Annotated in this window: 54 protein-coding genes, 1 pseudogene and 1 riboswitch (2 of these 56 only partly in view); of the genes and pseudogenes, 33 read left to right on the top strand and 22 right to left on the bottom strand. The window is 72.4% G+C overall.

Annotated elements, in window-relative coordinates; all coding sequences use genetic code 11:
• Positions 1–42 carry the start of a TetR/AcrR family transcriptional regulator gene (locus tag HNR57_RS32765; RefSeq protein ID WP_184565866.1) on the bottom strand. 567 nt of this gene lie to the left of the window's left edge, so 42 of the gene's 609 nt are visible here — the first part of the coding sequence; the start codon lies at positions 40–42; the stop codon falls past the left edge of the window.
• A 109-nt stretch (positions 43–151) separates the two neighbouring features.
• On the opposite strand from HNR57_RS32765, the gene HNR57_RS32770 reads away from it, so the two are divergent.
• Entirely contained in the window at positions 152–1,648 is a 1,497-nt protein-coding gene (locus HNR57_RS32770) for a cytochrome P450 (protein ID WP_184565868.1), read from the top strand.
• Here the strand turns inward: HNR57_RS32770 and HNR57_RS40415 are convergent.
• The 11 genes from HNR57_RS40415 to HNR57_RS32825 all read right to left on the bottom strand — a co-directional run bounded on the left by HNR57_RS40415 (position 1,610) and on the right by HNR57_RS32825 (position 13,190).
• Positions 1,610–2,452, bottom strand: a complete 843-nt coding sequence (locus HNR57_RS40415) for a pentapeptide repeat-containing protein (protein WP_184566009.1) — start codon at positions 2,450–2,452, stop codon at positions 1,610–1,612. The two genes, HNR57_RS32770 and HNR57_RS40415, sit on opposite strands and share 39 nt — an antisense overlap.
• 30 nt (positions 2,453–2,482) lie before the next feature.
• Positions 2,483–3,379, bottom strand: coding sequence for an RNA polymerase sigma factor SigJ (gene sigJ, locus HNR57_RS32780; RefSeq protein WP_184565870.1), 897 nt, complete (start codon positions 3,377–3,379; stop codon positions 2,483–2,485).
• A 22-nt stretch (positions 3,380–3,401) separates the two neighbouring features.
• Positions 3,402–4,136, bottom strand: a complete 735-nt coding sequence (locus tag HNR57_RS32785) for a PIG-L deacetylase family protein (RefSeq protein ID WP_184565872.1) — start codon at positions 4,134–4,136, stop codon at positions 3,402–3,404.
• Between the two features lie 28 nt (positions 4,137–4,164).
• Positions 4,165–5,466 carry an alpha/beta fold hydrolase gene (locus HNR57_RS32790; protein ID WP_184565874.1) on the bottom strand — a complete coding sequence of 434 codons (1,302 nt, stop codon included), beginning with the start codon at positions 5,464–5,466 and terminating at the stop codon, positions 4,165–4,167.
• Positions 5,467–5,586: 120 nt separating this feature from the next.
• The gene (locus HNR57_RS32795; protein WP_184565876.1) at positions 5,587–6,612 is read right to left on the bottom strand and encodes a LacI family DNA-binding transcriptional regulator; all 1,026 of its coding nucleotides are present in this window, start codon (positions 6,610–6,612) and stop codon (positions 5,587–5,589) included.
• Positions 6,613–6,700: 88 nt separating this feature from the next.
• Positions 6,701–8,125: a BNR repeat-containing protein gene (locus HNR57_RS32800; protein ID WP_184565877.1), complete on the bottom strand. Its 1,425-nt coding sequence runs from the start codon at positions 8,123–8,125 to the stop codon at positions 6,701–6,703.
• A 16-nt stretch (positions 8,126–8,141) separates the two neighbouring features.
• Positions 8,142–8,462, bottom strand: coding sequence for an L-rhamnose mutarotase (locus tag HNR57_RS32805; protein WP_184565879.1), 321 nt, complete (start codon positions 8,460–8,462; stop codon positions 8,142–8,144).
• 17 nt (positions 8,463–8,479) lie between these two features.
• Positions 8,480–9,562, bottom strand: a complete 1,083-nt coding sequence (gene rhaS / locus HNR57_RS32810) for a rhamnose ABC transporter substrate-binding protein (protein ID WP_184565880.1) — start codon at positions 9,560–9,562, stop codon at positions 8,480–8,482.
• Positions 9,563–9,647: 85 nt separating this feature from the next.
• Positions 9,648–10,643, bottom strand: a complete 996-nt coding sequence (locus tag HNR57_RS32815; protein WP_184565882.1) for an ABC transporter permease — start codon at positions 10,641–10,643, stop codon at positions 9,648–9,650.
• On the bottom strand, positions 10,636–11,676 hold the full coding sequence (locus HNR57_RS32820; RefSeq protein ID WP_184565884.1) for an ABC transporter permease: 1,041 nt from the start codon (positions 11,674–11,676) through the stop codon (positions 10,636–10,638). Before HNR57_RS32820 ends, HNR57_RS32815 begins: the two co-directional genes overlap by 8 nt.
• Complete coding sequence (locus HNR57_RS32825) at positions 11,673–13,190, bottom strand: sugar ABC transporter ATP-binding protein (RefSeq protein ID WP_184565886.1); 1,518 nt, start codon at positions 13,188–13,190, stop codon at positions 11,673–11,675. Before HNR57_RS32825 ends, HNR57_RS32820 begins: the two co-directional genes overlap by 4 nt.
• Before the next feature lie 261 nt (positions 13,191–13,451).
• Here HNR57_RS32825 and rhaI point away from each other — a divergent pair, with 261 nt between their 5' ends.
• The 6 genes from rhaI to HNR57_RS32855 all read left to right on the top strand — a co-directional run bounded on the left by rhaI (position 13,452) and on the right by HNR57_RS32855 (position 21,182).
• On the top strand, positions 13,452–14,612 hold the full coding sequence (gene rhaI / locus HNR57_RS32830; protein WP_184565888.1) for an L-rhamnose isomerase: 1,161 nt from the start codon (positions 13,452–13,454) through the stop codon (positions 14,610–14,612).
• A gap of 139 nt (positions 14,613–14,751) precedes the next feature.
• The gene (locus HNR57_RS32835) at positions 14,752–16,791 is read left to right on the top strand and encodes a bifunctional aldolase/short-chain dehydrogenase (protein WP_184565890.1); all 2,040 of its coding nucleotides are present in this window, start codon (positions 14,752–14,754) and stop codon (positions 16,789–16,791) included.
• Positions 16,788–18,236 (top strand): rhamnulokinase, encoded by a 1,449-nt coding sequence (locus HNR57_RS32840; protein WP_184565892.1) that lies wholly within the window; start codon positions 16,788–16,790, stop codon positions 18,234–18,236. The genes HNR57_RS32835 and HNR57_RS32840 overlap by 4 nt, the downstream gene beginning before the upstream one ends.
• Before the next feature lie 68 nt (positions 18,237–18,304).
• The gene (locus HNR57_RS32845; protein WP_184565894.1) at positions 18,305–19,060 is read left to right on the top strand and encodes a (Fe-S)-binding protein; all 756 of its coding nucleotides are present in this window, start codon (positions 18,305–18,307) and stop codon (positions 19,058–19,060) included.
• The gene (locus HNR57_RS32850) at positions 19,057–20,535 is read left to right on the top strand and encodes a LutB/LldF family L-lactate oxidation iron-sulfur protein (RefSeq protein ID WP_184565896.1); all 1,479 of its coding nucleotides are present in this window, start codon (positions 19,057–19,059) and stop codon (positions 20,533–20,535) included. The genes HNR57_RS32845 and HNR57_RS32850 overlap by 4 nt, the downstream gene beginning before the upstream one ends.
• Complete coding sequence (locus HNR57_RS32855; protein ID WP_184565898.1) at positions 20,532–21,182, top strand: LutC/YkgG family protein; 651 nt, start codon at positions 20,532–20,534, stop codon at positions 21,180–21,182. Before HNR57_RS32850 ends, HNR57_RS32855 begins: the two co-directional genes overlap by 4 nt.
• On the opposite strand, the gene HNR57_RS32860 is transcribed toward HNR57_RS32855, so the two are convergent.
• Complete coding sequence (locus HNR57_RS32860; protein ID WP_184565900.1) at positions 21,158–21,952, bottom strand: SDR family NAD(P)-dependent oxidoreductase; 795 nt, start codon at positions 21,950–21,952, stop codon at positions 21,158–21,160. The genes HNR57_RS32855 and HNR57_RS32860 overlap by 25 nt on opposite strands.
• 160 nt (positions 21,953–22,112) lie before the next feature.
• Here HNR57_RS32860 and HNR57_RS32865 point away from each other — a divergent pair.
• From HNR57_RS32865 to HNR57_RS32880, 4 genes and pseudogenes are all read left to right on the top strand, one after another.
• A pseudogene (locus HNR57_RS32865) lies at positions 22,113–22,899 on the top strand (ABC transporter ATP-binding protein).
• A gap of 3 nt (positions 22,900–22,902) precedes the next feature.
• Positions 22,903–24,213 carry an FtsX-like permease family protein gene (locus HNR57_RS32870; RefSeq protein ID WP_184565902.1) on the top strand — a complete coding sequence of 437 codons (1,311 nt, stop codon included), beginning with the start codon at positions 22,903–22,905 and terminating at the stop codon, positions 24,211–24,213.
• Positions 24,214–24,548: 335 nt separating this feature from the next.
• Positions 24,549–25,406, top strand: a complete 858-nt coding sequence (locus tag HNR57_RS32875) for an AAA family ATPase (protein ID WP_184565904.1) — start codon at positions 24,549–24,551, stop codon at positions 25,404–25,406.
• Positions 25,403–26,761 carry a vWA domain-containing protein gene (locus HNR57_RS32880; protein ID WP_184565906.1) on the top strand — a complete coding sequence of 453 codons (1,359 nt, stop codon included), beginning with the start codon at positions 25,403–25,405 and terminating at the stop codon, positions 26,759–26,761. Before HNR57_RS32875 ends, HNR57_RS32880 begins: the two co-directional genes overlap by 4 nt.
• Here HNR57_RS32880 and HNR57_RS32885 read toward each other — a convergent pair whose 3' ends face one another.
• The 4 genes from HNR57_RS32885 to HNR57_RS32900 form a co-directional block, all read right to left on the bottom strand.
• Positions 26,762–27,466 (bottom strand): SDR family oxidoreductase, encoded by a 705-nt coding sequence (locus tag HNR57_RS32885; protein ID WP_184565909.1) that lies wholly within the window; start codon positions 27,464–27,466, stop codon positions 26,762–26,764.
• A gap of 106 nt (positions 27,467–27,572) precedes the next feature.
• Positions 27,573–27,932, bottom strand: coding sequence for a cupin domain-containing protein (locus tag HNR57_RS32890; RefSeq protein WP_184565911.1), 360 nt, complete (start codon positions 27,930–27,932; stop codon positions 27,573–27,575).
• Between the two features lie 60 nt (positions 27,933–27,992).
• Entirely contained in the window at positions 27,993–28,973 is a 981-nt protein-coding gene (locus tag HNR57_RS32895; RefSeq protein WP_184565913.1) for a pyridoxal-phosphate dependent enzyme, read from the bottom strand.
• On the bottom strand, positions 28,970–29,650 hold the full coding sequence (locus HNR57_RS32900) for a helix-turn-helix transcriptional regulator (protein ID WP_184565915.1): 681 nt from the start codon (positions 29,648–29,650) through the stop codon (positions 28,970–28,972). Before HNR57_RS32900 ends, HNR57_RS32895 begins: the two co-directional genes overlap by 4 nt.
• A gap of 182 nt (positions 29,651–29,832) precedes the next feature.
• Between HNR57_RS32900 and HNR57_RS32905 the strand changes: the two genes are divergently transcribed.
• From HNR57_RS32905 to HNR57_RS32915, 3 genes are read left to right on the top strand one after another with little or no spacing between them, the layout of a single operon-like run.
• Positions 29,833–30,753, top strand: a complete 921-nt coding sequence (locus HNR57_RS32905; protein ID WP_184565917.1) for a metal ABC transporter solute-binding protein, Zn/Mn family — start codon at positions 29,833–29,835, stop codon at positions 30,751–30,753.
• Positions 30,750–31,598 (top strand): metal ABC transporter ATP-binding protein, encoded by an 849-nt coding sequence (locus HNR57_RS32910; protein WP_184565919.1) that lies wholly within the window; start codon positions 30,750–30,752, stop codon positions 31,596–31,598. The genes HNR57_RS32905 and HNR57_RS32910 overlap by 4 nt, the downstream gene beginning before the upstream one ends.
• Entirely contained in the window at positions 31,595–32,476 is an 882-nt protein-coding gene (locus tag HNR57_RS32915; protein ID WP_184565921.1) for a metal ABC transporter permease, read from the top strand. Before HNR57_RS32910 ends, HNR57_RS32915 begins: the two co-directional genes overlap by 4 nt.
• Positions 32,477–32,624: 148 nt before the next feature.
• Here HNR57_RS32915 and HNR57_RS32920 read toward each other — a convergent pair whose 3' ends face one another.
• The gene (locus tag HNR57_RS32920; protein ID WP_246555166.1) at positions 32,625–33,290 is read right to left on the bottom strand and encodes a hypothetical protein; all 666 of its coding nucleotides are present in this window, start codon (positions 33,288–33,290) and stop codon (positions 32,625–32,627) included.
• Positions 33,291–33,355: 65 nt separating this feature from the next.
• On the opposite strand from HNR57_RS32920, the gene HNR57_RS32925 reads away from it, so the two are divergent.
• Together HNR57_RS32925 and HNR57_RS32930 are read left to right on the top strand one after the other, a co-directional pair.
• Positions 33,356–34,738, top strand: a complete 1,383-nt coding sequence (locus tag HNR57_RS32925) for an FAD-binding oxidoreductase (protein WP_184565923.1) — start codon at positions 33,356–33,358, stop codon at positions 34,736–34,738.
• Positions 34,739–34,743: 5 nt separating this feature from the next.
• The gene (locus HNR57_RS32930) at positions 34,744–35,577 is read left to right on the top strand and encodes an alpha/beta fold hydrolase (RefSeq protein WP_184565925.1); all 834 of its coding nucleotides are present in this window, start codon (positions 34,744–34,746) and stop codon (positions 35,575–35,577) included.
• Between the two features lie 84 nt (positions 35,578–35,661).
• Here HNR57_RS32930 and HNR57_RS32935 read toward each other — a convergent pair whose 3' ends face one another.
• A complete protein-coding gene (locus HNR57_RS32935; RefSeq protein ID WP_184565927.1) occupies positions 35,662–36,273 on the bottom strand; it encodes a sigma-70 family RNA polymerase sigma factor in 612 nt (203 codons plus the stop codon).
• Positions 36,274–36,489: 216 nt separating this feature from the next.
• Positions 36,490–37,143, bottom strand: coding sequence for a hypothetical protein (locus tag HNR57_RS32940; protein WP_184565929.1), 654 nt, complete (start codon positions 37,141–37,143; stop codon positions 36,490–36,492).
• Positions 37,144–37,286: 143 nt separating this feature from the next.
• Here HNR57_RS32940 and HNR57_RS32945 point away from each other — a divergent pair, with 143 nt between their 5' ends.
• Positions 37,287–38,426 carry a winged helix DNA-binding domain-containing protein gene (locus HNR57_RS32945; RefSeq protein ID WP_184565931.1) on the top strand — a complete coding sequence of 380 codons (1,140 nt, stop codon included), beginning with the start codon at positions 37,287–37,289 and terminating at the stop codon, positions 38,424–38,426.
• Between the two features lie 23 nt (positions 38,427–38,449).
• Here HNR57_RS32945 and HNR57_RS32950 read toward each other — a convergent pair whose 3' ends face one another.
• Entirely contained in the window at positions 38,450–38,926 is a 477-nt protein-coding gene (locus tag HNR57_RS32950; RefSeq protein ID WP_184565933.1) for a DUF4396 domain-containing protein, read from the bottom strand.
• Positions 38,927–38,979: 53 nt separating this feature from the next.
• Between HNR57_RS32950 and HNR57_RS32955 the strand changes: the two genes are divergently transcribed.
• From HNR57_RS32955 to HNR57_RS33005, 11 genes are all read left to right on the top strand, one after another.
• Entirely contained in the window at positions 38,980–39,804 is an 825-nt protein-coding gene (locus tag HNR57_RS32955; RefSeq protein WP_184565935.1) for an SDR family NAD(P)-dependent oxidoreductase, read from the top strand.
• Positions 39,805–39,915: 111 nt separating this feature from the next.
• Positions 39,916–40,713 carry a VOC family protein gene (locus HNR57_RS32960; RefSeq protein WP_184565937.1) on the top strand — a complete coding sequence of 266 codons (798 nt, stop codon included), beginning with the start codon at positions 39,916–39,918 and terminating at the stop codon, positions 40,711–40,713.
• A gap of 45 nt (positions 40,714–40,758) precedes the next feature.
• Positions 40,759–41,151 (top strand): nuclear transport factor 2 family protein, encoded by a 393-nt coding sequence (locus HNR57_RS32965; RefSeq protein ID WP_184565939.1) that lies wholly within the window; start codon positions 40,759–40,761, stop codon positions 41,149–41,151.
• Positions 41,152–41,182: 31 nt separating this feature from the next.
• Positions 41,183–41,719 (top strand): GNAT family N-acetyltransferase, encoded by a 537-nt coding sequence (locus HNR57_RS32970; RefSeq protein ID WP_184565941.1) that lies wholly within the window; start codon positions 41,183–41,185, stop codon positions 41,717–41,719.
• The gene (locus tag HNR57_RS32975) at positions 41,719–43,707 is read left to right on the top strand and encodes an ABC transporter permease subunit (protein ID WP_246555169.1); all 1,989 of its coding nucleotides are present in this window, start codon (positions 41,719–41,721) and stop codon (positions 43,705–43,707) included. Before HNR57_RS32970 ends, HNR57_RS32975 begins: the two co-directional genes overlap by 1 nt.
• The gene (locus tag HNR57_RS32980; protein WP_184565943.1) at positions 43,704–45,005 is read left to right on the top strand and encodes an MDR family MFS transporter; all 1,302 of its coding nucleotides are present in this window, start codon (positions 43,704–43,706) and stop codon (positions 45,003–45,005) included. The genes HNR57_RS32975 and HNR57_RS32980 overlap by 4 nt, the downstream gene beginning before the upstream one ends.
• A gap of 231 nt (positions 45,006–45,236) precedes the next feature.
• Positions 45,237–46,679, top strand: coding sequence for a serine/threonine-protein kinase (locus tag HNR57_RS32985; RefSeq protein ID WP_184566014.1), 1,443 nt, complete (start codon positions 45,237–45,239; stop codon positions 46,677–46,679).
• A 131-nt stretch (positions 46,680–46,810) separates the two neighbouring features.
• Positions 46,811–46,997: riboswitch (cobalamin riboswitch) on the top strand.
• Positions 46,998–47,027: 30 nt separating this feature from the next.
• Positions 47,028–47,729, top strand: coding sequence for an energy-coupling factor ABC transporter permease (locus HNR57_RS32990; RefSeq protein WP_184565945.1), 702 nt, complete (start codon positions 47,028–47,030; stop codon positions 47,727–47,729).
• Positions 47,726–48,094 (top strand): energy-coupling factor ABC transporter substrate-binding protein, encoded by a 369-nt coding sequence (locus HNR57_RS32995; RefSeq protein ID WP_184565947.1) that lies wholly within the window; start codon positions 47,726–47,728, stop codon positions 48,092–48,094. Before HNR57_RS32990 ends, HNR57_RS32995 begins: the two co-directional genes overlap by 4 nt.
• Positions 48,095–48,100: 6 nt before the next feature.
• The gene (cbiQ, locus tag HNR57_RS33000) at positions 48,101–48,850 is read left to right on the top strand and encodes a cobalt ECF transporter T component CbiQ (protein WP_184565949.1); all 750 of its coding nucleotides are present in this window, start codon (positions 48,101–48,103) and stop codon (positions 48,848–48,850) included.
• The gene (locus HNR57_RS33005) at positions 48,847–49,722 is read left to right on the top strand and encodes an energy-coupling factor ABC transporter ATP-binding protein (protein ID WP_184565951.1); all 876 of its coding nucleotides are present in this window, start codon (positions 48,847–48,849) and stop codon (positions 49,720–49,722) included. Before cbiQ ends, HNR57_RS33005 begins: the two co-directional genes overlap by 4 nt.
• Here the strand turns inward: HNR57_RS33005 and HNR57_RS33010 are convergent.
• Entirely contained in the window at positions 49,710–50,843 is a 1,134-nt protein-coding gene (locus HNR57_RS33010) for an amidinotransferase (RefSeq protein WP_184565953.1), read from the bottom strand. The genes HNR57_RS33005 and HNR57_RS33010 overlap by 13 nt on opposite strands.
• Positions 50,844–50,960: 117 nt before the next feature.
• On the opposite strand from HNR57_RS33010, the gene HNR57_RS33015 reads away from it, so the two are divergent.
• From HNR57_RS33015 to HNR57_RS33035, 5 genes are all read left to right on the top strand, one after another.
• Positions 50,961–51,617: a maleylpyruvate isomerase N-terminal domain-containing protein gene (locus tag HNR57_RS33015; protein ID WP_184565955.1), complete on the top strand. Its 657-nt coding sequence runs from the start codon at positions 50,961–50,963 to the stop codon at positions 51,615–51,617.
• Positions 51,618–51,690: 73 nt separating this feature from the next.
• The gene (locus HNR57_RS33020) at positions 51,691–52,494 is read left to right on the top strand and encodes an alpha/beta fold hydrolase (RefSeq protein WP_184566016.1); all 804 of its coding nucleotides are present in this window, start codon (positions 51,691–51,693) and stop codon (positions 52,492–52,494) included.
• Positions 52,494–53,816, top strand: coding sequence for a PP2C family protein-serine/threonine phosphatase (locus HNR57_RS33025; protein WP_184565957.1), 1,323 nt, complete (start codon positions 52,494–52,496; stop codon positions 53,814–53,816). Before HNR57_RS33020 ends, HNR57_RS33025 begins: the two co-directional genes overlap by 1 nt.
• Positions 53,813–54,145: an STAS domain-containing protein gene (locus HNR57_RS33030; RefSeq protein ID WP_184565959.1), complete on the top strand. Its 333-nt coding sequence runs from the start codon at positions 53,813–53,815 to the stop codon at positions 54,143–54,145. Before HNR57_RS33025 ends, HNR57_RS33030 begins: the two co-directional genes overlap by 4 nt.
• Positions 54,146–54,413: 268 nt before the next feature.
• Positions 54,414–54,792, top strand: the beginning of a protein-coding gene (locus tag HNR57_RS33035) for an ABC transporter ATP-binding protein (RefSeq protein WP_376772314.1). Its footprint extends 1,391 nt past the window's final position; 379 of the gene's 1,770 nt are visible here — the first part of the coding sequence; it begins with the start codon at positions 54,414–54,416; its stop codon lies off the right edge, out of view.

The raw sequence follows: 54,792 nt of genomic DNA on the forward strand, positions 1-54,792 counted from the left end.
ACTGAGCCGGCGGCGCGTGCGCCCGCCCTGGTTCACAGCCATGCCCGCACCTTACTTGACGCCGGTTCAACAACGGGACCAGACTGAAGCCCGCTATTGAACCCATGTACAACATGTGCGAACCCGCCGCCGGATCAAGGGAGATCGCGTCATGACCCAGGCGCCGATACGGACCGGGGAGCCCAAGGGGTTCCGCGGCGCCGAGCTGGGCTGGCCGGAGCTGGACCGCATTCCGCACCCGCCGCGCAGGATCCCGCTGCTCGGCGACGTGGTGGGCGTCAACCGGAGCACCCCCGTGCAGGAGTCGATGCGCTACGCCCGCCGGCTGGGGCCGGTCTTCCGGCGGCAGGCGTTCGGCAAGGAGTTCGTGTTCGTGTGGGGTGCCCGGTACGCGGCCGACCTCGCCGACGAGTCGCGGTTCGCCAAACACGTGGGTCTCGGCGTGGCCAACCTGCGGCCGGTCGCGGGGGACGGCCTGTTCACGGCGTACAACCACGAGCCCAACTGGCAGCTGGCCCACGACGTGCTCGCACCGGGGTTCAGCCGCGACGCCATGGCCGGCTACCACCCGATGATGCTGTCGGTCGCGCAGCGGCTGACGGAGCACTGGGACCGGGCGGCGGCCACGGGCCGGGCGGTGGACGTGCCCGGCGACATGACCAAGCTGACGCTGGAGACGATCGCGCGCACCGGCTTCGGGCACGACTTCGGCTCCTTCGAGCGCTCCCGGCCGCATCCCTTCGTGACGGCGATGGTGGGCACGCTGACCTACGCGCAGCGGCTCAACACCGTGCCCTTCCCGCTGGCCCCGCTGCTGCTGCGGAGCGCGAGCCGCCGCAACGAGGCCGACATCGCCCACCTGAACCACACGGTCGACGAACTGGTCCGGGCCCGGCGCGCCACCGGCGGCGGTGACGGCGATCTGCTCGACCGCATGCTGGAGACCGCCCATCCCGACACCGGGGAGCGGCTGGCGCCGCAGAACGTCCGCCGCCAGGTCATCACGTTCCTCGTCGCCGGCCACGAGACGACCTCGGGCGCGCTCTCCTTCGCCCTGCACTACCTCGCCCGCCACCCCGGGATCGCGGCCCGGGCCCGCGCCGAGGTGGACCAGGTGTGGGGTGACGTGGCGGAACCCGCCTACGAGCAGGTGGCCCGGCTGCGCTACGTCCGCCGGGTGCTGGACGAGTCGCTGCGGCTGTGGCCCACCGCGCCCGCGTTCTCCCGGCAGGCCCGCGAGGACACGGTGCTGGCCGGGGAGCATCCCATGCGGCGTGGGGCGTGGGCGCTGGTGCTGACGCCGATGCTGCACCGGGACCCCGAGGTGTGGGGCGCGGACGCCGAGCGCTTCGACCCCGACCGCTTCGACGCGCAGGCCGTACGGTCCCGGCCGGCGCACACCTTCAAGCCGTTCGGGACGGGCGCCCGGGCGTGCATCGGGCGCCAGTTCGCGCTGCACGAGGCCACGCTGGTGCTCGGGCTGCTGCTGCGGCGCTACGAGCTGCGGCCCGACCCGGCCTATCGGCTGCGCGTGACGGAACGGCTGACGCTGATGCCGGAGGGCCTGCGGCTGCACCCGGAGCGCCGCACGCCGGTGCGGGAGCCGGGTTCAGACCTGCGCCGTCCAGTGCCCGGGGCGGGCGACTGACCCGGGCAGCCGGGTCCCGGCGCTCCCCCGAGCCGCGTTCAGCTGCGGCTGGGTGAGGAAGAACGCGCCGGTCAGATCGGCGCCCGTGAGGTCCGCGTCGCGCAGGTCGGCGCCGATCAGGTCGGCTCCCCGCAGATCCGCGCCGGTGAGGTCGGCGGCGATCAGGTAGGCGCCGCGGAGGCTGGCACCACGCAGGTCGGCGCCCCTGAGCCGGGCGCCCATGAGATCCGCGCCCCGGCGGTCCTTCTTGCGGCCCTTGGTGCCGGCCCTGGCCAGCTCGCTCGTCCTGAGCAGCAGGACGTTGACCTCCTGGCGGTGCGCCGCCACGTCCAGCCCGGCGAGGTCCTCGGGTGTCCCGGCGGCGAGCGCCCGGGTCTTCTGGAGGGCCTCGTCCAGCTCGGCGCGGACGGGACGGGCCGCCGGCAGGGCGAGCGCCTCGGTCAGGTACCACAGCAGCTCGTGCAGCTGCCTGACCACCGGGAACACCTCGAACATGCGGCGGGCGTCCGCCTTCGGCCCGGTGCGCCAGTCCCGCCCGCCGAAGGTGACCTGCGAGACCTGCTGCCCGGCGCCGAAGCAGTCGTAGACCGTGCAGCCGGTGAATCCGCTCTGCCGGAGCCTGGCGTGGATGCCGCAGCGGTGGTCCTCCCGGAGGTTGCGGCAGGGCGTGCCGGCGGCCTTGTCGACCGCGAAGTCGGCCGAGGCGGCGAAGGGCAGGGCGACGCAGCACAGCCCGAAGCACCGCTCGCAGTCGCCGCGCAGTTCCGCCTGCTCAGCCTGGTGATCTCGCATGCCGTTCAGCATACGAAACGACATCTGACGGCTGGATTCCGGTCACATCGCCGGGCCGGGTGCCTCCAGGCGTTCCAGCCGTTCGGGGTCGGCCAGGATGTACATGCCGGTGATGCGGCCGTCGGCGATCGTGACGGCCATGACCGACTGCACGCGGCCCTCGGGCGCGTTGACGACCCCGACCGAGCCGTTGACCAGCACCAGTTGAGCGGCCTGCGCGTAGCGGGCGAACATGAGCGCCTGCTCCGCCACCGTCTTCGCGCCCTGAACGACCTTGGAGGCGGCCGCGCCCCGCATGAGCGCCCCCGAGTCGGCCCGCAGCACCACGTCCGGGTGCAGCAGTTCGAGCAGTGCCTCGAAATCACCGCCGCGCGAGGCGGCCAGGAAGGCGTCGAGCACCCGCTTCTGCCGGCCGAGGTCGGGATCGGCCGCCGGGGTGGCGCCGCGCACCCGGCGCCGCGCACGGCTCGCCAGCTGCCGGGTCGCGGCCGGGCTGCGCTCCACGATCGACGCGATGTCGTCGAACGGCACGGCGAACATGTCGTGCAGCACGAACGCGAGCCGCTCGTCGGGCGCCAGGTTCTCCAGCACGACGAGCAGGGCCAGACCCACGGAGTCGGCCTGGAGCACCTCCTCAGCCGGGTCCACGACCTGTGCCAGGGGTCTGAGCACCGGGTCCGGGACGAAGGCGTCGCCCATCGGTTCCTCGCGGCGTGCGGCGCGCGAGCGCAGCAGGTCCAGGCAGATGCGGCCGGTCACGGTGGTCAGCCAGCCGCCCAGGTTCCCGATGTCGTCCGCGTCGGAGCGGCTCAGCCGCAGCCAAGCCTCCTGGACGGCGTCCTCCGCCTCGGCCAGTGACCCCAGCATGCGGTACGCGACCGCCCTCAGATGGCCGCGGTGCTCCTCGAACCGCCCGGCCAGTTCCTCGCTGCCTGTCATGGTCTCCCCCGTCGTGCTCCGGTCATCTGCTGAACAGTTCGAACGTCACCGCCGGCCTGCCCCCGAACCGCTCCCCCATGGCCTCGGCGTGCCCGGTCAGGAAGCGGCGGACATAGGTCTCCGGGTCCTCGTCGGTCAGCACCTCGATGTAGCTGCGGTGTTCCAGCAGCGAGGCCACCGCGCGCTCCATGCCGGCCGTCGCGTCGACGGCGTGCGTGGGGGCGCTGGAGCCCGCGACCGCGACCCAGCGCACGCCGTCCCAGGGGTCGAGGCCCTGTTCGACGAGCTCGGGGAAGATCCACCGGTTTCCGGCGTCGCCGGCCGCGTCGAGCGTGGCCCGGCCGACGGCCACGTGGTCCGGGGTGTTCCAGGCGACGCCGCCCCAGGTGTCGCGGTGGTTGAGCGTGATGATCAGCTCGGGCCTGTGCCGGCGGATGGCGGCGGCGATGTCGCGGCGCAGGGCGGTGCCGTACTCGATGACCCCGTCCCGGTGGTCGAGGAACTCGACCTCCGACACGCCGACCACCGCCGCGCTCGCCCGCTGCTCCCGCTCGCGCAGCGGCCCGCACCGCGCGGGCTCGATGGTGTCGATGCCCGCCTCGCCCCGGGTCGCGAGGACATAGGCGACCTCGCGGCCCCCGTCGGTCCAGGCCGCGATCGCCGCCGAGCAGCCGTACTCCAGGTCGTCCGGGTGTGCCACGACGGCGAGGGCACGCCGCCAGTCGCCGGGCATGGGCTGCAGTTGAGTGGTCGTCATGTCCGCAGACTAGTCCGCGCCGCCGGCATCACGCCTCGTCCCGCACGAGGGCCAGCAGCCGGTCTAGGACGCGGGGGCCGCCGGTGCGGATGCCGTCGTGCTCGAACTCGTCCGTGATCCAGGTGCGCAGCCCGCGGATCGTGCGGGCGGTGCGCAGGGAGTGGGCCGTGTCGACGTACATGTCGTCGTGGTAGACGGCCGCCACGACCGGTACCTCGTTGGCGGCGAGGCGGGCCGGGTCGTACAGCGGCGTCCAGTCGGTGCGGGCGGCGAGCAGGTCCGCGGTCTCGCGCAGCGGGCGCAGGGCCGGGTCGCACTCGAACATCCAGGGGTGAATCGATTCTCCCGTGAACAGGAGGGGCTCGTCTCCCGCGAGCGCCTTGGCGGCGTCGAACTGCGGGAACTCGGCGCGGACCCGCTCGGCCGACCAGTCGGTGGGCCGGGCGTCCTGGCCGTAGATCGACTCGTGGATCAGGGCGTACAGCGGGTGGCGGGCGTAGGAGAGCATGGCCTGCACCTGCTCCAGGAACGCGTCGGAGAGCGTGAAGCCCTGCGGGGTGCGGACGAAGGCGTTCTCCAGGAGGTAGTGGAGGCGGTGGGTGCCGTCGCCGGTGCCGAGGACGATGCCGAGGGACTGGAAGGCCTCGACGGTGAGCCGGTAGCCGTTGGGCAGGACCACGTCGTGGTGAAGCAGGTGGTCGGCGATGCGGCGGGCGCGTTCGGCGTCCTGGGGGTAGCGGGCGTAGTGGGCGCCGACCTTGCGTTCGATACGCGGGAAGGCGGCCCGGTAGACGTCGTCGGCGTGGGCGTCGAGGGACGGCAGCCCGCCCGTGATGACGGCGGTGGCCAGGCCCTCGGGGGCGAGGGAGAGGTAGCCGGTCACGCAGAAGCCGCCGAAGCTCTGGCCGAGGACGGTCCAGGGGGCGCCGCCGGTGACCTCGGCGCGGATGGCCTCGCAGTCGCGGACGATCGCGTCGGCGCGGAAGTGCGTGAGGTAGCCGGCCTGCTCGGCCGGGCCGCCGCGCAGCGGGAGCGTCTGGCGGGTGGCGGGCGTGCTGTGGCCGGTGCCGCGCTGGTCGAGGAGGAGGACGCGGTACTCCTTCAGGGCCCTGCCGAGCCAGCCCGGCCGGCCGACGGAGCGGTCCGCGCCGAAGCCGGGGCCGCCCTGGAGGTAGAGCAGCCACGGGAGGTCCTGGTGCGTCTTGTCGCTCGCGACGACCTCGCGGGCGTACAGCTCGATCGTCTCGCCGCCGGGGCGGTCGTGGTCCAGGGGGACGGTGAAGCGGCGGTCGGTGAGGACGACTCCGGGCTGGCGGTAGCTGTGGGTCAACAGGGCTCCCGGGACGGACGGATTTTCGGGCCGCGTCCCAGTTCATCACAGCGAACGTCCGCTCGTGAGCCCTTCGATCATGAAACCTTGCTGAACGGTGGTTCAGACTCGCCGGGCGGCTCAGCGGGCGGACAGGCTGGAGCGGCGGACCACCAGCTCGGGCTGGAGGACGACCCTGCGGTGCTCGTGTGCCCGCCCCGCGCCCTCCTCCTCCGTCTCCTCCAGGAGCAGATCGGCGGCCATGGCGCCCATGGTGACGGCGGGCTGCCGCACCGAGGTGAGCGGGACGGCGGCGGCGGCGGCGAACTCGATGTCGTCGTAGCCGACGATGGCGAGGTCGTCGGGGACGCCGACCCCGGCCGCGTACATGGCCTGCAGGACGCCGAGGGCGAGCAGGTCGTTGGCGCAGAACACGGCGGTGGGCCGGTCGGCGAGGCCGAGGAGGCGGGCCCCGGCGTCGCGGCCGGCGGCGACGTCCAGCCGTTCGGTGGGCAGTTCCCGCAGCGCGTCGGGCCCGAGCCCGGCCTCGGCGAGCGCTTCTAGGGCGCCGGTGCGCCGGTCTCGGACCTGGTTCAGGCCGGGCGGGCCGCTGACGTAGGCGAGGGAGCGGTGCCCGGCGTCGACGAGGTGGCGTACGGCCAGGGCGCCGCCCGCCACGTCGTCGACGGAGACGGAGCACTCGGTGGTGCCCTCGGCGACCCGGTCGACCAGGACGAAGGGGATGTTGTGCCGACGGAACGCCTCGATGTTGCGGCCGGTCGCGTCGGCGGGCGTGAGCAGCACGCCGCGCACCCTCTGCTCGGCGAAGAGCGACAGGTACTCGGCCTCCTCGCCCGGGTCCTGGGCGCTGTTGCAGACCATCACGCCGAGTCCGGCCCCGCGGGCGGCGCGCTCGGCGCCGCGCGCCACGTCGACGAAGAAGGGGTTGCCCATGTCCAGGACGAGCAGCCCCATGATGCGGCTGCGGCCGGCGCGCAGCTGGCGCGCCGACTCGCTGCGGACGTAGCCGAGCCGGTCTATCGCGGACAGCACGCGGGCCCGGGTCTCGGTCGCGACCGTGTCCGGGCGGTTGATCACGTTCGAGACCGTGCCGACGGAGACTCCGGCGACGCGGGCGACGTCCTTGATACCCACCGACTGGGCCATCGGGCAGGGACCTCCAGAGGGAGACGAGGGGGGCGGCGGCCGGGGCGGCTTCACATTACCGGCACGCCGCCCCGGGAACCGGATGCGGTCAGGCGGGAAGGCGGAAGTCGATCACGTGCAGCGCCGAGGGCGTCGTGCCGCTGGACTTCTCCTGGTACATGAAGGACAGCACCCCGTCCTGCGCGACCCGCGTCTCGTCGATGACGACCTCGCCGAAGGCGTTGAGGCCGCTGCCGTCGAAGAGGATCCTCCAGTCGGTGTACCCGGAGGCGGCCGAGGCGCCGGCGATCCGCCCGAAGGGGAAGATCGCGTACGCGTTGTCGTACTTGTCCAGGATCAGCTTGGTGCGCTGGCTGGAGTTCAGCGGGACCGGAATCTCGGTCTTCTGCCAGGTGCCGGCGGCGTTCCTGCGGACGTGGAAGGCACGGCCGTTCGCGGTCCGGTTCGCGACGTAGTTCGTGGTGCACTGGCCGAAGCGGCCGGGGACGTAGGAGATGATCGCGTGCGGCCGGCCGGCGGAGTCGGTGAACTGGCTCTCCTGGTTCATCAGGGAGTGGTCCGGGTTGAGCGGGTCGACGACCAGGCCGGCGTCGGTCACGGACACCTTGTCGGAGCCGCCGGTGACGCCGACGACGGTGCCGGCGTTGTTGCGCCAGGTGCGGCCCCGGTCGTCGGAGTAGACGTAGCCGGTGTCGTGGTTGGTGATGCCGCCGCTGTTGCACATCACGGCGCCGTTCTGCTCGCGCCAGGTGAAGAAGGAGTGCAGGCGGCCGTTCCGGTCGTAGTCGATGCCGTGCAGGTACATATTGCGGGCCGTCGAGGAGCCGTGTTCGCTGGTGTACGTGCCGGTCGAGCCCGACCACTCGCCGAGATTGGTCCACTTCGTGCCGTCGTACTCGGCGAGGGCGTTGCGCCCGTTGCCGGAGACGGCGACCCGGTAGCTCAGCTGGAGCTTGCCGTCCGGCGTGGAGACGAACTGGGGGTAGGTGAACTGCGAGGTCGGCGCCAGGCCGTCGAGCGTCGGCTGGGGCGCGCCGAAGCGGCTCGCGGTCCAGCTCAGGCCGCCGGGGTTGTCCATGAGCCCGGCGACCGACTTGACGTAGGTGAAGCCGTCGCTGTGGGAGTCCATGTTGAGGTGCAGCCGGCCGTCGACCTTGGAGACACCCATGGAGATGACGTTGTGGGAGTCGTTGTAGCGCAGGGTGTGCCCGACCTTCACGGTCGACCAGGTGCCCGCGCCGAGGGCGCGGCGGCCGACGACGGCGTTGCGGTCGGCGGTGTACCAGACGGCGTACTGGTAGCCCTTGTAGGTCAGCAGGCCGTTCTTCTGGAAGGCGTTGTTGTTGACCAGCCCGTCGTAGGACACGAAGAAGAGGGCCTGGCCGTCGAGGGTGGTGGTGCCGGTGCGGGTGACCGAGGGGCCGGGGTCGGCGGCCCGTGCCGTGCCGGAGGCGAAGGCGGGGGTCACCACTGCTCCCGCGAGGGCGGCGGCCAGCAGGGTACGTCTGTGCATCTCGTGGACTCCATCGTCATGCGAGGTGGAAGACTTCGGTGAGCGGTTTCATGGCCTCGTCGGGCCGGGCGCCGTCCAGCGACTCGAAGAACGGCGCCATCTCCGCCTGCCAGCGGGCGTTGACGTCGGTGGCCTCCATGGCGGCCCGGGTGGCCGCGAAGTCCTCGGTCTCCAGGTAGCCGACGAGCAGTCCGTCCTCGCGCAGGAAGAGCGAGTAGTTGTGCCAGCCGGTCTCCGAGAGCGCCCGGAGCATCTCGGGCCATACCGCGGCGTGCCGCTCGCGGTACTCGTCGAGGCGCTCCGCCCGGACCTTCAGCAGGAAGCACACGCGCTGCATCAACGACCTCCCAGGGTCTAGAAGTTGAACCGGTCGATGTTCTTGGCGTCGAACACGGTCGGCTTGCCGAGGCTGATCACGCCGTCCTTGCCGATGGTGTACTCGCCCATGGGGCCGGCCTTGAAGGTCTCGCCCTCCTTGCCGGTGATCTGCCCGGAGGACAGGGCGACGGCGGTCCGGGCGGCCAGTTCGCCGAGCTTGGCCGGGTCCCACAGCTCGAACGCCTCGACGGTGCCGTTCTTGACGTACTTGCGCATGTCGTTGGGGGTGCCGAGGCCGGTCAGCTTGACCTTGCCCTTGTACTTGGAGCCCGACAGGTACTGGGCGGCGGCCTTGATGCCGACGGTGGTCGGGGAGATGATCCCCTTCAGGTTCGGGTACTCCTGGAGCAGGCCCTGGGTCTGCTGGAAGGACTGCTGGGCGTCGTCGTTGCCGTACGCGGTCTTCACCAGCTTCATGTTCTTGTACTCGGGCTTCTTCAGCTCGTCCTTCATGAAGTCGATCCAGGTGTTCTGGTTCGTCGCGGTCTGCGCGGCGGACAGGATCGCGATCTCGCCCTTGTAGCCGATCTGCTTGGCGAGCAGCTGCACCTCGGTGCGGCCCAGGTCCTCGGCGGAGGCCTGCGAGACGAAGGCGTTGCGGCAGCCGGGCGTGGTGTCGGAGTCGTAGGTGACGACCTTGATGTCGTTCTTCATGGCCTGCTTGAGCGCGGTGCACAGGGCGCCCGGGTCCTGCGCGGACACGGCCATCGCGTCGACCTGCTGCTGCGTGAGCGTGTTGACGTAGGAGACCTGCCCGGCGGTGTCGGTCGCGCTGGACGGGCCGACCTCCTTGTAGCTGGAGCCCAGCTCCTTGAGCGCCTTCTCGCCGCCCTTGTCGGCGCTGGTGAAGTAGGGGTTGTTGACCTGCTTGGGCAGGAACCCGACGGTGAGCCCCTTCTTCAGCTCGGCGTTGGGGTCGGCCTTGCCGGCGGTGGCGGCGGAGGCGCCCTCGTTCGCGACGTCCTTCTTGGTGGTGCCGCCGCAGGCGGTGAGCGCGAGTGCGAGAGAGGTGGCGGTGGCGAGGGCCGCGCAGCTGCGGCGGAGGGTTGTCTTACGCATGACGGTTTCCTTTGACGAAGGTGAGTGAGACGCGCCCTTGTCTTTCAGGGGCGCGGGGAACTGCGCGAACAGCCACAGCGGACGGTCAGCCGGACGACGACTGAGCACGCACGACGGCGATCTGCCGCGCGACCCGCGGTCCGAGTACGGAAAGCACGAGCAACACACCGGTGACGACGATCTGCGACTGCGCGGAAACGTCCTGGAGGCTCATCACGTTCTGCAACGCCCCCAGCAGAAACACCCCGGCGATGGCACCGCCGAGCGTGCCCTTGCCGCCGTCGAAGTCGATACCGCCGAGCAACACGGCGGCCACGACGGACAGTTCGAGGCCGGTGGCGTTGTCGTAGCGGGCGCTGGCGTAGTGCAGCGCCCAGAAGATGCCGGTCAGGGAGGCCATCAGGCCGGTCAGGGTGAACAGGATCAGCTTCTGGCGCTTGACGCGGATGCCGGCGAAGCGGGCCGCCTCCTCGCTCGCCCCGATCGCGAACAGCGACCGGCCGAACGGCGTGGCGTGCAGCGCGACCACGGCGATCGCGAGCAGGACGAGGAACGGCAGGAAGGCGTACGGGATGAAGGTGTCACCGATGCGCCCGGCCGCGAAGTCCAGGTACTGCGTCGGGAAGTCGGTCACCGCGTCGGACCCGAGCACGATCTGTGCGATGCCCCGGTAGGCGGCCAGCGTGCCGATGGTGACGGCGAGGGACGGCAGCCCCAGCCGGGTCACCAGCAGCCCGTTGACCAGCCCGCACCCGACGCCGAGCAGCAGGCAGATCGGGATGATCGTCTCGATGGTCATGCCCTGGTTCCACAGGGCGCCCATCACGGCACCGGAGAGACCGGCCGTGGAGGCGACCGACAGGTCGATCTCACCGGAGACGACCAGCAGGGTCATCGGCAGTGCGATCAGCGCGATCGGCAGCGTGTTGCCGATCAGGAACGACAGGTTGAGCGCGTTGCCGAACCCGTCGACGAAGCCGAAGGAGAACAGCAGGACCACGACGAGCAGGGCGCCGACGGCGGAATCCCACCTCTTCAGGCCGGACCAGCCGGCCGCTCGGCTCGGGGAGATGTCAGCCATGGCGGGCGTTCCTCTTCTTCAGGGCGGAGGCCACGCGCAGCGCGACGATCCGGTCGACCGCGATCGCGAGGATGAGCAGGATGCCGTTGATGGCGAGCACCCAGACGGAGCTGACGCCGAGGGCGGGCAGCACGCTGTTGATGGAGGTCAGCAGCAGCGCGCCGAGGGCCGCGCCGTAGACGCTGCCGGAGCCGCCGGTGAAGACGACGCCGCCGACCACGACCGCGCTGACGACGGTCAGTTCGTAGCCGTTGCCGGTGCCGGAGTCGACGTTGCCGAACCGGGCGAGGTACATCGCGCCGGCGAGTCCGGCGAGGGCACCGCAGAAGGTGTACGCGGCGAGGATCCGCTTGCGGACGGGGATGCCGGCGAGGCGGGCGGCCTCGGGGTTGGAGCCGAGCGCGTACAGCTCGCGGCCGCTGGCGAAGTGCTTGAGGTAGTAGGCGGTGGCGACGAGCACCGCCAGCGCGATCAGCGCCAGGTACGGCACCGCCGAGATGCCGCCGGAGCCGAAGTCGACGAACCCGCCGGGCAGGTCGGCCGCGGTGATCTGCCGGGAGCCGACCCAGATGGAGTCGATGCCGCGGATGATGTAGAGCGTGCCGAGGGTGACGACGAGCGCGGGCACCTGGCCGAGGCTGACGAGCAGTCCGTTGAGCAGGCCGAAGCCGATGCCGAGCAACACGGCCAGCGCGATCGCCACGACCGGGTTGCCGCCGCCCTGGAGGTGGACGCCGGCGGCGAAGGCGCTGATGCCGAGCGTGGATCCGACGGACAGGTCGACGTTGCGGGTGATGACGACGAGGGACTGGCCGGTGGCGACCAGGACGAGGATCGTCGCGTTCAGCAGCAGGTCCTTGATGCCCTGCTCGGACAGGAACTCGCTGTTGCCGGCCTGGGTGATGGCGATCATCACCAGGAAGACGACCAGGATGGCGAGTTCGCGCATCTTGAAGACGCGGTCGACCAGCCGGGTGCCGCTCGACCTGGGGACGTCGGCCACGGGGGCTTCTTGCGGGGTGACGACCGTCATGCGGCGGCCCTCCCGGTGGCTGCGGCCATCACGGTTTCCTCGGTGGCGTCGGTGCGGGGGATCTCGGCGGTGAGGCGGCCCTCGTGCATCACCAGCACGCGGTCGGCCATGCCGAGGATCTCGGGCAGGTCGGAGGAGATCATCAGGACGGCCACGCCGTCGGCGGCCAGCTGGGACAGCAGCCGGTGCACCTCGGCCTTGGTGCCGACGTCGATGCCGCGGGTGGGCTCGTCGACGATCAGTACCTTCGGGCCGGTGGCCAGCCACTTGGCGAGCACGACCTTCTGCTGGTTGCCGCCGGAGAGCGTGTTGACGGTGTCGGCGATCCGGGCGTACTTCACCTGGAGCTTGACGGCCCAGTCGAGGGAGCGGCTGCGCTCGGCGCCGCGGTCCATGAGCCCGGCCTTCACGGTCGTGCGCAGCCCGGTCAGCCCGATGTTGCGCTCGATGGACATGTCCATCACCAGGCCCTGGGCGCGCCGGTCCTCGGGGACCAGGGCGAGTCCGGCGGCCATGGCGGTAGAGGGCGCTCCGTTGACCAGGGCCTTGCCGCGGACGGTGACGTCGCCGGCGTCCCAGCGGTCGATGCCGAAGACGGCCCGGGCGACCTCCGTGCGCCCGGCGCCGACGAGTCCGGCCAGGCCGACGATCTCGCCGTGCCGGACATCGAAGGAGACGTCGGTGAACACGCCCTCGCGGGTCAGCCGGCGCACGCTCAGGGCGACCTCGCCCGGCTCGACCTCCTGCTTGGGGTACAGCTCGTCGAGGTCACGCCCGACCATGCGGCGCACGAGGTCGTCCTCGGTCATGCCCTCCAGGGGCTCGCTGGCGATCCAGGCGCCGTCGCGCAGGGTGGTGACCCGCCGGCAGATCTCGAAGATCTCCTCCAGCCGGTGGGAGATGAACAGCACGGCGGCGCCCTGGTCGCGCAGGGTGCGCACGACACCGAAGAGGCGGGCGACCTCGCTGCCGGTGAGGGCGGCCGTCGGCTCGTCCATGATCAGGACGCGGGCGTCGAAGGAGAGCGCCTTGGCGATCTCGACGATCTGCTGGTCGGCGATGGACAGACCGCGGGCGGGCCGGTCGGGGTCGAGTTCGACGCCGAGGCGCTCCATCAGGGCGGCCGTCGCGTTGTGGGTGGCCTTGTGGTCGATCCGGCCGAGGGCGCGGCGCGGCTGGCGGCCCATGTAGATGTTCTCGGCGATCGACAGGTCGGGGAAGAGCGTGGGCTCCTGGTAGATCACGGCGATGCCGGCGTCTCGGGCGTCGCCGGGGCCGTGGAAGGCGACGGGCGCACCGTCGAGCAGCACCTGGCCGGCGTCCGGGCGGTGCACCCCGGCGAGAGTCTTGATGAGGGTGGACTTGCCGGCACCGTTCTCACCGGCGAGTGCGTGCACCTCCCCGGGGAACAGCTCCAGGGAGACGTCCCGCAGTGCGCGGACCGCGCCGAAGGACTTGGAGACGTCCTTCAGTGCGAGAACCGGGGCCGGACCCGTGGTGGACGGGTTGGTCATGAGGGCTCCTCGACGACGCCGGCGGGTCGGCCCTCTCGGCGTCGTGAAAGGTTTCAACTGGGTTGCCGGGACGTTAGGCGGGCCGCGCATGTCACGTCAATGGGTTCCGGTCGAAAAAGTTTCGAGGACCGAAGGGCACGCATGGATCACGGGAAACCGCCTTGGCCCGAGGGGTTGACACCCCTTCGGGGGACCCATAGCTTCGCGTCCTGAATCGTTTCATTCAGTGGTCGTCACGACCCGATGTCACAGGAGCCTGACGTGACCGAGCTCGCCGCGGCGAAGGCCGCTCTCAAGACACAGGCCGTCGAGACGCCGTCGTGGGCGTACGGCAACTCGGGCACGCGGTTCAAGGTGTTCGCGCAGCAGGGTGTACCGCGCACTCCTTTCGAGAAATTGGACGACGCGGCGAAGGTGCACGAGTTCACCGGCGTCGCCCCGACGGTGGCCCTGCACATCCCGTGGGACGAGGTCGACGACTACGCGGCGCTGGCCAAGCATGCCGAGCAGCGCGGGGTGAAGCTCGGGGCGATCAACTCCAACACGTTCCAGGACGACGACTACAAGCTCGGGAGCATCTGCCATCCGGAGGCCTCGGTGCGCCGGAAGGCCGTGGATCATCTGCTGGAGTGCGTCGACATCATGGATGCGACGGGTTCGGCGGATCTGAAGCTGTGGTTCGCCGACGGGACGAACTATCCCGGCCAGGACGACATCCGGGGGCGCCAGGACCGTCTGGCCGAGGGGCTGGCCGAGGTCTACGAGCGGCTCGGGGACGGGCAGCGGATGCTGCTGGAGTACAAGTTCTTCGAGCCGGCGTTCTACACGACGGACGTGCCCGACTGGGGCACCGCCTACGCCCACTGTCTGAAGCTCGGGCCGAAGGCGCAGGTCGTCGTCGACACGGGGCATCACGCGCCGGGGACCAACATCGAGTTCATCGTGGCGACCCTGCTGCGTGAGGGGAAGCTCGGGGGGTTCGACTTCAACTCCCGGTTCTACGCGGACGACGACCTCATGGTCGGGGCCGCGGATCCGTTCCAGCTGTTCCGGATCATGTACGAGGTCGTGCGGGGCGGTGGGTTCTCACCCGAGGTCGCGTTCATGCTCGACCAGTGCCACAACATCGAGGCGAAGATCCCGGCGATCATCCGGTCGGTGATGAACGTGCAGGAGGCCACGGCGAAGGCGCTGCTGGTCGACGGGGACGCCCTGGGGGCGGCGCAGCGCGGTGGTGACGTGCTGGAGGCGAATGCCGTGGTGATGGACGCGTACAACACGGATGTGCGGCCGTTGCTGCGGGAGGTGCGGGAGGAGATGGGGCTGGACCCCGAGCCTCTTGCCGCGTATCGGCGGTCCGGGTGGGGTGAGCGGATCGTGGCCGAGCGGGTTGGTGGGCAGCAGGCGGGGTGGGGGGCGTAAGCGTCTGCCGAGATCTGTTGATCGCGGAGCGCGGGTTGTCTGTCGTTGATCGCGCCCCGCGGCGGAGCCGCAGATCAAACGCAGCCCCGCGCCCCTGGAAGCAAGAACCCCACCGCCTCTCTCTTGAAAAGGAACTGGCATGGCTGTTCATCCCGAAGCCGACGCTCTGCTCGCCCGGTCGCACCGGCTGGGGGCCGATCCCCGGAACACGAACTACGCCGGGGGCAACGCCTCCGCCAAGGGCACCGAGACCGACCCCGTCACCGGTGGGGACGTCGAGTTGATGTGGGTCAAGGGGTCCGGGGGCGACCTCGGGACGCTGACCGAGGCCGGGCTCGCCGTACTGCGGCTCGACCGGATGCGGGCGCTCGTCGATGTCTATCCGGGCGTGGAGCACGAGGACGAGATGGTCGCCGCGTTCGACTACTGCCTGCACGGGAAGGGCGGGGCCGCTCCGTCCATCGACACCGCGATGCACGGGCTGGTCGAGGCCGCGCACGTCGATCATCTGCACCCCGACTCGGGGATCGCGCTCGCCTGTGCCGCCGACGGGGAGAAGCTGACCGCCGAGTGCTTCGGGGACAGTGTGGTCTGGGTGCCGTGGCGGCGGCCGGGATTCCAGCTCGGGCTGGACATCGCCGCGGTGAAGAAGGCCAATCCGCAGGCCATCGGGTGCGTTCTCGGCGGCCACGGGATCACCGCCTGGGGTGACACCTCCGAGGAGTGCGAGCGGAACTCGCTGCACCTCATCCGGACCGCCGAGACGTTCCTCGCCGAGCGGGGCAGGCCCGAGCCCTTCGGTCCGGTGATCGAGGGGTACGCGGCGCTGGGTGCCGACGAGCGGCGGGAGCGGGCCGCCGCCCTCGCGCCGTACGTGCGCGCCCTCGCCTCACAGGACCGGCCCCAGGTCGGGCACTTCACCGACTCCGAGGTCGTCCTCGACTTCCTCGCGAGCGCCGAGCACCCGCGGCTGGCCGCGCTGGGGACGTCCTGCCCGGACCACTTCCTGCGCACCAAGGTGCGGCCGCTGGTGCTGGACCTGCCGCCGGGCGCGCCGCTCGACGAGGCGATCGCCCGGCTGAAGGAGCTGCACACCGAGTACCGCGAGGAGTACGCCGCCTACTACGAGCGGCACGCCGAGCCCGGCTCCCCCGCCATGCGCGGCGCCGACCCGGCGATCGTGCTGGTGCCGGGCGTGGGCATGTTCTCCTTCGGCAAGGACAAGCAGACCGCCCGGGTCGCGGGCGAGTTCTACGTCAACGCCATCAACGTGATGCGCGGATCCGAGGCCGTCTCCACCTATGCGCCGATCGAGGAGTCCGAGAAGTTCCGCATCGAGTACTGGGCGCTGGAGGAGGCCAAGCTCCAGCGGATGCCGAAGCCCAAGGCGCTGGCGACCCGGGTGGCGCTGGTGACGGGTGCCGGGAGCGGGATCGGGAAGGCCATCGCGCACCGGCTCGTGGCCGAGGGCGCGTGTGTGGTCGTCGCCGATCTCAACACGGAGAACGCCGAGGCCGTCGCCGAGGAGCTGGGCGGACCCGACAAGGCCGTCGCGGTGACGGTGGACGTCACGTCCGAGGAGCAGATCGCCGAGGCGTTCCGCGCGGCCGTGCTGGCCTTCGGCGGGGTGGACCTCGTCGTCAACAACGCGGGCATCTCGATCTCCAAGCCGCTGCTGGAGACCTCCGCCAAGGACTGGGACCTCCAGCACGACATCATGGCGCGCGGGTCCTTCCTCGTGTCGCGGGAGGCCGCCCGGGTGATGATCGCCCAGGAGCTGGGCGGTGACATCGTCTACATCGCGTCCAAGAACGCCGTGTTCGCCGGTCCCAACAACATCGCCTACTCCGCCACCAAGGCCGACCAGGCCCACCAGGTGCGGCTGCTCGCCGCCGAGCTGGGCGAGCACGGCATCCGCGTGAACGGGGTCAACCCGGACGGTGTCGTGCGCGGGTCGGGGATCTTCGCCGGCGGGTGGGGAGCCAAGCGGGCCGCCGTGTACGGGGTGGAGGAGGAGAAGCTGGGCGAGTTCTACGCCCAGCGCACCATCCTCAAGCGCGAGGTGCTCCCCGAGCACGTGGCCAACGCCGTGTTCGCGCTGACCGGCGGGGACCTCACGCACACCACCGGCCTGCACGTCCCCGTCGACGCCGGCGTAGCGGCCGCCTTCCTGCGATGAGCGCCGCCGTGAAGTCGTACGCCGCGGTCGACCTCGGCGCGTCCAGCGGGCGCGTCATGGTCGGCCGCGTCGGCACGGACAGCCTGGAGCTCGCCGAGGCGCACCGCTTCCCCAACCGGCCCGTCCGGGTGCCCGAGGGGCTGCGCTGGGACGTGCTGGGGCTGTACGCCGGAGTGCTGGACGGGCTGCGGGCCGCGGGGCAGGTCGACTCCGTCGGCATCGACAGCTGGGCCGTGGACTACGGGCTGCTGGACGCGGACGGGGCGCTGCTCGGCAATCCCGTGCACTACCGGGACCCCCGGACCGAGGGTGTCGCGGAGAAGGTGTGGGCGACCGTCCCCGCCGAGGAGCTGTACGCCGCGACCGGGTTGCAGTACGCGCCCTTCAACACCCTGTACCAGCTCACCGCCGCCCGCTCCACGGCTCAGTTTGCGCAGGCCCGGCGGCTGTTGCTGATGCCGGACCTGCTGACGTACTGGCTGACCGGCGAGCAGGGCACGGAGCTGACCAACGCGTCCACGACCCAGCTGATCGACCCCGGGACGCGCGGCTGGGCGTACGACGTCGCCTCCCGGCTCGGCATCGACCTGGGGCTGTTCGCGCCCTTGCGGCACCCCGGCGATCCGGCGGGGCTGCTGCGCGACGCGGTGCTGGAGGAGACCGGGCTGAGCGGTCCCGTGCCGGTGACGGCCGTCGGGTCGCACGACACCGCCTCGGCGGTCGCCGCCGTACCCGCCTCGGGTGAGCGGTTCGCCTACATCTGCACAGGCACCTGGTCGCTGGCGGGTCTGGAGCTGGACGCGCCGGTGCTGACCGAGGAGAGCCGGGCGGCCAACTTCACCAACGAGCTGGGGCTGGACGGCACGGTCCGCTATCTGCGCAACATCATGGGGCTCTGGCTGCTCCAGGAGTGCGTACGGGCCTGGGGCGACCCGGATCTGGGCGCGCTGCTGCTGGAGGCGTCCAAGGCTCCGGCGCTGCGTTCGGTCGTGGACGCGGGGGACGCCGCGTTCCTCGCACCCGGGCGGATGCCGGAGCGGATCGCCGAGGCGTGCCGCGTCTCGGGACAGCCCGTGCCCGGGTCGCCGGCCGAGGTGACGCGCTGCATCCTCGACTCCCTCGCGCTCGCCCACCGCAAGGCCGTCCAGGACGCCCAGCGGCTCGCCGGACACGCGGTCGACGTCGTGCACGTGGTCGGAGGCGGCACGCGCAACGCCCTGCTGTGCCAGCTGACCGCCGACGCGTGCGGGCTGCCGGTGGTGGCCGGGCCGACCGAGGCCGCCGCGCTCGGGAACGTCCTCGTGCAGGCGCGGGCGCACGGGCTGGTCGGTGACCTGCCCGGGATGCGGCGGCTGCTCGTGAACACCCAGCCGCTCACCCGGTACGAGCCGCGGGGCGGGACCGAGCGGTGGCAGGCCGCGCAGGCCCGGCTCGCCGGGGCCTGACGGGGTCTCCCCCACGACGTGTCCCCGGACTACGCTGCACATCCGATGATCAACCCCTAGGAGCCGCGATGCGTGTCGCCCTGTTCCTGACCTGTGTCAACGACACGCTCTATCCGGACACCGGGCGCGCCGTGGTGAAACTGCTGACCAGGCTGGGTGTCGACGTCGACTTCCCGATGGCGCAGACCTGCTGCGGACAGGCGCACTACAACACCGGGTACCGTCACGAGGCCGAGCCGCTCGCCCGGCATTTCTCCGATGTCTTCGGCGAGTACGAGGCGATCGTGACACCGTCCGGGTCGTGCGGGGCGATGGTGCGCGAGCTGTATCCGCGGATGGGCGAGCGGGCCCGGGCCGAAGGGCGTGGCGATGCCCTCGCGGCCACGCTGGCGCCGGTGGTGCCCAAGACGTACGAGCTCACGGAGTTCCTGGTCGACGTGCTGGGCGTGACGGACGTCGGGGCGTACTACCCGCACACGGTGACCTACCACCCGACCTGCCACGGGCTGCGCGGACTCGGGCTCGGGGACCGGCCGCGGCGGCTGCTCCGGGCGGTGAAGGGCCTGGAACTCGTCGAGCTGCCGGGGGCCGACGAGTGCTGCGGGTTCGGCGGCACCTTCGCGCTGAAGAATCCCGACGTCTCGGCGGCGATGGGCGCCGACAAGGTGCGCAACGCCGAGTCGACGGGCGCCGAGGTGCTGTGCGCGGCCGACAACTCCTGCCTGATGCACATCGGCGGGACGATGGCCCGGCTGCGGACCGGCATGCGGCCGGTGCACATCGCGGAGATCCTGGCGAGCACGGAGGAGGAACCGGCCGTATGAGCGGGACGTATCTCGGCATGCCGGCGTTTCCGGTCGCCGCGCGGGAGGCCGTGGGCAACACGACCCTGCGCGGCAATCTGCGGCACGCCACGCACACCATCCGCGCCAAGCGGGCGAAGGCCGTCACGGAGGTGTCCGACTGGGCCGAGCTGCGGGAGGCGGGCAAGCAGATCAAGGACCACACGCTGCGCCATCTCGACCACTACCTGGAGCAGTTGGAGGAGTCGGTCACGGCGGCGGGCGGCATCGTCCACTGGGCCGCCGACGCGGCCGAGGCCAACGAGATCGTCACCCAGCTCGTGAAGATGACCGGCGAGAGGGAGGTCGTCAAGGTCAAGTCGATGGCCACGCAGGAGATCGGGCTCAACGAGGCGCTGGAGGCCGAGGGCATCCACGCCTACGAGACCGATCTCGCCGAGCTGATCGTGCAGCTGGGCAAGGACCGGCCCTCGCACATCCTCGTCCCGGCCATCCACCGCAACCGGGGCGAGATCCGGGACATCTTCGCCCGTGAGATGAGCGAGTGGGGCCGCCCCGCTCCCGAGGGTCTTACCGACACACCGGCGGAACTCGCCGAGGCGGCCCGGCTGCACCTGCGGGAGAAGTTCCTGCGCGCCAAGGTCGGCATCTCCGGCGCCAACTTCATGGTCGCCGAGACGGGCACCCTGGTGGTCGTGGAGTCCGAGGGCAACGGCCGGATGTGCCTGACCCTGCCCGAGACGCTGATCTCGGTCGTCGGCATCGAGAAGATCGTGCCGACGTGGCAGGACCTGGAGGTCTTCCTGCAGACGCTCCCCCGCTCCTCCACCGCCGAGCGCATGAACCCGTACACGTCCACCTGGACGGGCACGACCGATCAGGACGGCCCGGGCACCTTCCATCTGGTGCTGCTGGACAACGGCCGCACCGACACCCTCGCCGACGAGGTCGGCCGGCAGGCGCTGCGCTGCATCCGCTGCTCGGCGTGCCTGAACGTGTGCCCGGTGTACGAGCGGGCCGGCGGCCATGCCTACGGCTCGGTGTACCCGGGGCCGATCGGCGCGATCCTCAGTCCCCAACTGCGGGGCACCGGCAGCGAGATCGACGCCTCGCTGCCGTACGCGTCCTCGCTGTGCGGGGCGTGCTACGAGGTGTGCCCGGTCGCCATCGACATCCCGGAGGTGCTGGTGCATCTGCGGGAGCGGGTCGTGCAGGGCGGGGAGGTCACCCGCGAGGGCAACAAGGTGGTGCTGCGGCCGGCGAAGGGGCATGCCGCCGAGCGGGCGGCGATGCGTGCGGCCCGCTGGGCCTTCACCCACCCGGGCGCGCTGCGCACGGGCCAGCGCGCCGCCTCCCGGTCCCGCCGCTTCCATCCCCGGACACTGCCGGGCCCGGGCAGGGCCTGGAGCGCGACCCGGGAGCTGCCGCCGGTGCCGGCCGAGCCGTTCCGGGACTGGTGGCAGCGGACTCACGGTGGGAAGGACGGGGACAGGTGAACAGCAGGGAACGGATCCTCGGCCGGGTGCGGCGCGCGCTGGCGGACGCGCCGGCCGACGAGGCGCCGATCGCGCGGGACTATCTGCGCGAGCACGGGCGGCGGACCGTCGCGGAGACGGTGGAGCTGCTCGCCGAGAACCTGGCGGACTACCGGGCGGTCGTGCACCGCACGGACATCGAGGGGCTGCCCGGGGTGATCGCGGGGCTCCTGGAGAAGCGCGGGGCGTCGTCGGTCCTGGTGCCGCCCGGGCTGGACGAGGAATGGCTGGCGGCCACCGGTGTGCCGCGGGTGGCGGACCGGGCCGATAGCACTCCGGGTGAACTGGACCGCGTGGACAGCGTGGTGACGGCCTGTGCGGTCGCCATCGCCGAGACCGGCACCATCGTGCTGGACGGCTCGCCCGACCAGGGCCGCCGCCGGATCACCCTCGTCCCGGACCATCACATCTGCGTCGTGCGGGTGCCTGGGCAGGTCGTGTCGTCGGTGCCGCAGGGCCTCGAACGCCTCGACCCGGCCCGCCCGTTGACCTGGATCTCCGGACCGTCGGCGACCAGCGACATCGAGCTGGACCGGGTCGAGGGGGTGCACGGGCCGCGCACTCTGGAGGTGGTGCTGGTCGGTCAGGGCAGGATCGAGTCGACGTAGCCGCCGTCGACCCGCAGGGCACCGCCCGTGGTCGCCGATGCGTGGTCGGAGGCGAGGTAGACGACCATGTTGGCGATCTCCTCCGGCTCGATCAGCCGCTGGAGCAGCGACTGCGGCCGGTGCTGCCGCATGAACGCGCGCTGGGCCTCGTCCCAGGGCAGGTCGCGGTCGACGAGCTGGTAGACGAAGTCCTCGACACCGCCGGTGTGGGTCGGGCCCGCGATGACCGAGTTCACCGTGACGCCGGTGCCGGCCGCCTGCTTGGCGAACCCCCGGCCCACCGCGAGCAGGGCGGTCTTGGACATGCCGTAGTGGATCATCTCGGCGGGGATGACGACCGCCGAGTCGCTGGCGATGTACTGGACACGTCCCCAGCCGCGCTCGGTCATGCCGGGCAGGACGAGCCGGGTGAGGCGCACGGCCGACAGGACGTTCACGTCGAAGTAGCGGCGCCACTCCTCGTCGCCGATCTCCAGGGGGTCGGCGGACTCGAAGACGCCGAGGTTGTTGACGAGGACGTCGACCTGCCCGAGCTCGTCCACCGCCTGCCGGGCGCCCTCGTCGGTGGTGACGTCGGCGGCCACGGGCACCAGGTCGGCGCCGGGCACCTCGTCCCGCATCCGGTCGACCGCCTCCCGCACCCGGGCGGGCGTGCGGCCGTTGACACCCACCCGGGCGCCCGACCGGGCGAGCCCCGCGGCGATGGCGGCGCCGATGCCCTGGGTGGAGCCGGTGACCAGAGCGGTGCGGCCCTTCAGATCGATCTGCATGCCGTGTCAGCCCTTTCCGTACGGGAGCGGCCGAGTACCCGCGGGGTGTCGCTGGGTACACCCCCCGATACGGGTTCTGCGGCCAGTGTGGTCAGGTCCCCCGCTCCGTAGCGTCGAGGGCGAGACACAGGGCGTGTCGGACGAAGGGGGGACGACGACGATGGTGCGCACCGGACCACGACAGGACCAGGACACGGGACCGGCGGCCGAGGCGCTGCGGCTGGTCAAGGTGATCAAGACCTACGGGAGCGCCGGCAGCGCCGTTGACCGCCCTGGACGGGGTGACGCTCGGCCTGGAGCGGGGCACCTTCACCGCGGTGATGGGGCCGTCCGGCTCCGGGAAGTCGACCCTGCTGCAGTGCGCGGCGGGTCTCGACCGGCCCGACAGCGGCATCGTGCGGGTCGACGGCACCGAGCTGACGGGCGGGGGCGAGGCCGAGCTGACGAGGTTCCGGCGCGGGCGGATCGGGTTCGTTTTCCAGCAGTACAACCTGCTGGACACCCTGACCGTCGCGCAGAACACGGTGCTGCCGCTGAAGCTGGCCGGGCGGCGTGTGGACCGGCGGCGGGTCCGGGACGTGCTGACCGCCGTGGGGCTCGGCGACCGGCTCGGGCACCGGCCCGATCAGCTCTCCGGTGGTCAGCGCCAGCGGGTGGCGATCGCCCGGGCGCTGGTCACCGAACCGCGGGTGATCTTCGCGGACGAGCCGACGGGCGCGCTGGACACGCGCAGCGCGCGCGGAGTGCTGCGGCTGCTCCAGGACGCGGTGCGGGTGCACGGCCGGACGGTGGTGATGGTGACGCACGATCCGGTCGCCGCCTCCTACGCCGACTCCGTGCTGTTCCTCGCCGACGGACGGCTGGCGGGCCGGATGGACGCCCCGACGCCGGACAGGGTCGCCGAGCGGCTGGCGCACCTGGGCGACGACGTGCCGACGGGGGTGTGAGTCATGTTCGTACTGGCGATGCGGTCGGTCCGGCAGCGGCCCGGGCGGTTCCTCGCGACCCTGCTGTCCGCGTTCCTGGGCGCGACGATCATCATGACGTTCAACGCGATGCACGACACGGCCGGGCAGCCGGGCGTGGACGCGGTCAGCTCGGAGACGCTCGCCACCGCCGCGGGCGTGGTCGGCGGTTACGGCACCCTGCTGGTGTTCTTCGCGATCGCCTCGACGCTGACGGTGAACGTGCGTCAGCGGGCCGCCGAGATGGAGCTGTTGCGCTGCTCGGGGGCGACTCCGGGGCAGATCAAGGGGATGGTCGTGGGTGAGGCGGTGGCCGTGGCGCTGGCCGGTGCGGCGCTGGCGACCGGCCCGGCGATGCTCGGCGGCCGGGCCCTGCTGGCGGTGTTCCAGGACAGCGGCCAGGTCGCACGGTCCGTCGAGTTCTCCTTCGGGCCCGTGGCGTTCCTGACCGGCTTCCCCATCACGCTGCTCGCCGCCGTGGGCGCCGCGTTCCTCGCCGTGCGGCGGGCGAGCGGCCGCAGCCGGCGGCGGGGCCGGGCCCGGACGGCCCTGACCTGGGCGGCGCTGCTGGCCGGCGCCGCGGCGGCGACCTCGACCTTCGCCTTCTCGGCGACGGACGCCGCACTGATGGCGCCTCCGGCGTACGGGGCGATCCTGCTGTCCGTCGGGTGTGCCCTGAAGGCGCCGCGGCTGCTGGCGGCCGTGCTGGACCGGCTGCCGCCGGGGGGTGCGAGCGGCTGGCTGGCGGCGCGCAACCTGCGGGAGCGGGCCGGGCAGCTCGCCGGGATCCTGATGTCGCTGATCCTGTTCACCGCGGTCGCCACGGCGACGCTGACCATGCAGGCGGTGGAGAACGACGCCGTCGCCGCCTCGGGGGCGGTGAAGTCGGTCGACGCGAAGAACCTGGAGACGCTCAACCTCACGGTGGTCGGCATCATCGTGGTCTTCGTCTGCGTCATGCTGGTCAACTCCCTGTACGCGGCGACCAGTTACCGCGAGCGGGAGTTCGGGCAGCAGCGGCTGGCGGGGGCGACTCCCGGGCAGGTGCTGGGCGTGGTGGGCGCCGAGGGGCTGGTCCTGACGGTCGTCGGTGTCTTCTTCGGCACCGCGGCGGCGCTGGCGGGGATCGTCCCGTTCACCGTGGTCCGCACGGACGCGGTGCTGCCGGAGCAGGCGCTGGGCGTGTGGCTCGCGGTCGTGGGGATCGCCGCGGCGGTGACGACGGGGACCGGTCTGCTCACGGCCCGGCGGGTGCTGCGCACTCCGGCGGTGCGGGCGGTGGCGTCGGCCGCGTGAGCCCCGTGAAGGGGGCAGCCGCTTCGGCGGCCGCCCCTTCACCGCGTGCCGGAGGCGCCCAGCAGCGCGGTCACGGTCGTCGTGGTCAGGCCGTCCGGCGTCTCGATCCCCGCCCCGGCCCGGGCACCGGCCCCCTCGAACCCGCCGCGTCGAGGAGCCGGTCCCGCGTGGACGCGTCGCCGGTTGTGGCCGTACGGGCGAGATCACCTCGCCCCGGACTCCGGGGAAACCGATCGGTTTTACCGACTGCTCGCCCGGGAACCCCGTGACAGCGTGGGTGAACAAGCGCTTAGATAGTGCCCCGTCCGTCCGACGCCGCCGTCCTGGAGGCTCCGTTGTTCACATCCGTCGACGACGTCTCCGCGCGCCTCGCCGAGACCGGCTACCTCGCCTCGCCCGCCGTCGCCACGACCGTCTTCCTCGCCGACCGGCTCGGCAAGCCGCTCCTGGTGGAGGGCCCGGCCGGCGTCGGCAAGACGGAGCTCGCCAAGGCGGTCGCCGAGGTCGCCGGAGCCCGGCTGGTGCGCCTCCAGTGCTACGAGGGGGTCGACGAGTCCCGCGCCCTGTACGAGTGGAACCACGCCAAGCAGCTCCTGCGCATCAGCGCGGGCCGCGACGAGACGTGGGACGAGGCCCGTACGGACATCTTCAGCGAGGAGTTCCTGCTCACCAGGCCGCTGCTGACCGCGATCCGGGGCGACGACCCGAAGGTCCTGCTGATCGACGAGACCGACAAGGCGGACGTCGAGGTGGAGGGCCTGCTGCTGGAGGTGCTCAGCGACTTCCAGGTGACCGTTCCCGAGCTGGGCACCATCAGCGCGACGCGCCGGCCCTTCGTCGTCCTCACCTCCAACGCCAGCCGGGAGCTGTCCGAGGCGCTGCGCCGCCGCTGCCTCTTCCTGCACATCGGGTTCCCGGACGAGGAGCTGGAGCGCCGGATCGTCCGGCTGAAGGTGCCCGGTCTCGACGAGGCGCTGGCCCGCTCGGTCGTCCGGGTCGTGGGCGCGCTGCGGGCGATGGACCTGCGGAAGGTGCCGTCGGTCGCCGAGACCGTCGACTGGGCGCACACCCTGCTCGCGCTCGGGGCCGGCTCGCTGGACGAGACGGTCGTGCGGGCGACGCTCGGAGTGCTCCTCAAGCATCAGGACGACGTCCTCAAGGCATCCGCCAAGCTTGACCTGGACGCCCTGTGACGACGCCGCCGGGCGTCGCCGAGCGGCTGACGTCGCTGGTCGGGGCGTTGCGCGCGCACGGCATGCGGATCGGTACCGGCGAGAGCGTCGACGCGGCGCGGGCGGTCGGGGAGCTGGGCCTCGCGGACCGGGAGCTGCTGCGCGAGGGGCTGGCGGCGACGCTGCTGCACGGGCCCGGGCAACGGCAGGTGTTCGATTCGGTCTTCGACCTCTACTTCCCCCGCGGTGTCGGCGGCCCGGGGCAGCGGGCGGCGGGACGGGAGGACCTGCGGGACCGGCTGGCCGACGCCCTGACCGCCGGCGACCAGGAGATGCTGGGCCGGCTGGCGATCGAGGCGGTCGACGGTTTCGGCGGCTACGGCTCCTCGCCGGAGTCGGACGGCTGGTCGTCGTACCAGACACTCGAACGGCTGCGGCCGCAGACACTGCTGGCCCGGGTGCGCGACAACGTCCGGGGGCAGGGCGGGAGTACGGGGTTCGCGGACCGGCTGCTGGAGGACGAGATCCGGCGGCGCATCGACACCTTCCGGGCCATGGTGGCGGCCGAGGCACGGCGGCGGGTCGCCGAGCGGCGCGGCCGGGACGAGATCGCCCGGCGGGCGGTGGCCCCGACCGCCGACCGGGTCGACTTCCTGTTCGCCGGGCAGGACCGGCTGGCCGAACTGCGCAGGACGGTGCAGCCGCTCGCCCGCAAGCTCGCGACCCGGCTGGCCGCCCGGCGCCGCCGTGCCTCCCGGGGCACGATCGATCTGCGGCGCACCCTGCGCGGTTCGCTGTCGACGGGCGGGGTGCCGATGAAGCCGGTGCTGCGCAGACGGCGTCCCGCGCGTCCCGAACTGGTGCTGCTGTGCGATGTGTCGGGGTCGGTCTCCGGCTTCTCCGACTTCACGATGCTGCTGGTGCAGGCGCTGCACGACCAGTTCAGCAAGGTGCGGGTGTTCGCCTTCGTCAACCGGATCGACGAGGTGACCGGACTGCTGGAGCACGGCAGGGCCGACCCGGAGGGCCTCGGCGCGCGCATCCAGGGGGAGGCGGCCGTCACGGGCTATCACGGGAGCAGCGACTACGGCATGGCGCTGGGCGAGTTCGCCGAGCGGTACGCGGACGCGGTCGGGTCCCGCACGACCGTGTTCGTCCTCGGTGACGCCCGCACGAACCGGAGCGATCCCAACCTGCCCGCCCTGCGGCAGATCGCCGAGCGCGCCCGCCGCGTCCACTGGCTCAATCCCGAGCAGCGCTCGCGCTGGGGCACGGGTGACTCCGTCGCGCCCGCTTACGCCGGGCTGGTGGAGATGCACGAATGCCGCAACGCCCGGCAGTTGAGCGCGCTGGTGGCGCGGCTGCTGCCGGTGTGATCAGGCGGCGGTGAGCTGCGGGTAGAGGGCGGCCGGGTCGGCCGCAAGACCGGCCTTGACCTGGCGCGAGAGGTCGTCGGCCAGGACCTCGTATGCGCCGGACGCGATGCCGTCGAGGGCCTGGGCCGCGACGGAGCCGGCCGTGGACTTGGGGGCGTCGACTCCTGCGGTCATGTCCGTGTCGACGTAGCCGACATGGAGGCCGGTGACGTCGATCCCGCGCGGCTTCAGGTCCAGGCGCAGCGAGTTGGTCTGCGACCAGAAGGCGGCCTTGGAGGCGCTGTAGGAGCCCGCCAGGCCGATCCAGGACAGCACGGAGTGGACGTTGAGGATGTGGCCGCCGCCGTTGCGCTCGATGACGGGGACGAAGGCCCGGGTCACCAGAAGCGGCCCGTAGAAGTTGGTCTCGAACTCGCGGCGCACGTCCTCGACGGGCGAGTCGAGGAAGTTCGCGTTCACCGACGCGCCGGCGTTGTTGATCAGCAAGGTGACGTCCTGCGCCTGCTCGGCCGCGGCGGCGACGGACGCGGGGTCGGTCACCTCAAGGGCGAGCGGCACGGCGTCGGGGTTGGTGACGGTGCGCGGGTCGCGGGCGGTGGCGTACACCTTGCGCGCACCCCGCTCGTACAGGGCCGCGACCAGCGCGCGGCCGATACCGCGGCTGCCTCCGGTGACCAGGGCGACGGAACCTTCGATGGCGGTCATGGGAACTCCCTCATGCGTGCACAGCGTGGAAACCGATCGGTTTCCCATGCCGGGAAGCATAAACCGATCGGTTTCCATGGGCAAGGAGGGGTCCCTGCGGTACTGGCTAGTCCTTCTTGGCGTAGTCCTTGGCCATGCTGCCCGCGAAGTCGTACACCACGCACTGCTCGTCACCGACGACCCAGGCGTCGTGGCCGGGTGCGCAGACGAACACGTCGCCCGGGCCCACCTCGCTCTCGGCGCCGTCGTCCATGCGGATGTGCATACGGCCCGATACGACATAGCCGTTGTGATGGATCTGGCAACTGTCCGTCCCGGCGATCGGGGCCACGGACTCGGACCAGCGCCAGCCCGGTTCGAAGGTGGCCACGGCGAAGTCCAGTCCCGTCATGTGGACGGCTTCCAGGTGGCCTCGGGGGTAGTCACGCCGCTCGTCCGGCTTGTCGAGCGTCTTCACTTCCAGCATGACGCTCCTCCTCCGTGAGGGTTTGCCTCCATCGTCCGTCCGTGCGGTGGGCGGCGCCAATCAGGGTGTGGCGCTGCCGCATAGCTCGGCGAAGCGCGCCGCGTCCACGTTGCCGCCGGAGATGATCACGCCGACCCGGCGCGGCAGTGTGCCCGCCCGGCCGGTGAGCAGGGCGGCCAGCGGGGTGGCGCCGCTCGGCTCGACGACGGTCTTCAGGCGTTCGAAGGCGAAGCGCATCGCGTCGCGGATCTCGTCGTCGGTGACCAGCACGACGTCGTCGAGGAGCCGCCGGTTGACCGAGAAGGTCAGCTCCCCGGGGGTGTGCAGGGCCTGGCCGTCGGCGATGGTGCGCGGGACCGGGATGCTGATGCGCCGGCCCGCCTCCAGCGAGCGCTTCGTGTCGTCCCCGGTCTCCGGCTCGACACCGACGGTCCGGATGCGGGGATACAGGCCCTTGGCGGCCGTGGCACTGCCGGCCATCAGCCCGCCGCCGCCGACCGGCGTCAGCAGCGCGTCCAGCTCCCCCACCTCTTCGAGCAGTTCGAGGGCGGCCGTGCCCTGTCCGGCCATGACGTGCGGATGCTCGTACGGCGGGATGAGGGCGAGGCCGCGCTCGGCGGCGAGGGCCTCGGCGACGGCGACGCGGTCACCGGTGTAGCGGTCGTATGTGACGATCTCGGCGCCGTAGCCGGCGGTGGCCGCCCGCTTCGACGGCGGGGCGTCCTCGGGCATGACGATGACGGCGGTGGTGCCCAGCTCGCGGGCGGCCAGGGCGACGGCCTGGGCGTGGTTGCCGGAGGAGTAGGCGGCGATGCCACGGGAGAGCTGCTCGGGGGTGAGGCGGGAGGCGGCGTTGTAGGCGCCGCGGAACTTGAAGGCGCCCACACGCTGGAAGTTCTCGCACTTCAGGTAGATCTCCGCGCCCGCGAGCGCGTCCAGGGTGCGGGAGCGCAGCACGGGCGTGCGGTGGGCGACGCCCTTGAGCCGGGCGGCGGCGTCCCGGACGTCGTCGAGGGTGACCGGTGGGGTGGTGGTCGTCACGCGGGTCCTCCGGTGGAAGTGTCGTGGGCCGCCCGGGCCCGGGACAGGTAGTTGTAGGCGGAGGCACGGGAGATGCCGAGCCGGGCGGCGACCTGCTCGACGGCGCCGCGCACGGCGAAGACACCACGGGTGTCCAGTCCGCCGAACAGCTCCACGCGTTCCGCCCGGCCGAGCTCCGCCCAGCTGCCCCGCTGCCTTGACTGGTGAGCGTCGACGAGGGCGTCGACCACGGAGTCGATGTCGTTGCCGAAGGTGGTGGTCGGCAGCTCCGCCGGGGCGGTACCGAGCCCGGCGAGCGCACCGAGCAGGCCGTGGACCTGAGTGACGGCACTGACGTCCACGTTGACGCAGAGGGCGCCGAACACGGCTCCCGTGGAGTCGCGCAACACCATCGTCGAGGACTTCACCAGCGTCCCGTCGCGGGTGCGGGTGATGTAGTTCAGTTCGTCGGCTGCCTCGTCACCGCGGGCGAGGACGCGCAGGCCGATCTCGCTCATCGCCCCGCCGGCCGCCCGCCCGGTCACCGAACCGGCCACGGCGACCACGGACTTCTCCGGGTTCCGGTAGTCGTGCAGCACGACCTCGCAGACCGGCCCGAAGGTCGCGGCGACGCCCTCCACGACCGGCCTCAGCGCGGCGAGGATCGCGTCCCGCTCAGCGTTCGTTCCTCTGTCCATCCCGCCCCCTCTCACCCTCACCACTTTAGACCAGAAGTCCAGCACTTGGATAGAGAGTCCAACTCATCCCAACAGTTGGCAATGGTTTTCACATGACTTCGACCGGGGGCCGCTTCTGACATTCATTCCCATCTAGCGTGATGTCTGCCGAACCCCCTGTGCACGCCCGTCCTGGAGGAGCCATGTCCCTGTCCACGTCCCGCCGCCTCGCGCTGCTGACCAGCGCGTCACTGGCCCTGCTCGCGGGCTGCGGCAGCTCCTCGGACTCCGCCGACGCCAAGAGCGCACCGGCCCGGGTGGCCGTGGTCGCCTCCACGAACGTCTGGGGCGACATCGCCCGGCGCGTGGGCGGCGACCGGGTCGACGTCACCTCGGTCATCGGCGACCCCGACCAGGACCCTCACTCCTACGAGGCCGACCCCCAGAACCAGCTGGCCCTGTCCAAGGCGAAGGTCGTCGTCGAGAACGGCGGCGGCTACGACGACTTCGTCGACCGCATGCTGAAGAGCGGGCACAACGACTCCGCCGAGGTGATCAACGCGGTCGAGGTGTCCGGCAGGACCGCGCCCAAGGGCGGGGAGCTCAACGAGCACGTCTGGTACGACTTCCCCACCGTCGCCAAGGTCGCCGACCGGATCTCCGCCGCCCTCGCCGAGGCCGACCCGGGCGACGCCCCCGCCTTCGGGAAGAACGCCGCCGCCTTCAAGGCGAAGCTCACGCCGCTGGAGGCGAAGGAGGCGCGGATCAAGAAGGCGCACGGCGGTGAGGGCGTCGCCATCACCGAACCCGTGCCGTTGTACATGACCGAGGCGAGCGGCCTGGTGAACCGCACGCCCGCGCAGTTCAGCGAGGCGATCGAGGAGGGCGACGACGTCTCCCCGCGCGTCCTCCAGGAGAGCCTCGCGGTGTTCGGCGGCAAGAAGGTGAAGGTCCTCGTCTACAACGAGCAGACCTCCAGCCCGCAGACCGAGAAGGCCGAGGCGGCGGCCAGGGCGGCCGGCGTCCCCGTCGTGCCCGTGACGGAGACCCTGCCGAAGGGCAAGGACTACCTCGGCTGGATGACCGGCAACGTCGACGCGCTCGCGAGCGCGCTGGCCAAGTGACCCCGATACCCCGGCAGGACGGCACGCCGGTCGTCGGGCTGCGCGCGGCCGCCCTGTCCTACGGCGACCGCGAGGTGTGGAGCGGACTCGATCTGGACGTCCGGCCCGGGGAGTTCCTGGCCGTGCTGGGCCCCAACGGTGCGGGCAAGTCCAGCTTCGTCCGGACCCTGCTGGGCCGTCAGCCGCTGTCCGCGGGCACACTGACGGTCCTCGGCCGTCCCGCCCGTCAGGCCGCCCGGCACATCGGCTACGTCCCGCAGCAGGCGGCGCTGTCCGCGCAGGCCATGCTGCGCGCCCGCGACCTCGTCCGGTTCGGCATCGACGGCCACCGCTTCGGACCGCGGCTGCGCACCGGACCGGTCCGCCGCCGGGTGGACGAGATCCTGGAGTCGGTCGGCGCCTCGGCCTACGCCGACGTCCCGCTCGGCATGCTCTCCGGCGGCGAACGGCAGCGCGTGCGCATCGGGCAGGCCCTGGCGGCCGATCCCCGCCTCCTGCTGTGCGACGAGCCGCTGCTGTCGCTCGACCTGAACCACCAGCGGGCCGTCACCGAGCTGATCGACGCCCGGCGCCGCTCCCGCGGCACGGCGGTGGTGTTCGTGACGCACGAGATCAATCCGGTGCTGGGCCTGGTCGACCGGGTGCTGTACCTGGCCCGTGGCGGTCACCGGATCGGCACCCCGGACGAGGTGCTGACCTCCGAGTCGCTGTCCCTCCTCTACGGCACCCAGGTCGACGTGGTGCGGGTGCGGGGCCGGGTGGTGGTGGCGGGCGCACCCGACGAGACGGCCGTCCCGCCGCACCACCCCGAACGGCTGCAGGAGACGGACGGAGTGCGCCCATGACACTGGCCGACGGGATCTGGCACCAGATCTTCGACTTCACCGACTACGGCGAACTCCTCGCCCTGGTCCGCAACTCCCTCGTCGCCGGCGTGGCGCTGGGGCTGGTGGGCGGGCTGGCCGGGGTGTTCGTGCTGATGCGGGACCTGCCGTTCGCGGTGCACGGCATCAGCGAGCTGTCCTTCGCGGGCGCGTCGGCGGCACTACTGCTGGACACGAACATCGTGGCGGGCTCGATCGCCGGTTCGCTCCTCGCGGCCGGCGCCATCGGCGTCCTCGGGTCACGGGCCCGGGACCGCAACTCGGTGATCGGCATCATCATGCCGTTCGGCCTGGGGCTCGGCGTGCTCTTCCTCGCCCTCTACAAAGGCCGGGCGGCCAACAAGTTCGGGCTGCTCACCGGGCAGATCGTGGCCGTGGACACCCCGCAGATGTCGTGGCTGCTCGGCACGTCCGTCCTGGTGCTGGTGGCCCTGGCGGTCATGTGGCGTCCGCTCGCCTTCGCCAGCACCGATCCGGACGTGGCCGAGGCCCGCGGGGTGCCGGTGCGCGGGCTGTCCTTCGCGTTCATGCTGGTCCTCGGGCTCGCGGTCGCGCTGTCGGTGCAGATCGTCGGCGCGCTGCTGGTGCTGTCCCTGGTCGTGACCCCGGCCGCGGCGGCCGCCCGCGTCACCGCGTCGCCGGTGCTGCTGCCCGTGCTGAGCGTGCTGTTCGCCGTGGCCTCGATCGAGGGCGGCATCCTGCTGGCCCTGGGCAGCAGCGTCCCCATCAGCCCCTACGTCACGACGATCTCGTTCACCGTCTACGCGGTGTGCCGGGTGGCCGGCCGGTACCGGAACCGGCGGTGGGGGGCGCGGCAGACGGCGGTGGGAACGGCCTGAGCAGGCCTCACCGTTCGAAGACGACCCGCCCGTCGAAGACCGTGAGATCCACCTGTACCTGACCGGCGAAGTGCCGCGCGTGCGCTCCTACGTCGTCAACGGCATCAAGAAGCCGCCGGTGGAGGTCACCCCGGCCTGACGCCCGCGATCACCAGCCGAGTTGCGGTTCGCCCAGGACCTCGCTGCCGATGTGCGCGGCGAGTCTCCGGGCGCGGGGCAGGTCGCCGAACTTGGTCACGTGCACGAAGACGGTGTGCTCCTCGGTCCAGCGGCCCCGCTGGGCCCGGTCACCGTGGAAGGCGATCTGGACCCCGTCGTACGGGGGCGATCCGTAGTGGCCCGCCGCCGGCTCGTCCGGCCATCTGCCGTGCCATTCGATGGCGGCCGCCCCATCGCCGAGGGCCTTAGCGAAGCGCGCCACGACGTTCCCGGCCGGAACCTCCTCCATGAGGTCGAGCGGCAGGTGCGCCTCCAGTGCCGCGTCGTCCGCCGTCGTCACGTCGAGGTCGAACACGGCGTACCGGCCGGTCACCGGATCGGTGCGTGTTGTGACGTGCTCGAAGGTGCCGCCGGGAAGAAGCGCGGCCATCCGCCGCACCTCCCCGACCGTGCGCAGCTCCGCGGTGAGCCACACCTCGTCCTCCTGCTCCAGCAGGGCACACAGACGCCTGGCCTGTGTGTATGCCGTGCTCGCGTCGTCGGTGCGCAGGACGGGGTACGCCGTGGAGTTGCCCATGGCCCGTACCGTCACACGTCCTCGTGCCGACCGCCACCAGGTTTCTTCGCGCAGTCCGGCGGCGGGGGCTGCGGACATGCGTCGTGCCACCGTCGGCGGGAGGCTGGTGGTGTCGGCAGGTCACGCGGCCCGAGGAGATCGCCATGGACACCGCCACCCTGGAAGACATGCGGACCGCGCTGCGGGGGCCGGTGATCGGCCCGCGGGACGCCGGATACGACCAGGCCCGCAAGATCTACAACGCGATGATCGACAAACGGCCCGCCGCCCTGGTGCCCTGCGCGGACGCCGCAGACGTGATGGCCGCGGTCACTTACGTCCGCGACCACGGCCTGGAACTCGCCGTGCGGGGCGGCGGGCACAGCGGCCCCGGCCTGTGCCTGGTGGACGACGGCGTGACGGTCGACCTCTCGCCGATGCGCTGGGTGCGGGTCGACCCGGAGGCCCGCACCGCCGAGGTCGGCGGCGGCAGCCACCTCGGCGACCTCGACCACGCCACGCAGGCCTTCGGTCTCGCCACCCCGACGGGCATCATCTCCATGACGGGCGTCGGGGGCCTGACCCTCGGCGGCGGCCACGGCTACCTCACCCGCAAGTACGGGCTGACCGTGGACAACCTGATCGCCGCCGACGTGGTGCTGGCCGACGGCGGTTTCGTCACCGCGAGCGAGACCGAGCACCCGGACCTGTTCTGGGCGCTGCGGGGCGGCGGCGGCAACTTCGGCATCGCGACCTCCCTCACCTACCGCCTGCACCCGGTCGGCACGGTCGGGGCCGGGGTGACCGTGTGGCCGGTCGAGAGCACGCGCGAAGTGCTGGCGTGGTACCGCGAGTTCCTGCCGCAGGCCCCCGAGGACGTCTACGGCTTCTTCGCCGTCCTCGTCGTCCCGCCCGGCCCGCCCTTCCCGGAGGAGCTCCACGGGCGGAAGGTGTGCGGCATCGTGTGGTGCTGCACGGGCGACCCGGACGGGGCCGCCGAGACCCTCTCGGTGGTGAACGACGCGGGCCGGCCGGCCTTCCACTTCACGACGCCGATGCCCTACGACGCGTTGCAGGGCATGTTCGACGAGCTGATCCCGACCGGCTACCAGTGGTACTGGCGGGGCGACTTCTTCGACCACATCCCCGACGCCGCCCTGGACGTGCACCTCGAATACGGCAGCAACAACCCCACGCCGCTCTCGCTGATGCACCTCTACCCGATCGACGGCGCCGCCCACCGGGCCGGCCCGGACGACACCGCGTGGAGCTACCGGGACGCCCTCTGGTCCGGGGTGTTCGCCGGTGTCGACCCCGACCCGGCCAACGCCGAGACGATCAGGCGGTGGTGCGTGGGCTACCAGGAGGCGCTGCACCCGTACTCGATGGGCGGCTCCTACGTGAACTTCATGGGCTCGGACGAGGGCCAGGAGCGGGTCCGGGCGACGTACCGCGACCACTACGACAGGCTCGCCCGGGTCAAGCGGACCTACGACCCGGACAACCTCTTCCACGCCAACCAGAACATCGAACCGGCCCGGGGGTGACGGCCATGGGCCGGATGGTCGACGCCGACGGCGTGCAACTCTGGGTGGAGCAGCGGGGCGAGGGACCCGACGTCCTGCTCGTCGCGGGGCTCGGGGACCCCGCCGAGGCATGGCAGCCACAGCTCGAGGGGTTCGCGGACCGCTACCGGCTCACCGCGTTCGACAACCGGGGCGCGGGCCGCAGCCCGCTGCCCGACGGCCCGCTCTCCGTGGCGCGGATGGCCGACGACGCCGCGGCGCTGCTGCGCGCGCTCGGAATCCCGACGGCGCACATCATGGGTTTCTCGGGCGGCAGTTTCATCGCCCAGGAGCTGGCTCTGCGCCACCCCGGCCTGGTCCGCAGCCTCGTCCTCATGAGCACGATGGCCCGCCCGGATCCCTACTTCCGCACCATGACGCGCTTCTGGAACTGGATGGCCGAACGCGCGCCGGACGAACGGGCCATGCTGGAGGCGTTCTTCCTGTGGGTCTACACCCCGCGCGCCCACGCCGACGGCATGGTCGACCGCTTCATCGACGAGACCCTGGCCTTCGAGCATCCGCAGTCCGCCGAGGCTTTCCAGCGCCAGCTCGCGGCGTTCGCCGGCCACGACACCCTCGACCGCCTCGGCGGCATCGGCGTCCCGACCCTCGTGCTCGCCGGTGAACTCGACCTCGCCACACCGCCGCGCCTCGGACGCGCGGTCGCGAACAGCATCCCGGGCGCCGTGTTCGAGGTGCTGCCCGGGGAGGCGCATCAGCCGTTCCAGGAGGTGCCGGAGGTGTTCAACGCGCGGGTCGGCGCCTTCTGGAGGGAGGTGGAGGCGCGGGCCGACGGGAGAGCCGTCCGGCACCGCTGACCCTTCTGGCCGTCCTGGGCGTCCGTTTCACCGGCCGGTGCCCGCCGGGCGAGGCGGCGGGCACCGTGCGCTCTTCGACGGGTGTCAGGCCGCGGCGAGAGCGGGTTCCGGTTCCTCCGCCGCGGCGAGCAGGGCGAGGAGCGTCGCCCGGGCGCGGGCCACGCGGGAACGGACCGTGCCGACCGGGCAGTTGCTCAGCGCGGCGGCCTCCGCGTAGGGCAGGCCGAGCAGCTGCGTGAGGACGAAGGCCTCACGGCGTTCGTCCGGCAGCCCGGCCAGCAGCTCCAGCAGCGCCACGCCGTCGTCGAAGCCGGGCAGGCCGCGCGGCTGGGCGAGTTCGGCCGCCGGCTCCCAGTCCGGCAGGTCGGCGGGGCGGGGGCGTACGGCGGTGTACCGGATGCTGTCGGCCACCGCGCGCCGGGCGATCGCCAGCAGCCAGGTCCGCGCCGAGGAACGGCCCTCGAAGCGGTGCAGGCTGCCGAGCGCCCGCAGGAACGTGTCCTGCGCCAGATCGTCCACCGCCTGCGGGTCGGCGCACAGATGGGCGACGTACCGGACGACGTCCCGGTGCAGGGCGCGCACGAAGTGCTCCACGGCCGCGGAGTCGCCGCCGCGGGCGGCCAGCGCCCAGGCGGTTATCGACGCGTCGGCCGACGCCGATCTCTCGTGCGGAAGGGGCGGGGCAGGAGTGATCACCTGATGTCCTTGTCGGGGTTCCAGGACCGCGAGGACGCGAGCGGCAGGCCGTGAGGCCAGACGTGCGCGCGTGGCTGCGCGGTCCGGTGAGCGGGGGGCGCGGGCATGCCCGTACCGCGCGGCGGGGGGTGTGGACTCCCGCGGAGTGCGCGCTGGCACGGAGGTACGACCGCTGCCGGGGCGCGCAGGGGCCGCCCCGGCCGGTTCCGGCTGCCGTCAGGCGGCAGCGGCCCCCGCGGGTGGGCCCCGGGTGGTGATCGCGTGGACGAGAAGGAGGCGGCGCGGCGAGCGGTTCGACGGCCGTCGCCGCCGGTGCGGGGGCGGGGGCGGCGGTGCCGGCAGGGCGAACAGCAGCCGCAGGGGTGCGGCGAGTCGGCTGCCCACGGCACGCAGCAGCCGGAAGGCGGCCCGTTCCCCGTGGCCCAGCCACAGGCCGCACAGCAGCGCGGCCAGGAGGTGGGCGGCGAGCATGCCGAGGGACGAGTCACCGCCGGGGACGTGCCCGGCGTGCGGGGACATGGTCTCCATGGCGCCCGCGCTCATGCCGTGGCTCATGGATCCCATGCCGTGGCTCATGGACGGCATGTCCGTGGAGTGGGGCCCGGGAGCGGAAGAGGCCGGCGGCCCTAGGGAGAACGCCGAGTGCAGCGCCGTCTGGACGGCCACGGCGACGGCGACGACCAGGCGCGGTCGGCGCTCGCGGCCCGCCAGGCACCAGCCCGCCAGGCCCGTCACGACCCAGCCGGCCAGCAGCGTCGGCAGGGGCACGTGATCGCCGGACATCATGACGTGCCCCAGGGCGGCGAGCACGACACAGACGGCCGCGAACACCGCGGCCCGTATCGCGCGAGCACACCACCCGACTGTCATGGCGCCTCATCCTCGCATCCGGCCCCGCCCTGACACCCCTGAGTACGGACATCTCCCCTGCCGGGCACTCAATCCGAGCCATGTGATCCAAGCCACTGCCGCGGAGCCGGTGGCTCCGGTGGTGCCACGGCAGAATCCACGGCGTGGACATCACCGCGCTGGAGCTCAATCGGGCCACTCTCGGGCGCCAGTTGCTGCTGGGCCGGGAGGTGCTGGGGGCCGGGGAGGCGGTGCGGCGTGTGGTGGCGCTGCAGGCGCAGCATGCCGCTTCGCCGTACGTGGCGCTGTGGAACCGGCTGGCCGGGTTCGCGCCGGCCGAGTTGGACGCCGCGTTCTCGGAGCGCGCGGTGGTCAAGGCGACCCTGATGCGGATCACGTTGCACGCGGTCCACGCGGACGACTACCAGGTGTTCCGTGAGGCGATGCAGCAGACGCTGTACGCCTCACGGCTCGGGTACCGCTTCGCCGCGGCGGGGCTCACGCCGGCCGACGGTGAGGCGCTCGTCCCCGGGTTGCTGGACTTCGCGGACCGGCCCCGGACGGCCGCCGAGGTGCAGGACTGGCTGGAGGAGCGGGTCGGCACGCAGAAGAAGGCCGGGGCGTGGTGGGGGCTCAAGGCGTACGCGCCGCTGTTCCACGTCCCGACCGGCGGGCCGTGGTCGTTCGGCCCCCGGTCGTCGTTCGTCGCGGCGCGGACCGGTCCGGTGCCCGGGGGGCGGGAGACGGTGGCGGAGGCGCTGCGCCACCTCGTCCTGCGCTATCTGGCGGGCTTCGGGCCCGCCTCGGTGGCGGACGTCGCGCAGTTCGCCATGGTGCCCCGGGCACCGGTTCGGCGTGCGCTGCTCTCCCTCGACGACACGGTGGAGCAGCTGCGGGGACCCGACGGGACCCTCCTGTACGACGTACCGGGCGCCCCGCGCCCGCCGGCGGACACGCCGGCCCCGCCCCGGCTCATGGCCATGTGGGACAGCGTGCTGCTGGCCCACGCCGACCGCAGCCGGGTGATCCCCCCGGCGTATCGCCGTCTGGTGATCCGGGTGAACGGCGACGTGCTGCCCACGCTGCTGGTCGACGGCCGGGTCGCCGGTGTGTGGCGCGCGGTCGACGGAGGCGTCGAGGCGACGGCGTTCCACGACCTGCCGGGCGCCGTGTGGGACGGGCTCGCCGCGGAGGCCGCGTCGCTGACGGCGATGCTGGCCGGCCGCGACACCGAGGTCTACCGCCGCTACCACCACTGGTGGCCGAAGCTCCCGGACGGCCAGGTACGCCTGCTCAAGGGCTGAATCATCACGGGGGTGACAGCGCGTCAGTGGTGGGCGTGGACCACGGCGTGGCCCCTGCCGCGGCCGATCATCCACTTGTTGACCGGGGTCGTGATCAGGAAGGCGACCGCGAAGCCGCCCAGGAGCGCGGACCAGAACAGGCCGTCCGACAGGTGGGCGTCCATCGCGCCCGGGGTGAGCGCGATGATCGCGTTGTCCACGATTTCCATCACGGCGATCGAGACCGTGTCCGCGGCGAGGGCGATCTTGATCGCGGCCTTGAGGCCGATGCCGGACCGCAGGACCGCGAACAGGGTGAACGAGTAGCCGAAGAGGAACGCGAGCCCGATCGCGAGCACCATGGTGGGCACGTTGGCCCACCCCAGCGACGTGCCGATGACCATGCCGAGGATCTCGCCGATCGCACATCCGGTCAGACAGTGCAGTGTCGCCTTCACGGCGGTGCCCCAGGACGCGGCCCCGTGCGCATGCTTCTCAGGTTCATGAGCGGTGTGGTCCATGACCCCGACTATATACCCCCTAGGGGTATGTGTGCGACCTAGAGTGGGTCGCCATGACGACACAGCCCGCTCCCACCACGAAGCCGACTCCGCCGAACCCGGTGCCCCAGGCCTACCTCTCCGAACTGTTCTCCCTGGAGGGCCGGGTCGCGGTGGTCACGGGCGGCAGTTCCGGCATCGGGCGCGCCATCACCGGCGCCCTCGCGCGTGCCGGGGCGAGCGTGGTGGTCGTGGCCCGCGGCGAGGCCGGACTGAAGTCGACGGTCGAGGAGCTGACGGCCGAGGGCTGCCGCGCCGCTTGGGTCAGCGCGGACCTGAGCACCCGCGAGGGCGTGCGGGAGGCCGCGGAGCGGGCGGTCGAGGCCTTCGGGGAGCCCGGCATCCTCGTCAACAGCGCCGGGATCAACCTGCGTCCGCCGATGGACGAGCTCGGCGAGGACGTCTGGGACGCCACGATGGCCGTCAACCTGGAGGCGCCGTTCCTGCTGGGGCAGCGCTTCGGCCCCCGCATGGCGGAGCGGGGATACGGGCGGATCATCCACATCAGCTCGCAGCAGGCGCATCGCGCGTTCGTCCAGAGCGGTGCCTACGGCGCCTCCAAGGGCGCTCTGGAGGCCCTGGCGCGCTCCCAGGCCGAGGCGTGGTCGCCGCGCGGCGTCACCTGCAACGTCCTCGTGCCGGGCTTCGTCATGACACCGCTGAACGCGCGGCTGTCGTCGGATCCGGAGAAGGTGGCCGCCCTGGCCGCCCGGACGATGATCGGGCGCAACGGTCTGGCCGAGGACTTCGCGGGCGCGGCGGTCTTCCTGGCCGGCGCGGCGTCCGCCTACGTCACCGGGCAGTCCCTCTTCGTCGACGGCGGACTGTCCGTCCACTGAGGCCGCCCGGCATCCGCGCGGGGGTCCCCCGAACGGACAGCGGCCGACGGGCGACGACCGGCGCCCGGTGTCAGGCTGGGCACACAGGACCCGCCGAAGGGAAGCATCGCCATGATCACGACGGAGTACGTCCCCGGTTCCCCCTGCTGGCTCGACCTGGGCGCTCCGGACGTCCCGGCCGCCGCCGCCTTCTACGGTGCCGTCCTCGGGTGGGACTACGAGTCCATGGGCGAGAGCGAGGACTTCGAGGGCGGGATGTTCAGGAAGGACGGCAAGATCGTCGCCGGACTCGGCAAGCTCACCGAGGAAGGCGCGCGCCCGGCCTGGATGCTCTACTACAGCGTCGCCGACGCGGACGCCACGACGCAGGCGGTGCAAGAGACGGGCGGCACCGTGCGGGTCGCACCGATGGACCTCGACGACTGGGGCCGGATGGCGCAGTACAGCGACCCGCTGGGCGGCCAGTTCGCCGTCTGGCAGCCCGGTACGAACAAGGGCCTGGAACTGGTCGACCAGCCGGGCTCCTTGTCGTGGACGGAGCTGTACACCAGCGACGCCGCGGCTGCGCGGGAGTTCTACGGCACCCTCTTCGGCTGGCAGTTCAGCGACATGCCCCTGCCGGGCGGCGCCGGCACGTACACCCTGATCACCCCGTCCGGACTCTCCGAGGACCGGATGCACGGCGGACTCATGCAGCTCCGCAAGGAGGACCTGACCCTCACGGGCGGGCGGCCGTACTGGCACCCGGTCTTCGCCGTCGACGACTGCGACGCCGCGGTGGCCCAGGTCACCGGGAACGGCGGCAGCGTGCAAATGGGCCCGGAGGACGCGGAGGGCGTCGGCCGTCTCGCCGTCTGCCTCGACCCGGCCGGCGCGGACTTCGTGGTGCTCACCCCGTCCGAGAGCTGAACCGGACGCCCCGCGGCACCGATCCGCCCCGGCCACGGTCGCGCCATGAGCGAGAAGCCCGGTTCCGCGGACGCCCTCCAGCTCGCCCGCCTGGCGAAGGGCTGGGCCGAGGCGATCGTCTCCGACGACCCCGCGCGGATCGCGGCCTTCATGGCGGACGAGTGGGTCATCGTCTCCGACTCCGGGATCGACACGAGGGAGAGGTTCCTCTCCCTCGTGGAGTCCGGTGCGCTCACCCACTCGGCGATGGACCTCAGAACCGAGCCGAGGATCCGCGTCTACGGTGACACCGCCGTGGTGACCGGGAGGGTGACGAACACGGCCCACTACCAGGGCGAGCACCATGACGCCGACGAGTGGACGACGGACGTGTTCGTGCGGCGGCAGGGCCGCTGGCTGTGCGTGCTGAGCCACATCACACCGGCTGCCCCCGGCTGAACCATGAACTCCTCTTGCATATGATGCGCAAATGCGCGAGTACAGCATCAGGGAAGCCGCGGCGGCCGACATCGACGGGGCCCGGGCGGTGATGCTCGACGCCGTGTACCGCGACTTCGGCACCGGTTACGTGCCGCGCTGGCACGCCGACATCATCGACCCGGTGCCGTTCTACGTCACGCCGCCCCGGCACACCCTCCTGGTCGCCGTGGACGAGCGGGACGGGGCGGTGGCGGCCACCGCGGCCCTGGACGCGCGCGGCCCGGCACACCCGCCGAACCCCCGCCGGCTGGCAGAGCGTTTCCCCTCCGGCGAGACGGCGCAGCTGCGGCGGGTGTACGTGCGCCCCGCCCACCGGCGGCGCGGACTGGCCCGGCGACTCGTGTACGGCCTGCTGGAGTTCGCCCGGGCCGACGGCGGATACCGGTCCGCGTATCTGCACACGTACCCGCACTCCCCCGGCGCACTGGGCCTGTGGAAGGCGCTGGGCAGGGTGGTGTGCGACGAGCGGGAGGAAGTGCCCGGCGGGGGCAGCGGAGTGGTGCACTTCGAGATACCGTTCGCTTGATGAAAATGGTATTCATATACGTACGTGGCGATCGCGCGGGACACCGTCGGCTCGACGCGCACCCTCACAGGTACGGGGACGCGGCGCTGAACAGCTCGAACACGCCCTCGAGGAACGGTGCGGCCGCCGCACTGCGCGCCCTCGCGCGCGGCAGCGCCCCGGCACTGCTGTGGCGGACCGCGCTCGTGGTCTGCCTGGTGTGCGGCATCGGCCTGCTGCCGTGGCTGTCGCGCACCGACCCCGCGCTGACCGTGCTCCGCGCGCGGTCGGCGGACCGCGACCCCGCTCCGGAGACCCTGCGCGCCATCCGGGACCAACTGGGCCTCGACGACGGCCCGCTGACGCTGCTCGGCCGCTGGCTGGGCGGGCTGCTGCACGGGGACGCGGGCACGTCCTGGGTGTCCGGCAGCCAGGTGCTGTCGGGCTTCGTCGTGCCGCTCGGCGTCTCGCTGCTGCTCATGGCCGGGGCCCTGGCGGTCGCCGCGGCCACGGCGGCCGCCGTCTGCGCCCGTACGCTCCGGCTGGGCGCGCGGGGCAGGCTCGCCGGCCGCCGGCCCGGCGGGACGGCGACGGCCGTGCTGGCCGCGCTGCCCGAGTTCCTCGTCGCCTCGGTGCTGGTCTCGGTGATCGGTGTGCGGCTGGGATGGCTGCCCGCCCTGGGCTGGTACGGGCCGCGGTGGATGGTGCTGCCCTCGCTCGCCGTCGGACTCCCCGCCGGAGCGGTCCTGGGCCGCATGCTCGACGACCTGCTGCCCGGCGCGTTCGCGGAGCCCTGGGCCGTGGCGGCCGCGGCCCGCGGTGTCCCGCCGAGGTCGGTGGCGCGGCAGGCGGTGCGCCGCTGCGTGCCCGGACTGCTGCCCAACCTGGCGCTGTTCGTGGCCGGACTGACCGGCGGTTCGGTCGCCGTCGAGCAGATCTTCGACATCCCGGGCATCGGCCGGCTCACCCTGCACGCCGCCCTCTCCCAGGACCTGCCCGTCCTGCAGACCGGCACCCTCGCCCTCGTCCTGCTCGCCGCCACCGCCGGCGCTCTCGCCCGGCTCGCCGCCCGGCTGCTGACCGGCCCGGCGCTGCGCGACGGCGCCCTGCAGTCCCTGCACCGGCCCCGGCCGCCCGCGCCCCGCTCGCTCCCCCTGCTCTACGCGGGGCTGCTGGCCGCCGCCATCGGGGCCGGGCTGCCTCGCGACCCCATCGCCCTGGACACGCTCGCCCGGCTCCAAGCCCCTTCAACGGCGCACCCCTTCGGCACCGACGCGCTCGGCCGCGACGTCCTCGCCCGGATCTCCCACGGCGCGCCGACCACCCTCGGCACCGCCCTCGCGGTGAGCGCCGCCGCCCTCGTCACCGGGCTGCTGCTGGGGCTGCTGCCCCGGCTTTCCGGGCCGCTGGTCGACACCCTGAGTGCCGTACCGCCCGTCCTGGCCGGGCTCCTCGTCACCGGCGTCATGGGCAGCGGCCCCTGGACTCCCGCGTTCGCCGTGGCCGTCGTGGCCTGGTCCCCGCTGGCCGCGCACACCTCCGCCCTGCTGCGGCAGGAGCGCGCGACCACCCATCTGACGGCCACCCGGGCGCTGGGTGCCGGCCGCTGGTACCTGTTCGCGCACGAACTGCTGCCCGCCGTCGCGCCCCCGGTCGCCCGGCACGCCCTGCTCCGGCTCCCGGGCGTCGCACTGAGCCTGGCCGCGCTCGGCTTCCTCGGCCTGGGCGCCCAGCCGCCCTCCCCCGACTGGGGCCTGCTGCTCGCCGAGAACCAGCCGTACGCCGAGCGTGCCCCGTGGGCCGTCCTCTTCCCCGCCGCCGTGCTCGCCCTGCTCGGTGCGCTCGCGGTGACGGCCGCGGGCGGCGCACGGCTGCCCCGGCGGCGCACGCGGCCCGCCGGACCGGCCGGACCGCCCGCGGAAGGGGTCGCGCCGGCCCCGCCGCGGCCACCGGAACGCACCGGCGCCCACCTGACGTCCGTGTCCGCCTCACCGACAGAAGAACGATGACCCACCTCATCTCCCGTGTGCTGTCCCGCCGGACAGCCGGAACGTCCGACGCCGCCCCGCCCAAGGGCCCGCGTGAGAGCACCTGGCGGCTCTGCAAGGAACTGTCGCCGCTGCTGCGGCTGCTGATCCTCACCCAGCTCGCCTTCAACATCGGCTTCTACGCCGTCCTGCCGTTCCTCGCCGAGCACCTCGGCACCGCGATCGGCATGGCGGGGTGGCTGGTCGGGTTCGTGCTCGGGCTGCGCACCTTCAGCCAGCAGGGGCTGTTCGTGGTCGGCGGCTGGCTCGTCGACCGGTTCGGGGTGCGGCCCGTCGTGCTGGCGGGCTGCGTCCTGCGGATCGCCGGGTTCGCCTGGCTCGGGTACGCGAAGGCGAGCTGGACCGTGATCGGGGCGGTGCTGGTCATCGGTTTCGCCGCCGCGCTGTTCTCCCCCGCCGTGGAGTCCGAGGTGGCCCGCCAGGCGGTGGCCTGGGAGGAGGACGGGCACGGCCCGCGCACCCGGGTCCTCGCCCTGTTCAGCGTGGCGGGCCAGGCCGGGGCGTTCGTCGGGCCGCTGCTCGGCGCGCTGCTGCTCGCCGTCGACTTCCGCACCGCGTGTCTCGCCGGTGCCGCGGTCTTCGTGCTCGTCCTCGCCGGGCACCTGTGGCTGATGCCGCAGCACATCCCCGGCCGGGTCAGTGTCCGGGCGCGGGGCGGGGCGCGGCTCCTGCTGCGCAACCGCCGCTTCCTCGCCCTGTGCTGCGCCTATGGCACGTATCTGCTCGCCTACAACCAGCTGTACCTCGCCCTGCCGGACGAGGTGCAGCGCGCGGCGGGCTCCCAGGCGCCGTTGTCCTGGCTCTTCGCGCTGTCCTCGGTGCTGGTGGTGTTCGCCCAGCTGCCGGTGACCCGCTGGGCGGGCGACCGGCTCGACCTGCGCCGTTCCATGACCGCGGGGCTGCTGCTGATCGCGTCCGGTTTCGCGGTGGTGGCCGCGGCCCGCCCGGCCGGCTGGACGGGTACCGCCGGACTGCTGCCGGCCGCCGGCTTCGTGATCTTGCTCACGGTGGGGCAGATGCTGGTGGTGCCCGCCGCGCGTGCCTGGGTGCCCGACCTCGCCGAGGAGGGCCGGCTCGGGCTGTACACCGGTGCGCTGTCGTCCGTCTCCGGGCTGATCGTCCTGGCCGGCAGCGCGGCCACCGGCTTCCTGCTCGACCTGGGGCTGCCGGCCGCCGTACCGTGGCTCGTCCTCGCGGCCGTACCGGCCCTGGCGGTGGCGGTGCTGCCGCGCCGTGAGACGGGAGCGGAGGCGGCCTGAAAGGTGCCGGCGCCCGCGGCAACCGGGCGCGCGGGACCTTCACTCCCGCGGGCGACCTCTTCGCTCCGGAATTTCCGAGACCGCACCCTTCGAGGACACCGCTGCGGAGATCGGCGGTCACGCCGCGCCAGTATCCTGAGTCGGCTGCGGAACCCCCCAACCAACCCCCGCGCATAAGCGGGGAGTTCGGCCTGCGGCGACGACCTTCCCACACGCATGAGACGAGGACGAGTGCTGCTAGCGGGCCGCTACCGGCTGGAAGTTGAGATCGGGCGCGGTGGAATGGGAGAGGTCTGGCGTGCGTACGACGAGACGCTCGCCAGAGCGGTGGCCCTCAAGCTGCTGCTGCCCCAGGACACCGACGCCACGGCGACCTCCCGGTTCCGTCTGGAGGCGCAGACCGCCGGGCGTCTCAACCACCCCAACGTGGTCGGCGTCCTGGACTTCGGCGAGTACGACAACCGGCTGTACCTGGTGATGGAGCTGGTCGAGGGCGACAGCCTCGCCGGCGTGCTGTCCGGCTCCGGCGCGCTGCCCGCCGAGCAGGTGGCCCGTCTCGCCGCGCAGGCGTCCGCGGGGCTCGCCGCGGCGCACCGGCAGGGCATCGTGCACCGGGACGTCAAACCCGCCAACCTGCTGCTGGACGCCCACGGCACCCTGAAGATCGGCGACTTCGGCATCGCACGGTTCCTCGACGACCCCGGCGCCGCGCTCACCGCCACCGGCCAGATCGTCGGCACCGGCCTCTACCTCGCGCCCGAACGGGCCCTGGGCAAGCCGGCGGGGCCCGCCTCCGACATGTACTCCCTGGGCTGCGTGCTCTACCAGCTCCTCAGCGGCCGCCCGCCGTTCCAGGCCGACACCGCCGTCGCCCTCCTGCACCAGCATCTCGACGCGGCCCCCGTGCCGCCCCGCGAGCTCGGTGTCGCCGGACTTCCCCCGGCGTTCGAGAACTACCTTCTCGGACTGCTCGCCAAGCAGCCCGAGGACCGGCCCACCGCGGAGCAGGCCGCCGAGTGGTTCGCCGGAGGCGCCTGGCGGGGCCTGCCCGAGCCGCTGCCGGACGTCTCACCGCCGCTGCGGCCGAAGACCCCGTCCGCGCCGGAGCACACCGGGCAGGGCCCGTACGCGGCTGCCGAGACCAGCCACCCGACCACGTACGCGCTGCCCGCGACCACGGGGCACCGCACCGCGGCCCGGGCGGCCCAGGCGGGGCGTTCGGGCCGCTCCCGCGGGCGCGGCGGCTTCGGCAGCCGGTCGAGAGTGGCCGCGACGGCCGCCGCCGCGGCGCTGTTCCTCGCCGCGATGCTCCTCGGCATGCGCTGGTTCTCGCCCGACACGACCACCGAGGGGACGGAACCCGACGCGTCCCCGACCGCGAGCAGCCCCGCGGCCGGCCCGTCCGGTGACTCCGCCCCCGCCCCCACCTCCGACCCGGCGGGCGGCCGGCAGATCGCCACCACGCCGACCACCGGCACCGTGGCCGAGGTCACTCCGTCCACGCCGGCCGCCTCCCCGACCCCGCCCGCGCCGGAGACCGGTGCCGCCACTCCGGCGCAGGGGGCGGGCGACGCCGCGCCGGAGCAGCCGAAGCCCGAGAAGCCGGTCCCGGCCGGGGGAAACGGGCAGGGCGACGACGGCGGTGACGACGGGGGCGACGGGGGCGACGACTGACGCGGCTCCCTTGAGGATCCTTCCGCCATGAGCGCCCGGAGCCCGTGGATCAGCCGGGGGATGCGCCGGTGTGCGAGCGGGCGCCCCCTCGCGCGCCCCTTGGGCGGCTTGTCATCGCCCTTATCCCGGCCTTATTGTCACCAGGCCTTGGTGAACGGGAAATCCGGTGTGATGCCGGTGCGGCCCTCGCCACTGTGAATCGGGAAGTCCGGCTCCGGCCCCTCAAGGGGCAGCCACTGGGTCCTCGTGACCCGGGAAGGCGGAGTACGGGCGGTGGTACCCGTCAGCCAGGAGACCGGCCAAGGCGCGTCAACCATCCACGAGGTGCTGGAGAGGGTCTGCTGAGCCATGCACATAGCCGAGGGTTTCCTTCCTCCGGCGCACGCGGTCGCCTGGGGCGTCGCGTCGGCGCCGTTCGTCGTCCACGGAGTCCGGTCGCTCACCCGTGAAGTGCGCGAGCACCCCGAGAGCACCCTGCTCCTCGGGGCGTCCGGCGCCTTCACGTTCGTCCTGTCCGCCCTGAAACTTCCTTCCGTCACCGGCAGTTGCTCGCACCCCACCGGCACGGGCCTCGGAGCCATCCTGTTCCGGCCGCCCATCATGGCGGTGCTGGGCACCATCACCCTGCTCTTCCAGGCGCTGCTGCTCGCGCACGGCGGCCTGACCACGCTCGGCGCCAACGTCTTCTCCATGGCGATCGCCGGGCCCTGGGCCGGATACGCCGTCTACGCGCTGCTGCGGCGCTCCAACGCGCCGCTGATGGTCGCGGTGTTCTCCGGCGCGTTCGTCGCCGACCTGTCCACGTACTGCGTCACGAGCGTGCAGCTGGCGCTCGCCTTCCCCGACCCGGGCAGCGGATTCCTGGGCGCGCTCGGCAAGTTCGGTTCCATCTTCGCCGTCACCCAGATCCCGCTCGCGGTGAGCGAGGGCCTGCTGACCGTGCTCGTGATGCGGCTGCTGGTGCAGTCCAGCAAGGGCGAACTGACCCGGCTGGGTGTGCTCCTCGCCAAGAAGCAGCCCCGGACCGAGACCGAGGCGGTGACCCGATGAGCAGGAACACGAAGATCAACCTGGTGCTGCTGCTCGCCGTGGCCGCACTGGCCGTGCTGCCCTTGGTGCTGGGACTCGGCGACCACAAGAAGGAGCCCTTCACGGGCGCCGACGGCGAGGCCGAGACGGCGATCACCGAACTGAAGCCGGACTACGAGCCGTGGTTCTCGCCGCTGTACGAGCCGCCGTCCGGCGAGATCGAGTCGGCGCTGTTCTCCCTCCAGGCGGCCCTCGGCGCCGGGGTCCTCGCCTACTACTTCGGTCTGCGCCGGGGGCGGCGGCAGGGCGAGCAGCGGGCGCTGGAACGGCAGGCCGACGAGGCGCTCACCGGCGCCGCCGGGAAGTCCGCGGCGGAGCGGGACTGAGCCCGGGTGCTGCCGATCGACGCGGCGGCGCACAGCAGTCGCTGGCGCCGCCGTCATCCCGTGGACAAGGCCGTGCTGGGGCTCGGGCTCACCGTGCTCGCGATCTCGCTGCCGCCCTGGCCCGGTGCGGCCCTGGTGCTCCTGACCGCCCTGGTGGTGCTGCTGGGCCCGGCCGGCGTGCCCGGACGGCGGCTGTGGCGGGCCTACCGGGTGCCGCTGGGCTTCTGCGTGACCGGCGCGCTCACGCTGCTCGTCCAGGTGGGCGGGCCAGGGGGGTTCGTCTCCTTCGCCGCCGACGGGCCGGTGCGCGCCGGGGAGTTGCTGCTGCGGACCTCGGCGGCCTCCCTGGGCGTGCTGCTGTTCGCCTTCACCACTCCCCTGTCCGACCTGCTGCCCCGCCTGGTCCGGGCCGGGATCCCCGCACCGGTCGTCGACGTCGCGCTGGTGACGTACCGGATGAGCTTCCTGCTGCTGGACTCGCTGCGCCGCATCCGGGAGGCCCAGGCGGCCCGGCTCGGTCACACCAGCCGGGCCGCGGAGTGGCGTTCCCTGGCCGGGCTCGGCGCCACCGCGTTCGTCCGGGCCTTCGACCGGGCCGGCCGTCTCCAGGCCGGACTCGCCGGGCGCGGCTACGACGGCACCCTGCGCGTCCTGGTGCCCGAGGCCCGGGTCTCCGTCCGCTTCACGGCCGCCAGCTGCGCGCTGCTCGCGACGCTGGCCGCCCTCACCTTCGTACTGGAAAGGCCGCTGACATGAGCGAGCCCGCCCTCGTCGCCCTGCGGGGCGCGTCCTACGCCTACGAGGACGGCCCCACCGTGCTCAGCGGGCTCGACTTCGAGATACCCGAGGGGCGTGCGCTCGCGCTGCTCGGCCGCAACGGCAGCGGAAAGACCACGCTGATGCGGCTGCTCTCCGGCGGGCTGCGGCCGCAAGAGGGCCGGCTGACGGTCGAGGGGCGGCCGGTGGCGTACGACCGCAAGGGGCTGACCGGGCTGCGGACCACCGTGCAGCTGGTGGTGCAGGACCCGGACGACCAGCTGTTCGCGGCCTCCGTCGAGCAGGACGTGTCGTTCGGGCCGCTGAACCTCGGCCTGGACGGCCCTCAGGTGCGGGCGCGGGTGGCGGAGGCGCTCGCCGCGCTGGACATCACGGCCCTGGCCGACCGGCCCACCCATCTGCTCTCCTACGGCCAGCGCAAGCGCACCGCCATCGCGGGCGCGGTCGCCATGCGGCCCCGCGTGCTCGTGCTCGACGAGCCGACGGCCGGACTCGACCCCGACGGCCAGGAGCGGCTCCTGGCCACCCTCGACGAACTCCGTGCCGCCGGCACCACGGTGGTGATGGCCACCCATGACGTCGACCTCGCGCTGCGCTGGGCCGACGACGCCGCACTCCTCACCCCGTCCGGCGTCCGCACCGGACCGGCGGCCACGATGCTGGCCCGCCCGGATCTCCTCCGCGAGGCGGGGCTGCGCCTGCCGTGGGGCGCCGCGGCGGCGGAACTCCTGCGCGCCCAGGGCTGGTTGGATGAGACTGAGCCGGGACCGCGTACGCCGGAGGAACTCGCCGCCCTCGTCGGCGGACCGCTCGGCGCGTCCGGAGGGGGACGGCACGGTCAGTCGAAGTAGGACTGGAGCGAGCCGCGGCGCCGGACGTCGAGGGTCGCGCAGTGGAACGAGCCGCCGAAGGGGGCGTAGTGCAGCAGGTCGCACGGAATCGGCTCGAAGCCCCACTTCTCCAGCGCGCGCAGCATCCCGGTGTGGTGGCGCTCGGCGATCACCTGCTTCTCGTCGAGCATGAGTACGTTCATGCTGAGCCACTTGCCGCACATCGAGGTGAGCTTGAGCAGCCGGCCGTCGATCGGGTCGGGCTCGGGAGCGACCAGGACGTCCCAGGAACCGAGGACGTCCGGCAGGCGGTCGGCGTCGATGTACTCGGGGTTGATCAGCACCTTCCCGGGCGCGAGCAGGACGAACGTCGTGTCGATGTGCATGGGCGTGCGGCAGCGGCTCTCGACCTCATGGACGCGGTACTCCGGGCCGAGGTGACGGCGCAGCCAGTCGATGCCCATCACGTTGGTGACGTTGCTGCGGGTGACGAACAGGTCCCGCCCCGCCCGGACGAAGTCCGCCGCGTCGAAGACGGGTTCGAACTCGGTGAGGATGTACCGCATGGGCTCGCCCGGCCCGGGGACGCGGAAGTCCGGATCGAACAGCTCGTCCGTGAGCTGTGGCCTGGGTGCCGCCGTCCAGCGCGCGCCGCGCCGGAAGTAGTCCTTGAGGATGGGACGGTAGGAGTGCGTCTCGAAGTACCGGCACGGCCACGCCATCGGGGTCTCGATGATCTCGTCGCCGATGACGAGCATGCTGTCGCGCGGGCAGGTGTTGCAGAAGCCGCGTGAGGTCCAGTCGGGGGTGCCGAAGCGGCGCTTGTGGTCGACCGCCTCGGGTCGCCTGACCGTGACGCCGAGCGACTCCAGCAGGGCGACGAAGGCGTCGATCTCCTGCTGCGCCCGCTCGACGAGCAGCCGCGGATACCGGAAGCCGGCCGCGAGTCCCTGCAACCGCCCGGCCCACGGGGGCACGTTGCAGGTCACCACCGCATGGTCGGAGGGGATCGTCGCGCCCTCCAGGCGCCCCACGATGATCTCCTCCAGCGGATCCCACTCGGTGTGCGAACCGACCGGCGACACGAGCCGCTCAACGCCGTCGGCCGGGCGCGGTACTCCGGGATTCTGCAGGACGCTCATGCTCACCACTCTTCGGACCGCAAGGCCAGTGATACGCCGCAACTGCCGGATGACTCAACGGTCCAGATGCCCTGAACGCGCTTGTCCACGCTCGCCGCAAGGCCCTACGTTGCCGGGGTGGATCCCTTCTCACGCACCTGGACGGCGTTGCGCGCGGCGGTGGCCGGTCTCTCCGACGAGGACTTCGGGCGGCCCTCGGGCTGTACGGGCTGGCTGGTGCGGGACCTGGTGTGCCATCTGATCGTCGACGCCCAGGACGTCCTGATCACCCTGGCCACCCCGTCCGACCGGGAACCGACCCGTGACGCACTGACGTACTGGGACATCTCCGGCACTCCGCCGACCGGCGACGACCCGCTCGACGCGCTGACCGTCCGGCTGGCCGCCGCGTACGAGGATCCGCAGCTGCTGAAGTTCCATCTGGACGACGTCGGTTCCGCAGCCGGGCGCGCGGCCCTGCTGGCCGATCCGGCCGGCCGGGTCGGCACCCGCGACGAAGTCCTCACCGTGGGCGACTTCCTGTCCGCGTACGTCATGGAGTGGACGCTGCACCACCTCGACCTGATCGCCTACCTCCCGGACGCGGAGCAGCCGCCCGCGGAGGGCCTCGCCCGTTCCCGGGAGATGCTGGAGCGGATCGCGGGGAGACCGTTCCCGGCGTCCTTCCCCGACGTGGACGCCCTGCTCGTCGGCACCGGGCGGCGGGCGCCGACCGAGGCGGAGCAGGCAGCGCTCGGAGACCTGGCCTCCAGGGTGCCGCTGTACCTGGGCTGAGTTCGCGGCCGCGAAGAGGCTGCCCCCGGGCCCGCCGTCGAAGGACTCCCTCCGAGGTGGGAGCATGGTCCGCATGGACATCCGCCGCAGGAACAACGTCAACGTCACCGGCCCCGAAGGCGCGCCGGTGCTGCTCCTGGCACACGGGTTCGGATGCGACCAGAACATGTGGCGGCTGGTGGTGCCGGCACTTGCCGAGCGCTACCGGGTGGTGCTGTTCGACTACGTCGGCTCCGGCGGTTCGGACCTCGCGGCATGGAGCGAGGAGCGCTATTCCTCGCTGCGGGGCTACGCCGGTGACGTCGTCGACGTCTGCGAGGAACTGGACCTGCGGCAGGCGGTGTTCGTGGGGCACTCGGTGAGCGCCATGGTCGGGGTGCTGGCGGCGCAGGCGGCGCCGGAGCGGATCGGGGCGCTCGTGATGGTCACGCCCTCGCCCCGCTACATCGACGACGAGGACTACCGCGGCGGCTTCAGCACCGAGGACATCGACGAGCTGCTCGCCTCCCTGGAGGCGAACTACCTGGGCTGGTCGTCCGCCATGGCCCCGGTGATCATGGGCAATCCGGACCGGCCGGAGCTCGGGCAGGAACTGACCAACAGCTTCTGCGCCACCGACCCCGACATCGCCCGGGTCTTCGCCCGTACGACGTTCCTCACCGACAGCCGGGAGGACCTCAAGAGCGTGTCGGTGCCGACCCTGGTGCTGGAGTGCGAGCAGGACGCCATCGCGCCCCGCGAGGTCGGCGCCTATGTGCACGCGGCGACCCCCGGCTCCCGCCTGGTCACGCTCGACGCCACCGGGCACTGCCCGCAGCTCAGCGCGCCGGAGGCCACCACCGGGGCGATCCTCGGCTTCCTGGAGTCCCTCCGGTGATGTGCCGTACGGGCGGCGTGCCGGAACCCGCTGAGACGGGGGACGAGGCGAGCACGAACGCGGCCTTCACCGCCCTGCTGGAGGACAGCGCGGAGGACCTGTACGAGTCCGCGCCGTGCGGCTACCTGTCCACGATGATGGACGGCACCATCGCCAAGATCAACACCACGCTGCTGGACTGGCTCGGCCTGGAGCGTGAGGCCGTCGTGGGCCGCAAGCGCTTCACGGACCTGCTGACCATCGGCGGCAAGCTCTACCACGAGACGCACTTCGCTCCGCTGCTGCGCATGCAGGGCGAGCTGCGCGGCATCGCCCTGGACCTGCGGCGCCTGGACGGGGGCCGGCTGCCCGTGCTGGTGTCCGCGGTGGTCAAGCACGGTACCGAGGGCGAGCCGCTGCTGATCCGGATCACCGTCTTCGACGCCTCGGACCGCCGCGCCTACGAGCAGGAGCTCCTGCGCCGCCGTGAGGAGGCCGAGCGGGCCCGCGCCGAGGCGGACGAGGCCCGGCGGCAGGCCGAGGCGGACCGGGCCAGGCTGGCCGACGCGCTCGCCGTGCTGCAGCGTTCCCTCGTGCCGGACTCGCTGCCCGATGTACCGGGTCTGGAGACGGCCGTCCACTACCACACGGCCTCGCCGGACCAGCTCGGCGGCGACTTCTACGACCTGTTCCCGGTCGGCGGCGACCGGTGGGCGTTCTTCCTCGGCGACGTGTGCGGCAAGGGACCCGAAGCCGCCTCCCTCACCTCCCTGACCCGCTACACCCTGCGCGCCGCGGCCCACCACGACCCTGATCCGGCCTCGGCCCTGGCCACGCTGAACGCCGTGCTGCACGAGCGCTACACCGGCGGCGGCAACCCCCGGTACTGCACCTGCATCTTCGGGATCATCGAGCCGGGCGGCGAGCACGGGCGGAGGGTCGTGCGTCTCGCCTCCGGCGGCCACCCGCCGGCGCTCGTCCTGCGGTCCGACGGCCGCGCCGAGTTCCTGCCCACCCCGGGGGGCCTGCTCATCGGTGTCGTCCCCGGCGCGCCGATCGGCACCGTCGAGACCGTCCTCGGCCCCGGCGACACGGTCGTGCTCTACACCGACGGCCTCACCGAGGCCCGCACCGGCCCCGGCCGGGACGACCTGTACGGCGAGGACGCCCTGCACACCTTCGCCACCGACCACGCGCCCGGCACGCCGCACGAGGTGATCACCGCCCTGACCGGGCTGCTCGAAAAGATCGGCGACGGCCTGGACGACGACACCGCGCTGCTCGCGCTCGGCGTTCCCGCCGCCCCTTCCCCCCTAGGCCCCGCGACGAATCACATCTCATGAACCCGCTCACCGTCAGACAGCACGACACCACCACCGGCCCCGTTCTGCACGTGGCCGGCGACCTGGACTTCGACCAGGCCCCCGTCCTTCGCGGCAGGCTCGACCAGCTCTCCCTGTCACCGGGGCAGTGTCTGGTCCTGGATCTGTCCGGGCTGGAGTTCTGCGACTCCTCGGGCATCACCGCACTCCTCGCCGCCCGCCAGCACGCGCTGGCCGCCGAGGCCGACGTCGTCCTGGCCGCCGTACCGGCGAACCTGCTGCGCGTCCTCACCCTCGTCGGCCTCGACCAGGTCTTCACCCTGCGCCCGGACTCCAGCGCCGCGTCCTGACCCGCGCGGGACGCCCCGGGCGCGGCGACCGTCACCCCGGTCCGCCCCCGTGCCCCTTGGCGCTCCCCGCACACCACCGCCCGGCCGGAAAACGCTTGGACTCCGCGGCCGGTATCGCGGGACACTTCCGGACTCGACCCGAAACCTCACGCATCCGTTGCGGTGATGGCCCCTGCCCGCACGCGCGGCGCGGCGGGCGGCCACAGGACGACACAGGGGTGGGATGGAAACGCCGGAAACACACAGGGTCTTACCGGGCAGGCGCTCGGTGCTTCTCGCACTTCGCTACTACGGACGGGAGTTGTCCCGGCTCCGCCGGTGGGCGGCACCCGCGATGCTGCTCTCGGCGCTGGGCAACATCGGAATCAACTACGTGGCGCCGCTGATCGTCGCCAAACTCGTCGGCGACATCGCCGGGAACGAGGACGTCACGGCCGGCTCGACGCTGCCGTACGTGCTCGCCTTCGCCGGCGTCCTGCTGACCGCGGAGGCGCTGTGGCGCGTCGCCCTGCACTGCCTCAACCGTCTCGACGCCCTGGGCATCGAGCACCTCTACGTGGTCGGCATGGACGAACTGTTCGCCAAGGACGCCGCGTTCTTCCACGACAACTTCGCCGGCTCGCTGACCAAGCGGGTCCTCAGCTTCG

Source organism: Streptomyces paradoxus, assembly GCF_014202475.1.
In the GTDB taxonomy this organism is placed as follows: Bacteria; Actinomycetota; Actinomycetes; order Streptomycetales; family Streptomycetaceae; genus Streptomyces; species Streptomyces paradoxus.

What these genes read in the sequence shown, in the direction of transcription:
- HNR57_RS32800 (WP_184565877.1), bottom strand. Translation starts at nt 8,125, where the DNA reads ATGCACAGACGTACCCTGCTGGCCGCCGCCCTCGCGGGAGCAGTGGTG.
- HNR57_RS32930 (WP_184565925.1), top strand. Translation starts at nt 34,744, where the DNA reads ATGGGCCGGATGGTCGACGCCGACGGCGTGCAACTCTGGGTGGAGCAG.
- HNR57_RS32835 (WP_184565890.1), top strand. Translation starts at nt 14,752, where the DNA reads ATGGCTGTTCATCCCGAAGCCGACGCTCTGCTCGCCCGGTCGCACCGG.
- HNR57_RS32820 (WP_184565884.1), bottom strand. Translation starts at nt 11,676, where the DNA reads ATGACGGTCGTCACCCCGCAAGAAGCCCCCGTGGCCGACGTCCCCAGG.
- HNR57_RS32970 (WP_184565941.1), top strand. Translation starts at nt 41,183, where the DNA reads ATGCGCGAGTACAGCATCAGGGAAGCCGCGGCGGCCGACATCGACGGG.
- sigJ (WP_184565870.1), bottom strand. Translation starts at nt 3,379, where the DNA reads ATGACAGGCAGCGAGGAACTGGCCGGGCGGTTCGAGGAGCACCGCGGC.
- HNR57_RS32965 (WP_184565939.1), top strand. Translation starts at nt 40,759, where the DNA reads ATGAGCGAGAAGCCCGGTTCCGCGGACGCCCTCCAGCTCGCCCGCCTG.
- rhaS (WP_184565880.1), bottom strand. Translation starts at nt 9,562, where the DNA reads ATGCGTAAGACAACCCTCCGCCGCAGCTGCGCGGCCCTCGCCACCGCC.
- HNR57_RS32940 (WP_184565929.1), bottom strand. Translation starts at nt 37,143, where the DNA reads ATGACAGTCGGGTGGTGTGCTCGCGCGATACGGGCCGCGGTGTTCGCG.
- HNR57_RS40415 (WP_184566009.1), bottom strand. Translation starts at nt 2,452, where the DNA reads ATGCTGAACGGCATGCGAGATCACCAGGCTGAGCAGGCGGAACTGCGC.
- HNR57_RS32870 (WP_184565902.1), top strand. Translation starts at nt 22,903, where the DNA reads ATGTTCGTACTGGCGATGCGGTCGGTCCGGCAGCGGCCCGGGCGGTTC.
- HNR57_RS32795 (WP_184565876.1), bottom strand. Translation starts at nt 6,612, where the DNA reads ATGGCCCAGTCGGTGGGTATCAAGGACGTCGCCCGCGTCGCCGGAGTC.
- HNR57_RS32885 (WP_184565909.1), bottom strand. Translation starts at nt 27,466, where the DNA reads ATGACCGCCATCGAAGGTTCCGTCGCCCTGGTCACCGGAGGCAGCCGC.
- HNR57_RS33020 (WP_184566016.1), top strand. Translation starts at nt 51,691, where the DNA reads ATGGACATCCGCCGCAGGAACAACGTCAACGTCACCGGCCCCGAAGGC.
- HNR57_RS33010 (WP_184565953.1), bottom strand. Translation starts at nt 50,843, where the DNA reads ATGAGCGTCCTGCAGAATCCCGGAGTACCGCGCCCGGCCGACGGCGTT.
- HNR57_RS32900 (WP_184565915.1), bottom strand. Translation starts at nt 29,650, where the DNA reads ATGGACAGAGGAACGAACGCTGAGCGGGACGCGATCCTCGCCGCGCTG.
- HNR57_RS33005 (WP_184565951.1), top strand. Translation starts at nt 48,847, where the DNA reads ATGAGCGAGCCCGCCCTCGTCGCCCTGCGGGGCGCGTCCTACGCCTAC.
- HNR57_RS32995 (WP_184565947.1), top strand. Translation starts at nt 47,726, where the DNA reads ATGAGCAGGAACACGAAGATCAACCTGGTGCTGCTGCTCGCCGTGGCC.
- HNR57_RS32905 (WP_184565917.1), top strand. Translation starts at nt 29,833, where the DNA reads ATGTCCCTGTCCACGTCCCGCCGCCTCGCGCTGCTGACCAGCGCGTCA.
- HNR57_RS32845 (WP_184565894.1), top strand. Translation starts at nt 18,305, where the DNA reads ATGCGTGTCGCCCTGTTCCTGACCTGTGTCAACGACACGCTCTATCCG.
- HNR57_RS32890 (WP_184565911.1), bottom strand. Translation starts at nt 27,932, where the DNA reads ATGCTGGAAGTGAAGACGCTCGACAAGCCGGACGAGCGGCGTGACTAC.
- HNR57_RS32860 (WP_184565900.1), bottom strand. Translation starts at nt 21,952, where the DNA reads ATGCAGATCGATCTGAAGGGCCGCACCGCTCTGGTCACCGGCTCCACC.
- HNR57_RS32960 (WP_184565937.1), top strand. Translation starts at nt 39,916, where the DNA reads ATGATCACGACGGAGTACGTCCCCGGTTCCCCCTGCTGGCTCGACCTG.
- HNR57_RS32980 (WP_184565943.1), top strand. Translation starts at nt 43,704, where the DNA reads ATGACCCACCTCATCTCCCGTGTGCTGTCCCGCCGGACAGCCGGAACG.
- HNR57_RS32825 (WP_184565886.1), bottom strand. Translation starts at nt 13,190, where the DNA reads ATGACCAACCCGTCCACCACGGGTCCGGCCCCGGTTCTCGCACTGAAG.
- HNR57_RS33025 (WP_184565957.1), top strand. Translation starts at nt 52,494, where the DNA reads ATGTGCCGTACGGGCGGCGTGCCGGAACCCGCTGAGACGGGGGACGAG.
- HNR57_RS32770 (WP_184565868.1), top strand. Translation starts at nt 152, where the DNA reads ATGACCCAGGCGCCGATACGGACCGGGGAGCCCAAGGGGTTCCGCGGC.
- HNR57_RS32785 (WP_184565872.1), bottom strand. Translation starts at nt 4,136, where the DNA reads ATGACGACCACTCAACTGCAGCCCATGCCCGGCGACTGGCGGCGTGCC.
- HNR57_RS32850 (WP_184565896.1), top strand. Translation starts at nt 19,057, where the DNA reads ATGAGCGGGACGTATCTCGGCATGCCGGCGTTTCCGGTCGCCGCGCGG.
- HNR57_RS32950 (WP_184565933.1), bottom strand. Translation starts at nt 38,926, where the DNA reads ATGGACCACACCGCTCATGAACCTGAGAAGCATGCGCACGGGGCCGCG.
- HNR57_RS32990 (WP_184565945.1), top strand. Translation starts at nt 47,028, where the DNA reads ATGCACATAGCCGAGGGTTTCCTTCCTCCGGCGCACGCGGTCGCCTGG.
- HNR57_RS32915 (WP_184565921.1), top strand. Translation starts at nt 31,595, where the DNA reads ATGACACTGGCCGACGGGATCTGGCACCAGATCTTCGACTTCACCGAC.
- HNR57_RS32815 (WP_184565882.1), bottom strand. Translation starts at nt 10,643, where the DNA reads ATGGCTGACATCTCCCCGAGCCGAGCGGCCGGCTGGTCCGGCCTGAAG.
- HNR57_RS33030 (WP_184565959.1), top strand. Translation starts at nt 53,813, where the DNA reads ATGAACCCGCTCACCGTCAGACAGCACGACACCACCACCGGCCCCGTT.
- HNR57_RS32805 (WP_184565879.1), bottom strand. Translation starts at nt 8,462, where the DNA reads ATGCAGCGCGTGTGCTTCCTGCTGAAGGTCCGGGCGGAGCGCCTCGAC.
- HNR57_RS32840 (WP_184565892.1), top strand. Translation starts at nt 16,788, where the DNA reads ATGAGCGCCGCCGTGAAGTCGTACGCCGCGGTCGACCTCGGCGCGTCC.
- HNR57_RS32975 (WP_246555169.1), top strand. Translation starts at nt 41,719, where the DNA reads ATGAAAATGGTATTCATATACGTACGTGGCGATCGCGCGGGACACCGT.
- HNR57_RS32920 (WP_246555166.1), bottom strand. Translation starts at nt 33,290, where the DNA reads ATGTCCGCAGCCCCCGCCGCCGGACTGCGCGAAGAAACCTGGTGGCGG.
- HNR57_RS32955 (WP_184565935.1), top strand. Translation starts at nt 38,980, where the DNA reads ATGACGACACAGCCCGCTCCCACCACGAAGCCGACTCCGCCGAACCCG.
- HNR57_RS32925 (WP_184565923.1), top strand. Translation starts at nt 33,356, where the DNA reads ATGGACACCGCCACCCTGGAAGACATGCGGACCGCGCTGCGGGGGCCG.